Here is a 54631-nt window from a genome sequence, read left to right as displayed (position 1 = left end):
CGCGACCGCCTCGACCGCGTCCTCGCGGCGCGGGAGGCGTGGGCCGACCTCGACGACGACGCCCGCGACGCCGTCGAAGCGACGTTCCGCGACTACGACGAGGCCGGCGAGACCGAGCGCGCCGCCGTTCGCGCCGCGCTCGAACTCCGGGAGGCCGGACTTCGCGGGGAGCCGTTCGACGCGCTGGAGGAGGCCGACCCGGATTCCCTCCGCGACGCTCTCGGCGCGCTGGGCTACGTCGACAAGGACGGCTCGGTCGCCGCGGGTGCTGACGACCGCCTCGACAGCCTGCGGAGCCGGCTCGACACCGCGAACGAACTCCAATCCGGCTCGTTCGACGTGCTCGAAACCATCCAGTCGCGGGGCGTCCGCTCGCTCGACGACTTCCGCGCCGCGTTCGTCCAGTACGTCGCCCAGGAGACCGACCTCTCGCGCGGCGAGGTCGAGGCGGTCGCCGCCGAGGACGCCCGCGACGCGACCGACTTCGTGAGCGCGTCGCTCCGGGCGCTCGTCGAGGACCTCGAAGCCGACGTCACCGCGCGCGAGGAGACCGTCGCCGAGGAGCTACGCGACCGCATCTGGGCCGCCCGCGACGACGTGGACCTCGCGGTCGAGGCCGTCGACGAGGTCGCGCTGTCGCTGTCGCTCGCGCGGTTCGCCGACGAGTACGACCTGACGCGGCCGGACATCGCCGAGACGGGGCTGGCGGTCTGCGGGGCCCGAAACCTCTTCATCGACGACCCACAGCCCGTCTCCTACGCCGTCGGCGACCACGAACTCGCGTGCGCCGCCGGGCCGACGCCGCCGGTCGGCGACCGCGTGTCGGTCCTCACCGGGGCCAACAGCGGCGGGAAGACGACGCTTCTGGAGACGCTCTCGCAGGTCGCCATCCTCGCGTCGATGGGGCTTCCGGTCCCCGCCGAGTCGGCGGTCGTCGGCCGGTTCGACTCGGTCGTGTTCCACCGCCGGCACGCGAGCTTCAACGCGGGCGTGCTCGAATCGACGCTCAAGTCCATCGTGCCGCCGCTGTCGGGCGACGGCCGGACGCTGATGCTCGTCGACGAGTTCGAGGCCATCACCGAGCCGGGCCGCGCGGCCGACCTGCTCAACGGCCTCGTGAACCTCACCGTCGAGCGCGACGCCTTCGGCGTCTACGTCACGCACCTCGCGGACGAACTGAGCCCGCTCCCGCCCGAGGCGCGCATCGACGGCATCTTCGCCGAGGGCCTGACCGACGAGTTGGAACTGCGCGTGGACTACCAGCCGCGGTTCGGGACGGTCGGCAAGTCCACGCCGGAGTTCATCGTCTCGCGGCTGGTGGCGAACGCCCGCGACCGCGCCGAGCGCGCCGGCTTCGAGGCGCTGGCGGCGGCGGTGGGCGAAGAGGCGGTACAAAAGACGCTGTCCGACGCCGAGTTCGTCGGCTGAGCCGACGCGGCGGCAGGGAGAGCTATCGGCGGCGTGCGTTCTCGTCGGCTGCGCGGCGACCGCGGCGGCGACGAATCAGCACATCTCGTCGAGCGAGACGAACGCGTCGGCGTCGGCGGTCAACCACGCCTCCATTCGGTCGCAGCAGCTGTCGCGCCGGGGGTAAACGGTCACTTGGTCGGGGCTCCCTCGATAGGTGACGACGACGCTATGGAGGTAGCAATCCCCGGTGGTATCCGCGCCGGTGCGGTCAGCGGTCCCTGCAACCGAGTCCTGAGAGGCGGGCACTTCTGACATTCGCCGTCACCTATACACACGCGACGGCGATTACATAACCTTCACTAAGTGTGGTAGTGATTGACAATACCCGTTGGTTACAAAACGTTGCACCAAGTGGGAGTACGGAGTGATACATAGCTTCGGTTCCCCTCGCGCGGGTGTGGATTCCATAGTTCCGCGGGAGAATCCGCCCCGCCGGGCGACTTCTGCCGGCGGAGACGGGTTGAAGTGCCCGGGACCGCCATCTGGCTGTCGATGGTCGATCCCACGTCCGATTTGGAAGAGAACGTAGACCCCGAAGACGCCCCGACCTGCGCGACGTGCGGGGAGCCGGTTGCCAACAATCCGACGCACCGCGTCGTCACGTGGGTCGAAGACGGCGCCGTGCAGGCGCGGCACTTCTGCGACGACGACTGCCGGGACGCGTGGGACGACGAACGCTGACGCTCTCCTGACGACACGTCTGGCCCTCGGCACGCCGGCCGCGGCGCGGCGCGCCCGCGACTACTCGACCGACGACCAGAACCGGTCGAGGCCGAAGCCGAGCATGTCGGGACTGACCGGCCTGAACTCCTCGCGCTCCTGTTCCGGCAGGTAGTCGCGGACGCCGTTCCACGAGTCGCGGGCGTACCGAGCGTCCACGAAGACGCGGACGCCGACCTCGTCGGTCCCGCGGATGACGCGCCCGATGGCCTGCCGCGCCTTTCTGACCGCGGGCACCGTGAGCGCCGTCTCGAAGCCGTTTCCGAACTCGCGGTCGTAGGCCGTCTTCACCGCGCGGGTCCGCGGCGACGACGTGTTGATGAGCGGGACGCCGCAGACGACGGCGGCCGAGAGCTTGTCGCCGCTGTAGTCGACGCCCTCGGTGAGCGTGCCGCGGAGGCTCGTCACGAGCACCTTCCCGTCGCCGCCGAAGAAGTCGCGCTTGAGCCGCTCCGTGGCCCCGTCGTCCGACGACTCGTCGAGGAGGACGGGCTTGTCGACGCGGGCTTCGAGCGCGCCCGCCATCCACTCGGCCTCGGCGTAGTTCGGCATCCCGACGAGGACGTTGCCCGGCGAGCGCTCGCACACCTCGACGGCGGCGTCGGTGTACGCGAGCCGCGTCTCGTTTTCCTCGCCGGGCGGCCCGCGGTTGCTGTGGGTGAACTTCGGCACGTCGACGGCGAAGCTCGCGCGGTTCGACTCGGGGAAGCCGAGGCCGAACGTCCGCTCGGCGACCGGGCGGCCGTCGTCGGCGAGGGCGTCGAGGCCGGTCACGCGGCGGAACACGTCGATGGGTTCGAGCGTCGCGCTCATCAGGACGCCGCCGCCGAAGTCGCCGAGGCGCTCGGCGATGGCCTCGCCGGGGACGCAGTTGTGGACCGACAGCCGGGCGTTGTACGCGCGACGCCACGACTCCGGCGGCTCCATCTCGTCCCACGTCCGCTCGAGCTCGATTTCGCGGAAGTGCTTTTCGTGGTCCGCGTAGGCCCACGTCGCCAGCGCCCGCCCCGCCGCCGGCGCGGCCCGGCGCTTGTCGTCTTCCTCCACCGAGTCGAGGATGCGGGCGACCGCCGAGCCGGTCGCCTCGGCGCGGACCCACGTCCCCTCGTCGTGGCCGCTCTCCTCGGCCCACTCGGTGAGTTCGTCGACGCCGGGCTCCTCGGGGTCGCGCAGCGGGAGCTCCTCGTCGTCGAGTTCGGTGAGGTCGGCGCGCCAGCCGACGTACTCGCGGTCGAGGTGCGCGGTCACACGCCGGTCAAGTTCCTCCCGGAGGTCGCGGATGAAGTCCCGGGTCTCCTCCAGTTCGCGGAGCGTCACGTCGGCCTCTTGGAGCTCTCCGCGGACGAGTTCGGCGTCGACGGTCGACTTGCCGGCGTCGTCGAACTTCACGGGCTGGATGACGCGGGTGAACTCGCTTTCGGCGTCGCGGAGCGTCCGGTCGCCGACGCCGACCGAGACGAGGTCGCGGACGCGGGGTTCGAGCATGTGCGCCTCGTCGCAGATGACGAACGTCGAGTCGTCGACGAGCGCGCCGGTGAAGGTGCCGACGGTCGTCGGGTCGAACGCGTGGTAGTAGTTGCCGACGACGACCTCGACGTTGGGCAACAGCGCGCCCATCACCGAGTGGGGACACGACCCCGCGCCCGCGGCCAGCGAGACGAGGTCTTCGGTCGCGATGAGGCCCTTATCGTCGAACTCGAAGGGAACGGCCTCGATTGGGTCGCCGTCTTCGGGGAGGTCAGCGAGGAAGTTCGCGTAGAACGGGCAGTACTCCACGTCCTCGTAGTCCGGCATCGACTTGGGGTACGGCGTCGGGTCGCCGGCGGTTTCGAGGTAGTTCGGGCCCGCGGTGGTCGAACCGGTGTCGAGGAGGCCGGTCTGTTGCTCGCGGGCGTCTTTCGCGAGCGCCTCGGCGCTGGTCCGGCCGCCGTCGCCGACGAGCCCGCGGGTCCGGTCGCGGAGGCCCTCACAGCGGTCGTAGACGGTCGCGTCGTCGATGCCGCCGCAGCCCTCGCGGCTGTAGGGACACACGTCGGACTTGCCGACGAGCGTGAGTCCCGAGACGGGTTTCCAGTCGCTCGGGAGGTTCTCGTTGATGGTTCGGAGGTCGGCTTCGAACTGCCGGAGCTGTTGTTTGACGCTCGTGAGGACGAAGACGCGCTCGTAGTCGGAGTCCGGGTCGCGGACGAGGTCGATGCCGGCGGTGAGCGCGAGCATCGTCTTGCCGGTCCCGCACGCGCCCTCCACGACGGCGAACCCGTCGTCTCGGGCGGTCTGTATCGCGGTCTCGATTCCGTCGGCCTGCTCCGGGTACGCCTCCGGGTGGCCGAACACCTCCTGCCAGGTCACGCTCTGTGGTCCAGTTGCGACGGCCATAGGGGTGTCGGTGACTGGCCGCGGACTCGCACTTGAACGTTCGCGCGAGGGATGGCGGCCGGGCCGGCGACGCTATTCGAGGAAGGCGGCGATCGCCTCGGCGAACGCCTCGCGGTCCCCGCCGTCGCCGCCGACGCAGACGACGAACGGCGCGGCGGCGGCGTACACCTTCATCTCGCGCCCCTTCTCGGAGTAGCGGGTGCCGGCGACGCGGACGAGGTCGGCCTCGATGAGGTTCCCGAGGTGGTGGCGGGCGTTCTGGACGGAGGTCTCGACCCGCTTCGAGAGCTCGGTCGCCGTCGCCGGCGAGTCCTGCAGGCACGACAGCAGGTCGCGGGCGGTGTCACAAGAGAGGCAGCCGAGGAGTTGCTCCGTCTCGTCGTCGTCGAGCCAGTGGACGCGCGGGGCGGTCTCGACGCTCGAATCGACGGACCCGTCGGACGGGAGCAACCCTGACATACAATCGACATTTCGGTGCGGGAAGTAAACCGTTTCGGGAGGTCAGGCGCGCTCGGGCGCGCTCCGGTCCGCCCCGGTCCGGTCGACGCCCGGCAGTCGGTTCAGCGCGTAGAGGACGGCGAGCGCGGCGACGAACACCGCGAGCCCCCCGGCGAGCGTCCGGAAGACCGACTCGAAAGCGTAGTTCGCCTCGGTCAGGAAGCCGACCGCGCCGCTCCCGTTGGCCTCCAAGAGGAGCGCCGCGCCGCTGAACACGGCGTAGGCGCTCCCGCGGGCGTCGCTCGGCAGCGACGAGAGCATGAACGTGTCCAGCGCGGGAAACAGGCTGTGGATGACGTAGCCGAGCACCGCGACGACGACGGCGACGGCGACGAAGCCCTGCGCGTACGTCAGGGCGACGAGCGCGCCGATGAAGGCGACGAGCAGGCCGAAGATGTAGGGGACGTGCGGGAGTTTGTCGGCGAGTCGGCCCGACAGCGAGAACGCGGGGACGCCGGCGGCGAAGACGATGGTGAGCATCGTGCTCGCCGTGGCGGCGTCGAACGCCTTCGCTTGGGTCATGTACGACACGAGGAAGTTGAACAGGCCCTGCCAGACGAACCCCGCGGGCGCGATGAGGAGGATGCCCGTGAGGATGAGCTTCCAGTGGCCGAGCGCGGCCGAGAAGTCGCGGTCAGCGCCCGTGCCGGCCCCCGCGCTCCCGTCGCGGGAGACGGCGTAGAGGAGGAGCGTCACGAGCGCGGCGGCGGCGGCCAAGACCCAGAACGTCTCGCGCCACGTGTACGACGCGAGGATGATGACGACGACGGGCGCGGCGACGACGGCGGCGACCTGGCTGGCCGCGCCGTGGATGCCGACCATGCGGCCGACGCGCTCGGGGAACAGTTCGCCGACGAGCGGGGTCGCGGAGACGAAGTACGCGCCCGAGGCGAGGCCGAGGCCGAACGCGCCGATTTGGAGGGTCAGCACCGACGTCGCGCTCGCGGTGAACGCCGCGGCGACGACGAGCAGCGTGCCCGACCCGAGGACGACCTTCGACCGCGAGACGCGCGTGAGCAGGTAGCCGACGGGGATTCGCGGGATGGCGGTCCCGAGCCAGACGAGGCTCGTCACGACGCCGATGGTCGCCGGGCCGACGGAGAACTGCGTCTGGAGCGTCTCGACGAGCGGCGGGAACGCGACGCGGCCGAAGTTGACGAGGAAGACGAGTCCGCAGAGAGTTCCGAAGAGGCGGCGAGTCACTACCCCGGATTCAGTCGCCGCCGTGTCAAGCGTTGCGAATCCGACCCGCGACCACATGTGTTAACGCGGCCCCGGGCCAACGGGGGCGTATGATTACGAGTCGACGCATGGCCGCGGTCGACCTGAACGCCGAGGCGCTCGGCGTGCCGCGGAAACAGCTCATGGAGTCGAGCGGGAACGCCGTCGCGCGGGCCTGCCGCGACCTCGCGGACCCCGGCGCGTCGGTCGCAATCGTCGCCGGACGCGGCAACAACGGGGGCGACGCGCTCGTCGCCGCGCGGTTCCTGAAGGCGTACGACGTGACCGTTCACCTGCTCGGCCGCCCGGAGACGATTTCGACCGACATCGCCCGCGAGAACTGGGACGCCCTCGTCGCGGGCGAGGCCGACCGGCGGACCGTCGCCGACTCGGCCGCCTTCGACCTCGGCGACCCCGACCTCGTCGTGGACGCGATGCTCGGAACCGGCGTCGCCGGCGCGCTCCGCGAACCCGAGGCGACGGCCGCCCGCGCCATCAACGAATCGGCTGCGACCGTCCTCGCGGTCGACGTTCCCTCCGGCGTCGACGCCGACACGGGCGAGGCGGCGGGTCTCGCGGTCGACGCCGACCGCGTCGTCACCTTCCACGACGACAAGCCCGGTCTCGGGGACCTCGACTGCGAGGTCGTCGTCGCCGACATCGGCATTCCCGAGGCGGCCGAACTGTTCACCGGCCCCGGCGACCTCCTCGCGCTCGACCGCGACGCACAGAGCCACAAGGGCGACCACGGCGACGTGCTCGTCGTGGGCGGCGGCCCGTACACCGGCGCGCCCGCGCTCGCCGCGCAGTCGGCCCTCAGAGCCGGCGCGGACCTCGCCCGCGTCGCCTGTCCCGAAGCCGTCGCCCGCGAGGTGCAGGGCTACTCCGAGAACCTCATCGTCCGCGGCTTCTCGGGCGACCGACTCGCGCCCGAACACGTCCCCGACCTCCTCGATTTCGCCGCCGACCGCGACGTCGTCGTCTTCGGCCCCGGTCTCGGTGACGCCGACGAGTCGCTCGACGCGGTCCGCGAGTTCCTCGCCGCCTACGACGGGACCGCCGTCGTCGACGCCGACGCCCTGCAGGTCGTCCCCGAGGTGGAGACCGAGGCGACCCTGATTTGCACGCCACATCAGGGCGAGTTGCGGAAGATGGGCGGCGAGACCGACGCCGACTGGGAGACGCGGCGCGACCTCGTCCGCGAGTTCGCCGCCGACCTCGGCCACGCGCTCCTCGTGAAAGGCGCGTACGACGTGGTCTCCGACGGCGACGGGGTCCGCGTCAACCGGACCGGGAACCCCGGCATGACCGTCGGCGGGACCGGCGACGTGCTCGCGGGCGCGACCGGCGCGCTCGCGGCCGTCTTGCCCCCGCTCGACGCGGCCGCCGTCGCGGCCTACGCGAACGGCCGCGCGGGCGACCTCGCCGCCGAGGAGTTCGGCGGCGGCCTCGTCGCGACCGACCTGCTCGAACGACTGCCCGCGGGCCTCCGAGGTGACGCGGAATGAGCGACGACCGCGCCGGTTCGGAGTCGAACGACTCGGACGACCGCGACCTGACCCACGTCGACGAGGAGGGCAACGTCCAGATGGTCGACGTGGGGGCGAAGCCGGACACCCGCCGCCGCGCGGTCGCACGCGGGACCATCCACCTCAGCGCCGACACCGTTCGGGCCATCCGCGACGACGAAATCGGGAAGGGCGACGTGTTGGCGACGGCCCGAATCGGCGCGATTCAGGCCGTCAAACACACGTGGGAGACGATTCCGATGTGCCACCAAATACCCATCACGAACGTCGACACCGAGTTCGAGGTGGCCGACGAGTCGGTCGCGCTCTCCGTGACGGTCGGCACGACCGGCAAGACGGGCTGTGAGATGGAGGCGTTAGAGGGCGTGACGACCGGCCTCAACGTCGTCTGGGACATGGTGAAAGCCGCGGAGAAAGACGACGACGGCCAGTATCCGGGGACGCGAATCTCGGACGTCGAAGTCGTCACGAAGGAAAAAGAGACGCTCGACTGAGTCGGGTCGGCGGTCCGACTTCCGCCTCCGCGCCGAGGCGGGCGGCTCCGACGGTCCGGCTCAGGCCGAGTCGGCCGGCGCGGAGAGGTCGGCGGCCTTCGCCCGCGCCTTCTCGACGATTGCGGGGCGCGCCTCGAACTCGACGTGGACCTGTTCGCCCTCGTACTCCTCGGCCTCGACGTGGGCGTGGTCGTAGAGCCACGAGACGAGGCTCATCGTGTCGTCGGCCATCGGCAACAGGAGGCGCTCGCGCTTCCACGCGGGCAGTTCGCCCTCGACGCGGTCGGCCAGTTCCTCGACGTTCTCGCCGGTCAGCCCCGAGACGGCGACGGGGTTGGGCGCGAGCGCCGACAGCGCCGCGCGCTTTTCTTCGAGTTCCTCGGCCTCGACCTTGTCCACCTTGTTGAACACGGTCACGATGGGGGCTTCGTTTCGCTCGTAGAGCGTGTCGTGGCTCGTCACCAGCTTCTCGCGCATCTCCTCGATGGGCTCGGAGGCGTCCACGACGAGCAACACGAGGTCGGCCCGGTAGACCGAATCGAGCGTGGACTTGAACGACTCGACGAGCCAGTGGGGGAGGTCGGAGACGAATCCGACGGTGTCGGTGAGAAGCACGTCTCGCTTGCCCGTCTCGGCGCGGCGCGTGGTCGTCCCGAGCGTCGTGAACAGCTTGTCTTGGGACTCCGCGGTCGGGTCGAGGTCCGGGTGGAGGTCGTCGTTCTGGCCGACTTCGAGGTCGGCGGCGAGCCGCTGCATCAGCGTCGACTTCCCGGCGTTCGTGTAGCCCGCGAGGGCCACGAGGTCGAAGCCGGACTCGCGGCGCTGTTCGCGTCGGGTCTCCTCTTTGTCCGCGATGGCGTCCAGTTCGTTCTTGATGCGCGAAATCTGGGCCTTGATGTCCTGCTCGCGGCTCTCGTCGTACTCGCCGAGCCCCATGAACCCGGGGCGCTCGTCGCGCTTCGCCAGCGACGCCTTCGCCTCGGCGCGGGGCAGTTCGTAGCGTAGCTCGGCGAGTTCGACCTGTAGCTGCGCCTTGCGGGTGTTCGCCCGCTGGCCGAAGATTTCGAGGATGAGCGTGAAGCGGTCGATGACCTCCACGTCGTCCGGGAGCTTCTGGGCGATGTTGTACGTCTGGTAGGGGCCCAGTCGGTTGTCGAAGACGACGGCGGCGGCGTCCTCGCGCACGACGAGCGACGCTAACTCGCCGACCTTCCCTTCGCCGAAGTGGAACGCGGCGTCCTCCTCGCGGGTCTGGGTGAGTTCGCCGACCACCTCGTAGCCCGCCGCGCGGGCGAGGTCGGAAATCTCCGTGAGGTCGGCGTCGCCGCGGTCGACGCGCTTCGCGACGACGACGCGACTCATCGCCGCACCTCGATTGTGGGGTACGTAGCCTGCACTGTGTCAGTCGGTACTAGCCGCCGGAGGCACTTAAGCCCCGCTCGGCCGGGGTCACGCGTCGAGATGGCGTCCCGTCACCTCCCGTTCCATGGCCGCGTTTGGACGCCGGGACTCTTGTAGGTTGCCCGGATGCGACCTGACAGTTCGGTGATGGCGACAGTCTCCCCACAAATCACTTATACCAACGGGCGGGATGTTCGCCGTATGGACCCCTTGCAACTGAGCATCGACCCGCAGCAGCTCGGCATCGAGTTCGGGAGCGGGGCCGTCATCGGCGGCATCATCGGCTTCGCGGCCAAGAAAATCGCGAAGCTCATCGCCGTCATCGTCGGCCTCGAACTCGCCGTGTTCAAGTTCCTCGAATCGCGGGGCATCATCACCGTCGACTGGGAGCGCCTCACCGGCGGCCTCGTGAGCGCCACGCAGGACGCCGCGAGCGGCGCGCCGCCGGACTGGATTTCGACGATTCTGTCGACGCTCTCTATCTCCGCCGGCTTCTCCGGCGGCTTCCTCGTCGGCTTCAAGAAGGGGTAGTTCGCGTTCGAGACTCGCCGACGCGCCTCAGAGTTCGTCTTCGTCCTTGACGATGCGCGTCTCGGCCGTGCCGCTCGTGATGTTGTTCACCTTGTCGTAGAAGTCGTTTTGCATCCCCGCGGGGAACGTGATGACGCCGACCCACGAGCCGTCGTTCTGCCACTCCTCGCGTTCGAGGTCGCCGTAGCTCCGAATCTGCGCCTGTCCGCTGCCGGCGTACTCGGCCGGGAGTTGGACGGCGACGGTGACTTCGGCGAACTTGATCGGCAACACGGGTCGGAGCGCGTCGAGCGCGTCGTCGACCTGTGACTCGACCGGCTCCATCGGGTCGATTTTGAACCCGGCCTCTTCGAGCGCGCGCTCGATTCGCTCCGGCGGGTGCGGCGAGTCGTTCATCTGCGGGTTGACCGCGTTGCGGGCGATGCGGTTGATGAGCGACTTGCGCTTCTGTTCTTGCATCTCGCGGCGCTGTTCGGCCGTGATCTGAATCTCCCCTTTCTTGACGACCTCGGGGATTATCTGGAGCGGGTCGGTCGTTCCGAACACCTTCTCGAGGTCGTTCTCGGCGGGGCGGTCGCCGCGGGAGGCGTCCTCGAACACGTTTTCGGCGGCGATGACCTCTTCGAGGTCGCCGTCGAACTCACCGCGCTTTATCGAGAGCGCCGCGTCGGGGTCGATGAGCACCTCGAACCGCGCGCCGTGAGATTCCAGGCGGGCCGTGACTGCCTCGTCGAGTGAAATCATAGGTTCCGATACTCTCTCCGTGGTAAAAAGCCCTCGCCGACCGACTCCCCCGACAGCGTCTCGCGAAATTCGCCGGGACCTCGTTCGGAGCAATCGTTATGCTCGCCCGCACCCCACGTCTCGGTATGAGTTCGCAGGCGTCGGAGAAGTCCCTCGAAGAACGGCTCGACCTGTTCATGCGGCGGAACTTCCCCCAGATCGAGATGCACGGCGGCGACGCGGGTATCGAAGCCATCGACGAGGAGACCGGAGAAGTGTGGATTTCCCTCACCGGCGCGTGTTCCGGCTGCGGCATCTCGCCGATGACGATTCAGGCGCTGAAGGCGCGCATGGTCGCCGAGTTCGAGGAGATAGACGCGGTCCACGCCTCGACCGGCGGCTTCTACGACGACGAACCGGGCGCGGGGTTCGAACCCGACGTGTCCGACGCGCCCTTCTGAGCCGTCTTCTGACATCGCTTTTCGACCGAACCGTCCCGACGAGCGACGCCGCCGCGAGCGCGCGCCGCGCCGTCGCTCGCCGTGGGAGAAAACTGAGGAACCGAGTCGAGTCGAGCGGACGCCGAGTTACGCGGCGGCTTCGATGATGTCGACGAGGTCCTCTTTGCTCTGGACGCCGATGACCTCTTTGACCTGCTCGCCGCCGGCGTAGAACTGCAGGGTCGGGACGCTGCGAATCCCCTGCTCGCGGGCCAGTTCTTGGAGTTCGTCGATGTCGACCTTGGCGACGACGGCGTCGGTCTCCTCGGCGATTTCCTCGACGGTGGGTTCGAGCATCTTACACGGGCCGCACCACTCGGCGTGGTAGTCCACGAGGACGACCGCGTTGTCGGCGATGAGTTCGTCGAGGTGGTCCGAACTCTCGACGTGGACGGGTGCATCGGTTGTCTTCGGAGTGCTCATACCACCACGTATCGGCGCGACACTCTTACCCATTGCGCCTGTTTGCGTGACGGTGCACGACCGTGAAACTCCGTGTTCGCGGCGAAACCAGCCGGATTCGGGGAGCGAGGCTCAGCAGTCGTAGGTCAGGAGCACGCCGTCGTCGACGCGCTCCACGTCGCGGAGCGACAGTCTGGGGAAGTCGGCGACGAAGCCCTCGCCGTCGGCGAGCGTCGGCGCGTCTCGGCCGCCGATGACCATCGAACCGACGTAGAGGGTGAGTTCGTCGACGAGGCCGGCCTCGAACAGCGAGAAGATGAGCTCGCCGCCCCCCTCGACCATGAGCCGCTCGACGCCGCGCGATTCGAGCGCGTCGAAGGCGTCGGGGAGTGACACTCGCTCCGCGCCCGCGACGACGAGTTCGGCCCCGGCCGATTCGAGCGCCTCGCGGCGAGCGTCGGGCGCGGCCTCGGAGACGAGCACGTAGGTCGTCGCCGCGTCGTCCAGAATCCGGGCGTCGGTCGGAGTTCGGGCGCGCGAGTCGGCGACGACGCGCGCGGGATGCGGCGGGCTGCCGCGGTCCTCGCGGGCGGCGACGAGGTCGGGGTCGTCGAGCGCGAGGTGCGGGTCGTCGGCGAGGACGGTCCCGACGCCGACGGCGACGGCGTCGGCCGCCGCGCGAATCTCGTCCACGCGGGCGAAGTCGTCGTCGCCGCTTATCTTCACCTGCTCGCGGCGGCGAGACGAGAGCTTGCCGTCGAGGCTGGCGGCGGCGTTGACGTGGACGTGCATACTCGCGGGTCGTCGCCGCGTCGAAAACGCCTTTCGGTGGGGTGCCGTCGCAGTATTGCCGGACAGGAATTAAATAGGCCTCTGTGGTACATTGTGTCATCTATGACTGCCAAGGTCCTGATGCTGGGGTGGGGGTTTCCGCCGAACGTCAGCGGCGGACTCGACACGCACGTCGGCGAGATGTTCGAGCGACTCGACGACCGCGAGGACGTGGACATCGAACTCGTGCTTCCCGCCGAGTACGCGCCGGACCGCGAGGGAATCGTCGGGGTCCCGACCGGCGAAGGAGACATCATCACCCGAATCGGACGGCTGGGGTCGACGTTCGCCGAGCGCGCCGCCGACGCCGACATCGTCCACACCCACGACTGGTTCGGCTACGGGCCGGGGTCGCGCGCGAAATCGAACAACGAGGACGTGGAGTGGGTGACCACGTTCCACTCGCTTTCGTCCGACCGCAACATCGACCCGCCGCAGCGGGAAGTCGAGACCGAGCGCCGAATCGCCGAGCGCTGTGACCACCTGCTCGCGGTGAGCGAACTCCTCGCCGACAAGGTCAAACGGGAGTACGGCGGCGACTGCCACGTCATCTACAACGGCTTTTCGGAGTGCGAGACGACGGGGCGCGACCTCAAGGAGGAGCTCGGCATCGACGGGAAGATGCTGTTCTTCGTCGGCCGGCACACCGACCAGAAGGGCATCTCGCACCTCGTCTACGCGATGGAGAAACTCGCCCGCGACGACGTGACGCTCGTCATGGGCGGGTCGGGGCACCTCACCGCCCAACTCAAGCGCTTCGCCGAACTGCTCGGCGTCGAAGACCGCATCAAGTGGGCCGGCTACGTCCCCGAGGAGGCCCTCGGCGACTACTACGCCTCGGCGGACCTGTTCGTCTCGCCGTCGCTGTCCGAGCCGTTCGGCATCACCATCGTCGAGGCGCTCTCGACCGGCACGCGCGTCGTCGCCACCGAGAGCGGCGCGGCGGAGGTCCTCCCCGAGGACTGCGTCATCGAGGTCGAACCCGACTCGCGCTCTATCGCCGACGGCATCGAGTACGGCCTCTCGCTGGAGGGGAAGCCGGAGTACGAACCGTACACGTGGGACCGCGTCGTCGACGAGACGGTGGAGTACTACCACAGCATCCTCGACGGGGACACCGACGTCTCGGCCGGGGCGGAAAACGAAGTCGAAGCCAGCGACGCGGACGCCGACGAGGCGGACGCGAACTGAGCGGGCGACCCCCGTTCAGCGGAGGAGTCGCACGTCGGTCACCGGCTCGGGGTGGCGAATCCGGTAGCCACCGCGGGTCGGCACCATCCCTTCTCGCGGCATCGTGCCGCGGGCGGACTGATACGGCGAGTCGTCGGTCTGGACCGACTGGTACGGCGAGTCGTACGCCGACTGGTAGGGGCTGTCCGACGACTGGTACGCGCTGTCGGTGGCCGCCTCGGCGTCGAATCCCTCAGGCGGGAGGTAGATTCGCTCGCCGGACGCCGAGCGGACGACGACCGCGGTGTCCTTGTCGCCCTCCATCACGATGGTCGTCCAGCCGTCCTCGATGGTCACGGAGAAGGAGACCTCCTCGTCGTCGGCGTCGGCGTCCGGGGTCTCGTCGTTCGACATACGACTCCAACTGACACGCGAGCACTTAGTGATTCGCCCGCCGGTCGCCGCCCGCACGCCCGGCAACACTTTTTATCCGACGGGGGCGAATCCCGACTCGATGGAACTCGACCAGCACGCCGAGGAGCTTGCCTCCGCCCTCGGTGTCGACAAAGAGGAGGTCAAATCCGACCTGCAGAACCTCCTGCAGTACAGCGTCCCGCTCGACGAGGCGAAACAGAGCGTCCGCCGCAAGCACGGCGGCGGAAGCTCCGGCGGCAGCGACGGCGCGCCCTCGACGAAGCGAATCGCCGACATCGACCCCGACGGCGGCAACGTCTCCGTGACGGTCCGCGTGCTCACCGTGGGCACCCGCTCTATCGTCTATCAGGGCGACGAACAGACCATCCGCGAGGGAGAACTCGCCGACGAGTCCGGCGTCATCTCCTACACCGCGTGGCAGGACTTCGGCTTCGAACCGGGCGACTCCGTCGTCATCGGTAACGCCGGCGTCCGCGAGTGGGACGGGAAGCCCGAACTGAACATCGGTGCGTCCTCGACGGTCGGCGTCGAGTCCGAGACGGTCGAGACGCCCTACGACGACCGCATCGGCGGCGAGGCCGACCTCATCGACCTGCAGGCCGGCGACCGCGGCCGAACCGTCGAGGTCCGCGTCCTCGAAGTCGACTCGCGCACCATCGACGGCCGCAACGGCGAGACGACAATCCTCTCGGGCGTCGTCGCCGACGAGACCGGCCGGCTCCCCTTCACCGACTGGGCCCCCCGCCCCGACGTGAAAGAGGGCGCGAGCCTGCGTCTCTCGGACGTGTACGTCCGGGAGTTCCGCGGCGTGCCGCAGGTGAATCTCTCGGAGTTCACGACGCTTGAGGTCCTCGACGACCCCGTCGCCGTGACCGACGCCGCGCCCCGCCTGAAAATCGGCGAGGCCGTCGACGCCGGCGGGATGTTCGACGTGGAAGTGCTCGGCAACGTCCTCGAAGTGCGCGACGGCTCCGGACTCATCGAGCGCTGTCCCAAATGCAGTCGCGTCGTCCAGAACGGCCAGTGCCGACAGCACGGCGAGGTCGACGGCGAGGACGACATGCGCGTGAAGGCGATTCTCGACGACGGCACCGGCACGGTGACCGCCATCCTCGACCGCGACCTCACAGAGGAGATCTACGGCGGGACGATGGCCGACGCGATGGAGGCCGCCCGCGAGGCGATGGACAAGGAGGTCGTCGCCGACGACATCGCCGACACGCTCGTCGGTCGCGAGTACCGCGTCCGCGGGAACCTCTCGGTGGACGAGTACGGCGCGAACCTCGAAGCCGACGAGTTCGAGGAGACCGACGACGACCCGGCCGAACGCGCGGCCGCCCTCCTCACGGAGGTGCGCGCATGAGCGCCTCGCCGGTCGTCGGCACGCGGGAAATCGCCTACCGCGTCTTCGCCGCCGAGTTCGACGACGCCTCGCTTTCGTACTCCGAGAGCGACGAGGAGCGCGCGCCGAACTACGTGGTCACGCCCACCGGCGCGCGACTCAACCGGACGTTCGTCGCGGGCGTGCTCACCGAGGTCGAACACGTCAACGACGAGGTCCTCCGCGGGCGCATCGCGGACCCGACGGGCGCGTTCGTCACCTACGCCGGGCAGTACCAGCCGGAGCCGATGGCCTACCTCGACGCGGCGACGCCCCCGGCGTTCGTCTCGCTCGCGGGCAAGGCCCGGACGTACGAACCGGACGACGCCGACGTGGTTTACTCCTCGGTCCGCCCCGAGAGCGTCAACACCGTCGACGCCGACGTGCGCGACCGCTGGATCGTCTCGGCCGCCGAGGCGACGCTCCGCCGTATCGCGGTGTTCGACGAGGCGCTGTCGATGTCCCACCGCGGCGACGACCTGACTCGCGCGCTCGAAGCGCGCGGCGTGGACTCGACGCTCGCGGAGGGCGTCCCCCGCGCCATCGACCACTACGGGACGACCCGAACCTACCTCGAAGCCCTGCGCGAAGTCGCCGTGCAGGCGCTCGAACTCGTCGCGGGCGACCGCGACCAAGTCGACCCCCTCGACGTCGCCCCCGGCGACGGCGGGGACGCCGTCCTCGGCCCGCTCCCCGAACTCGACCTCGAACCGGCCGCGAGCGTCGATATCGAGGTCGACGAGGCGGACGCGGACGACGGGGACGAACTCGACGACTCGGAGCCCGACGCGGGCGAGTTCGACGCCGACCCGGACGCCGAGCCGGTCGCTGACGCCGACGCGGAATCCGAACTCGACGCCGGGGCCGACGCCGACATCGAGTCCGAGTCCGTCGCAGAGCCAGAGACCGACTCCGTCGCGGACGCCGAACCCGAGTCGGAGCCCGCGCCCGACTCGGAACCCGTCGCCGCCGAGGCGACCACCACGACCGAGAACCAGCCGGCGTCCGAGTCAGAACCGGAGACCGCGCCGTCGACGACAGCTGACGCAGAGCCGGAACCTGCCGCGGAACCCGAATCTGACGCAGAGCCGGAACCCGCGGCGGAACCCGACCTCGCGTCCGACTCGCTCGACGCCGACTCGGAGCCCGACTTCGACGCCGGCTCGGACGACGGCGCGCTCGGCGACTTCGAGGACGACGCCACCGACGCGGAGACGGCCGACGCCGACACCTTCGGCGGCTCCGACGACGGCACGCTCGGCGACTTCGAGGACGGCTTCGACGACCCCGAACCCGAGACGGACGCGTCGGCCGCCGCGGCCGACGAGTCGTCAACCGACGCGGCGACCGACTCCGCGACCACCGACGCCGACGAGTCGGTCGACCCCGACGGGATGTACGAACTCGACGAGGACGAGCGGGCCGAAATCGAGTCCGAGTTCGGCACGGAGTTCACCTCCGGCGCGGACGTCGACCCCGCCGGCGAGGCGGACATCGACGTGCCCGACGCGGACGACCTCACCGAGCAACTCGAATCCGAACCCGTCGCCGACGAACCGGAGCCGGAACCCGCGGCCGACGCCGCCCCGGAACCCGAACCGGCGGTCGACGCCGAACCGGAGTCCAAACCCGAGCCGACGCTCGACGCCGGGTCGGATGACGCCGAGAGCGAGGCCGACGCCGACGAAGCCGCCGAGGACATCGACCTCGAATCGGTCGTCGTGGACGCCATGGACGACCTCGACGACGGCGACGGCGCGTCCCACGACGAGGTCGTCGCGGCCGTCGTCGACGAGTACGGCGCGGACCCCGGCGCGGTCGAAGACGCCATCCAGGAGGCGCTCCTCGGCGGTCGGTGCTACGAGCCGCAGGACGGCGTGCTGAAGGCCATCTGAGGCCGTGCCCGGACCGCTCGTCGAACCGATTCCCGGCCACCCAGCCGCGGTGGCGCGGACGAGCAGACGCGGGTTCCCCGAGCGCTCGCTCGTCGTCGCCGACTACCACGCCGGCATCGAGGCCGGCCTGCGGTACGAACGCGGGGTGGAACTCCCGTCGAAGGCCGCGGTCCGCCGCGAGCGCCTGCTGTCGCTTCTCGACCGGACCGACGCCGACCGACTGGTCGTCCTCGGCGACCTCGGCCACCGCATCGGCGACCCGAAGGGAGACGAGGCCGAGGAACTGTGCGAGTTCGCGGACGCCGTGGCCGACCGCGCCGAACTGACGGTCGTCCCCGGCAACCACGACGGCGGCCTCGCGGCGTTTTTCGGCGACGACGTGGCGGTGACAGACCCCGCGGGCGTCCGCCTCGGCGACGTGGGATTCTGCCACGGCCACACGTGGCCCTCGCGGGAGGTGCTCGCCGCCGACGTGGTCTGTTCGGCTCACGAGCACCCGGCGGTCAGGCTGGAGGACGAGGTCGGCGGCGCGCGGAAAGAGCGCGTCTGGCTCCGCGGCACTCTCGCTCCCGAGGTGTTCGCGGAGCACTACGAGGTCGACCCCGCGGAGGTGGCGCGGGCCGACGCCGAACTCGTGGTGTTCCCGGCGTTCAACGACACCTCGGGCGGGACGTGGGTCAACGTCCCCGGTCAGGGATTTCTCTCGCCGTTCCTGCCCGACGGCCTCGCGGACGGGGAAGCCTACCTGCTCGACGGCACGCGGTTGGGCGACTATCGGAACGTCTGAGGGGCCGAAGTCGTCGCGGTCGCCAAACGCGACTTCCCGTTTTTTCGACTCCTACGCGAAGGCGAACGTGAGAGTGCCGAGGACGAACACGGAGACGGCCGTCACGTTGGCGAGTCGTTGCCAGCCGGTCCACTCGCGGAAGAACTCCGGCACGCCCTCCTCTCGTTCTTGCACGGCGTAGCCGACGAACCAGACGGTCGTGAGCACCAGCACCGCCGCGAAGACCAGTTGCCACGCCGCGAGGTCGCCCCGCTGATTGCCGAGGACGATAAGGAGATTGCCGCCGGTGAAGCCGGCCTGCGACAGCCAGAACGACCGTTCGGGAGTCACATCACCACCGAGTACAGTTGGAGGGCGACGCCGAACGCGTAGAGCGCCGCGCCGACGATGACGAGGTAGACGAGCGGGCCCCAGTCCGACGGGACCCGAGCACGGTCGGGGTCGCGGAGGGCGACGACCGACGCGTAGCCGACCACGACGACGCCCGCGGCCGCTGCGGCGGTGTTGATACCCACGTCTCCCGCGGAAACGTCGAGCGCGATATCGACGGCGGCACAGAGACCGAAGACGAGGAACGCGGACCAGTAGACTCGTTTCGGGGACACGCCCGAAATTGATTCACGGGCGACATGAATCTCCCGGTCGGGACCGCCCCGAGCGGTGCGCTTAATCGCTTCGAACCGTAACCTCGGGCGATGCCAGACGGCGAGGCCGCCGCCGGAATGGACGCCTTCGCGACGCTCTCGTCGCCCGTTCGAAACGCGCTCTCGGAGCGCGGATTCACGACGCCCACCGAGCCGCAGCGCCGGGCGATTCCCCCGCTGTCCGACGGGAAACACGGCCTCATCATCGCGCCCACGGGCACCGGCAAGACGGAGACGGCGATGCTGCCGGTGTTTTCGGCCATCGCCGACGCCGAGGACCGATTCGGTATCTCGGCGCTCTACATCACCCCGCTTCGGGCGCTGAACCGCGACATGCGCCAGCGGCTCGACTGGTGGGGCGAACAGCTCGACGTCGACATCGACGTTCGCCACGGCGACACCACGCAGTACCAGCGACAGAAGCAGGCCAACGACCCGCCGGACGTGCTGGTGACGACGCCCGAGACGCTGCAGGCGATGCTCACTGGGAAGAAGTTGCGGACGGCGCTGTCGGACGTGCACCACGTCGTCGTCGACGAGGTCCACGAACTCGCGTCGGCCAAGCGCGGCGCGCAGTTGACAATCGGGTTAGAGCGCCTCCGCGAGTTGGCCGGGCCGTTCCAGCGAATCGGGCTCTCGGCGACGGTCGGGTCGCCCGAGGAGGTCGGGAAGTTCCTGACCGGCGACCGACCGTTCGAGGTCATCGAGGTCGACGTGGACAACCGCGTCGAGTTCGAGGTGGTCCGCCCCGAGGTGACGAACGAGGACGAGGCGCTGGCGGGCAAACTCGCCACCGACCCCGAGATAGCGAGCCACGTCCGGACGATTCGAGACGTCGTCCGCGACCACGAGTCCGTGCTCGTCTTCGTCAACACCAGACAGACCGCGGAGGCCCTCGGCTCGCGGTTCAAGGCGCTCGGCGACCCAATCGAGGTCCACCACGGCTCGCTGTCGAAGGACGTTCGAATCGACGTGGAAGACCGCTTCAAGGCCGGCGAGTTGGACGCGCTCATCTGCACGTCGTCGATGGAACTCGGAATCGACGTGGGTCGGGTGGACCACGTCGTCCAGTACAACAGCCCGCGCGAGGTGTCGCGGCTCCTCCAGCGCGTCGGCCGCGCGGGGCACCGCCTGGGCGTCGTCTCCCGCGGGACCGTCGTCACCGACCACCCCGACGACACGCTCGAAGCGCTCGCCATCGCCCGGCGGGCCGTCTCCGGCGAGGTCGAACCCGCCCGCGTCCACCACGGGAGCCTCGACACCGTCGCTAACCAAATCGTCGGCGTCGTCATGGACTACGGCGACGTGTCGGCCCGCCGCGCCTACGAGATTATCACGCGGGCGTACCCCTTCCGCGACCTCGCCGAGGACGACTTCCGCGCCGTCGTCCGCGAACTCTCGGGGAACCGCCTCCTCTGGCTCGACGAGGACAAGGACCTCCTCGGGAAGTCCGGCGGCACGTGGCAGTACTTCTACGCCAACCTCTCGATGATTCCCGACGAGGAGACCTACGACGTTCACGACATCTCCTCGCGCCGGCAGATAGGGACGCTCGACGAGAAGTTCGTCCTCAACTTCGCCTCGCCGGGCGCGACGTTCATCCAGCGCGGCGAGATGTGGCGCGTCAACGACGTGGACGAGGAGGAGGCGCGAGTGAACGTCTCGCCCATCGAGGACCCCGGCGGCGAGGTGCCGTCGTGGGTCGGCTCGGAGATTCCGGTGCCCGCGCCGGTCGCCGGCGAGGTGGGCGAACTCCGCGACGTGGCCGCGCCGCAGTTCGAGTCCGGGGCCGACCGCGAGGCCGTCGCCCGCGACATCGCCATGCGCTATCCGACCGACGAGGCCACGGTCCGCTCGGCGCTCGGCCCCATCGAGAAACAGGTCGAAGCCGACGCACCGATTCCGACGGCGAACAGGCTCGTCCTCGAAGGCTCGCCCCGGAAGGTGACGCTGAACTCGCCGTACGGCCACCGGGTGAACGAGACGCTCGGTCGGCTCCTGTCGGCGCTCATCGGCCAGCGGACCGGCTCCTCGGTCGGCATGGAGGTCGACCCCTACCGCGTCGAGTTCGACGTGCCCGGGAAGGTCCGCCCGACGACGTTCGCCGAGGTGCTCCGCGAGACCGACCCCGACCACGTCGAGGCGCTGCTCGAACTCGCGCTCAAGCGGTCGGACTCGCTGAAGTTCACGCTCGCGCAGGTGGCCGCGAAGTTCGGCGCGCTCAAGCGCTATCAGGGCAAGGGCCGCTTCGGCGGCGACCGACTCCTCGCCGCGCTGGAGGACACGCCCGTCTACGACGAGGCCGTCCGCGAGGTGTTCCACACCGACCTCGCCGTCGAGGAGACGGTCGAACTGCTCCGGCGCGTCCGCGAGGGCGACGTGGAACTCGCCGTCGCCCGCGAACCCACCGCCATCGGCACCGGCGGCCGCGGGTCGGGAACCGACCTGCTCGTCCCCGAGAACGCCGACGCGAGCGTCATCGAGACGGTTCGGGACCGGATTCAGAACGACCGCGTGCTGTTGGCGTGTCTCCACTGCAAGGACTGGACTCGAAAGACGAAGGTAAAGCGCGTCCGCGACCCCGTGGAGTGCCCCGAGTGCGGCGCGACCCGCGTCGCCGCGCTCAATCCGTGGGACGACGAGGCGGTGAAAGCGGTCCGCGCGCCGGAGAAAGACGACGAACAGGAGCGACTGACGAAGCGGGCGTACCGCTCGGCGAGTCTGGTGCAGGCCCACGGCAAGCGGGCGGTCGTCGCGCTCGCGGCCCGCGGGGTCGGCCCGCACAACGCCGCGCGCATCATCAACAAGCTCCGCGAGGACGAAGACGACTTCTACCGCGACATCCTCGAACGGGAGCGCGAGTACGCCCGAACCCAGTCGTTCTGGGACTGACGGGACGGATTCCGGTTCGGCCGCTTACTCCTCGATGGCCCACTCGTCGAGAATCTCGGTCGTCGCGGCCGCCAGCGCCTCGAAGTCCTGCATCGAGATGCCGTCGGTCGTGACGAAGACGCCGAAGTCCTCGACGGTGATGCGGACGAGGTAGCCGTTTTCGAACACGCGAATCGTGTACTCGTAGTCGCCGAGTTCGGAGCCGCGGTAGGCGTCCTGGGTCATCTTGAAGTCGTGCCACTCGTTGCCGATAAAGGAGTTCAGGTCGGCCTCCTGTTCGAGGTCCTCGCGGAGGTACACCTGCACGTAGTCGAAGCGGCTGAAGTACGTGAGCGACCGGAGGCTGTCGCCGACGGCCGTGCGGCAGACGGTGACGAGCTTTTCTTTTGCTTCCTCGGGGAGGAGATTGGACATCGCTTCAGCCTGCGCGAGCGAGCGCCAAATAGGCGGCGGCTTCGGCAGCGGGCGGGTGGGAGCTGAGACGCGCCGGTCGGTCCGTGACGCCGCTATTCCGACGCGTAGGCGTCCCGGTAGTCGCGCTCGCGCCGGATGAGCTCCTCGACGCCGTGTTCGAGGATGTCGGAGCCGAGCGACGTGGCGCGGTAGTACGAAAACAGCCCCTCGTCGTCGGCCTGCGACCGTTTTCGCTTCTCGACCAACCCGGCGTCGACGAGTTTGTTGAGGTGGTAGTGGAGCGTGTTCGCCTGCACGTCGAGCGCCTCGGCCAGCGCTTTCGGGCTTCGCTCGCCGAAGTGGACCAGTCGGTACAGCAGGGTGAAGCGCGTCCGGTCGCCGAGTGCGGCCTGCATGTCGAGGTACTCGTCCAGCGTGAGGACGCTCGTCGGCGGCAGCAACTCGGCGGGGTCCTCGGGCAGCCCGTCCGAATCGACCGGGTCGTTCGTCGCCATCTCGGTTCGCTAGACGGAGCGTATCGATTTAACGGTTCTTGAGTCGAACTTCGCTGAAAAATCCGAATTTTATATACTACCGTGCGGTACGTGTGTCCATGACGGACGCCATCTCGCGCGACGAGATACGGGCGGCGCTCGGGCGGACGACCTACGACCGGTTTCTCGTCTACGTGATGGGTCCGTACAAGTCGTTCAACCTCAACTACGTCCTCTCAGAGGAGGAACTCGCCGCCATCGACATCGAGGACCTCCCCGGACCGATTCGAAAGCTGTTCGCCGCGCGAGACGAGGTCGACGACGCGCTCGCGCTCCTCCGACGGGTGCAAGGGAGCCTCCGCGCGGACCCGGGCGTCAACGCCTTTCTCGCCGTCGACGCGGACCTCAGCACCGACGAGGTGGACGCCGCCACGCAGTCGCTCGCGTTCGCCGAGGCGAGCAACGCCACCGTGTTCGTGCTGCCGTTTCTCGGCCACAACTTCGGCGTCGGCGAGGAGGCGGGGTCGATACTCGAACGGCTCTCCGAGACGCACGGCGACAGAATCGTCTTCGTCCACGAAGCGACGGTCACGAGCGAGATGATTCGCGCGGCGCGCGCCCGCTGGGACCTCCGCGTCGAGACCTACGACACCGAAGCGGAACTCCACAAGCGCATCCGACTGTTCGTCGCGGACGTGATGAACCGCGAGCTACACGGCGACTTGGACCGGCTGGACTGACGCTCCCGTCAGTTCATGGTGAGTGCTATCTAACAGCACATTAACTATAGTTTACACGAGGGCGACGAACGACTCGTCATGCCCGACGACGCCCTCGGACTGGCGATGTTGGACCGGGTTCGCGGCTGTCTGCGCGCCCCGTGCGTCTACCGCGCCGGCGACGACGCCCGTGGTACTGCCGGCGACGCGCACATCTACGAGAACTATCTCGTCCCGTCGGAGCGGTGGCCCGCCGCGAAGCGCGAGTTCGTCGACTCGTTTCGGACGCCCGTCCTCGACGTGGGGTGCGGGGCGGGCCAGCACGCCCTCGCCGTACAGGAGCGCGGCGACGTCGTCGCCTTCGACGTGAGCCCGAACGCGGTTCGCGCGGCCCGCGAGCGCGGCGTCGAGGCGGCGGTCGTCGGCGACATGTTCGACCCGCCGGTCGAGGCGAGTCGGGCGGGGTTGCCGGCAGGAGGCTTCGAGACGGTCCTCGCCAACGGGACGCAGGTCGGACTCGCGGGCTCGCTGGACCGACTCGCCGACCTCCTCGCGTCGTTTGCCGACCTCGTTTCGTCCGCCGGCGAGGTCGTCGTCGACTCGTACGACCCGACGCGCATCGACCCCGAGCGCTTTTTCGGCTACCTGTCGGACCCGCGGGAAGGCGTCGCCCGACGGTCGTTCCGCGTCGAGTACGGCGACCTCCGCGGGCCGACGCTCGACTTCGTTCTCGTCTCGCCGGCCCGACTCCGGGCGGTCGCTACCGAGGCGGGCCTCGACGTGCGCGAGGTGACCGTCCCGAACGCAGAATCGAGTTACTACCGAGCGCGACTGGCGTGACCCGGCGCTGTCGCTGCGGCACTTCGCGGTGGCACTTCGGGGCGAGGCCGTCGCCGGCCGTCCCTTCCCACGCGCTACGTCCTACTCCCAGCGATTGGTCGCCTCGTTGCGCCGTGGAAGGAACGGGAGGAACAGCGCGACGGCGAAGACGATACCCGCGATGGCGAGGTACTCGGGCGACCCGAGGACGACCGCGACGAGCGAGAACACCGATGCCTCGCCGTCGGCGACGGCCGAGACCGCGTCCGCGTCGTTGTTCAACAACACGAGGAACATGAATATGGCCTCGGCGAACGCGACTCGAAGGCCGGCTTTCGTGACCCACCACGTCGCGGAGAGCGGGCCGCCGGTGAGCGCGTCCCACTCCCGACGGACCTTCCGCCGCCACGCCGCGTTCACGACACACCTCTGTTGCGAGTGAACATGAGACACAGTACGCGGCGAAACGAGATAATCTCGCAGGTGAGCGGGAACGGAGGTTCTCCGGCGGTCGGCCCCGTCAGACCTGCGTCGGCGAGACAGATTCCAGCGCCGCATCGAAGTGCGCGCGGGTGATGCGCACCTCGTCGGCGTGGTCGTTCGCCTCGGTGCCCTCGTAGGCGTCGGCCACGTCCTGAATCGCACGGAGCGCGGCCTCGCGGCAGACCGCGGCCACGTCGGCCCCGGTGTAGCCGTCCATGTGAGCGGCCACGTCGCCGAGGTCCACGTCGGTGCCGAGCGGCTTGTCGCGGACGTGCACGTCGAGGATGGCGCGGCGTGCCTCGATGTCCGGGGCGGGAACCTCGACGTGGGTCTCCAGCCGGCCGGGTCGGAGGAGCGCGGGGTCGAGCGCGTCCCGGCGGTTCGTCGCCGCGAGGACGACGAGGTTCGGGTTGTCGGCGGCGTTGTCCATCTCCGTCAGGAGTTGGGAGACGACGCGCTCGGTGACGCCCGAGTCCGACCCGGCGCTGTCGCGGTCGGTGGCGATGGCGTCTATCTCGTCGAAGAAGACGATGCTCGGGGCGGCCTGTCGGGCGCGGTCGAACACCTCGCGGACGGACTTCTCGGACTCGCCGACGTAGCGGTCCAGCAGTTCGGGGCCGGCGACGTGGATGAAGTTGACGCCGCTTTCGGCCGCGATGGCGCGGGCGAGCATCGTCTTGCCGGTCCCCGGTGGCCCGTGTAAGAGCAGGCCGGTCGGCGGGTCGGTCGAGGCCGCCTCGAACAGCGGCGCGTAGGTCAGCGGCCACGTCACCGCCCGTTCGAGCGTCCGCTTCACGTCGTCGAGGCCGCCGACGCCCTCGAAGCCCTCGGTCGGCTGTTCGGCGACGTACTCGCGCATCGCCGAGGGTTCGACCGTCGCCATCGCCGACTCGAAGTCGGCGCGCGTGACGGTCATGTCCGCGACGGCGACCTTCCCGCCACCGTCCCCGCCTCCGCCCTCGCGGCGGACGCGCCGGAGCGCGGTCATCGCGGCCTCCTTGGCCAGCGATTCGAGGTCGGCACCGACGAAGCCGTGGGTTCGGGAGGCCAGTCGGTCGATGTCCACGCCCTCGGCGAGGGGCATCCGCCGGGTGTGCACGTCGAGAATCTCGCGGCGGCCCGCCTCGTTCGGGACGCCGATTTCGATTTCGCGGTCGAAGCGCCCGCCGCGACGGAGCGCCGGGTCGAGGCTGTCGACGCGGTTGGTCGCGCCGATGACGACCACGTCGCCGCGGGCGTCGAGTCCGTCCATGAGCGACAGCAGTTGGCCGACGACGCGGTTCTCGAGGTCGCCGCCGTCGTCGCGCTTCGACGCGATGGAGTCGATTTCGTCGAAGAAGATGATGGCCGGCGCGTTCTCGCGGGCCGACTGGAACACCTCGCGGAGCTTCTCTTCGGACTCGCCTTTGTACTTCGAGAGCACCTCCGGGCCCGAAATCGTGGTGAAACTCGCGTCGACCTCGTTGGCGACGGCCTTCGCGATGAGGGTCTTCCCGGTGCCCGGCGGGCCGTGTAAGAGGACGCCCTTCGGCGGCTCGATGCCGAGATGGGCGAACACCTCGGGTTCGGACAGCGGGAGCTCTATCATCTCGCGGACGAGGTCGAGCTCGTCGTCGAGGCCGCCGATGTCCTCGTAGGTGACGCCCGTCGCCCGGCCGCGGCTCCCGGCGTCGCCGCCGTCGCCGCCGGTCACGCTCTTGACGGCGTCGCGGACGGTCTCGCTCGCGCCCTTCGAACTCGTCGCCGTCACGGAGACCGCCGTCGCGTCGGTGACGCGGACCACGCCCTCAGGCTTCGTCTCGCTGACGACGAGGGCGGCCCCGCCGAGTCGCTCGACGCGGACGCGGTCGCCCTCGCGGAGCGGCCGGTTCCGAAGCTCCGCCTTCACGACCTCCTCGATGGTCTCGCGGTCCACGCTGGTCCGCTCGAAGGCGCTGGGTCCGGCGAGCGTCACCGAGCGCGCGTCCTCGACGGCTATCTTCCTGACGCGGACGCTGTCGCCGATTTTCACGCCGGCGTTGGCCCGCGTGTCGGCGTCGACGAGCATCTCGCCCGCCGCCGCGCCGGGGCGGGCGGGCCACATCTTCGCGACCGTCTCTCGGGACCCCTCGATGACGACCGTCTCGCCGCTGAGCACGCCGAGTTCACGGCGGGCGGCCTCGGGGAGGCGGGCGATGCCGCGGCCCGCGTCGCGTTTCTCCGCGGCGCGGACGACGAGCGTCACCCCATCTTCTGACATACCCCCCGGTTCGGCCGCTCGACCCTTGAGGGTTCGCCCGGAGTAACCGTTTTCCGGGACGGCGCGGTAACAATACGCATGGTTGCCACGACGGAGAAAGACGGTGCGACGTGGTACCGATGCGAAGAGTGCGGGATGCTGTTCGACGTGGAGCCCGACGCCGAGGCCCACGAGGAGAACTGCGACACGGACAGCCCGTCGTACTTGCAGTAGCGGCGCGCGGCGGGTGCGAGGGCGGCTACGCCGGGTCGTGTTCGTCCGCGAGTCGCTCGGCGTGGTCCAGCGAGGTCGCACGCTCCCAGCGGACGCGCTCGGCGTCGCCGTAGGCGAGCGCCTCCTTCAGTTCGTCGCGGAGGACGCCCACGCCGCGGCCGACGAGGTCGCCGTCCGCGTCGCCGAGTTCGTAGTAGCCGTAGGCTTCCGGGGCCTTTCCGACGGTCCGCTTTTCCAGCGGCTCCCAGCGCTTCCGGAGCATCACTCGGCGACGAACTCGTAGGAGTGCTCGGCCCAGTCGTCCTCGACGAAGACGAACACGCGGCCGCGGGCGACCTCGGGGTCGGCCTCGATTTCGAATCGGTGGCCGGGGACACGCCGGACGAGGACGCCGGGGAACAGCTCTTCTTCTTCGCCCTCGCCGAGGATGACGCGGCCGACGCCGCTCGATTCGAGCACGTCGTCGTGGCTCTTGAGGTCGTTGACGTACATCATGACGCCCTCGGTCTCGGTGGGGTCGGTGACGAGGACGTGGACCTCCTTGCCGGGGGCGGTGGCGAGCGTGCCCGTGACCGCTTCGGGGACGCCCCGGTAGACCGTGGTTCGGTTGTCGATGTACTCCACTTCGACGCCGTAGTCGTGGAGTTCGACGCCGAGTGTGCTCGGGGCGATGTCGCTGCGGGCGCTCATGGCTCACCGTTGCCGCGGGGACGGCAAAAACGTCGCGTCTCGGGTCGACCCGCTGGCGTCGGAATCGAACGCGTCGCCGCCGCGTCGGTCCCCGAACCTACGGGCGAAAACGGCACGGACCGCCACACATAACACGATGTGCCGACCTCCGGCAAGTATGCACGGCCGAGCCACCGCCCTCGGGGCGGGCACCGTCTTGAACGCCCTCGCGACGGCGACCGGCTCCGCGTTCGCCATCGACGCGGAGACCACCGCGTCGGTCGAACTGGACGACTCCGGCGCGGTCCGCGGCAGCATCGCGGAGGCCCCCGACGCCGACACGCGGCTCATCGAGCGCTGCGTCGAGCTTGTGGTCGAGGCGTTCGGCGACGGCGAGGGCGGCACCGTCGAGACCGAAAGCGACCTGCCGATGGCCGCCGGCCTCAAGAGTTCCAGCGCCGCGGCCAACGCGACGGTGCTGGCGACGCTCTCCGCCCTCGGTCGCTCGGTCGGTCCCGGCCCGGACGCCGACATCTCCCGGCTCGACGCCTGCCGCATGGGCGTCCGCGCCGCCCGCGAGGTCGGCGTCACGGCGACCGGCGCGTTCGACGACGCCTCGGCCTCCATGGTCGGCGGCGTCGTCGTCACCGACAACACCGACGACGAACTCATCGCCCGCGACGAGGTCGACTGGGACGTGCTCGTGTGGACGCCCCCCGAGCGCGCCTACAGCGCCGACGCGGACGTGAGCCGCTGCGAGAACGTCGCCCCGATGGCCGACCTCGTTTCCGACCTCGCACTCGAAGGGCGCTACGCCGAGGCGATGACCGTCAACGGCCTCGCCTTCTCGGCCGCCCTCGACTTCCCGACCGACCCCGCCGTCGAGGCGATGCCCATCGCCGACGGCGTCTCGCTGTCCGGGACCGGCCCGAGCGTCGTCGCCGTCGGCGACCGCGCCGACCTCGAACGCGTCAAGGAACTGTGGGACGCCCGCGACGGAGAGACCCGACTGACGACCACCCGAACCGACGGAGCACGAATCCAATGACAGACGACACCGACACCGCAGCCGAACCGTTCCAGGACATGTCGCTCGACGAACTCCGCGAGGAGATAGAGGATATCGACCGCGGCATCGTCGAACTCATCGCCCGCCGGACCTACGTCGCCGACACCGTCGCGCAGGTCAAAGCCGAGAAGGACCTGCCGACGACCGACGAGTCCCAAGAAGAGCGCGTGATGGAGCGCGCCGGGCAGAACGCGGCCCACTTCGAGGTCGACTCGAACCTCGTGAAGGCGATTTTCCGGCTGCTCATCGAGATGAACAAGGCCGAACAGCGGCAGAATCGGTAGCCGATTTCGGGGTTCCAAGACCGCACATCGGAGTTCTGTTAGTCGACTCTTCTTTGGGCCGTTGTTCTGTTGTTCCTCGGTCTTCGCGAGGACACGGTTCCCATAGTCACGAGGATGCGGTTTCCATAGACCTCACTCGCGAGTCACCAGTTCGGGAAGTGAGAGTCGCTTCGGCGAGTCCGGGACGAGCCACGCCGGGACGACTCGCGTGAGCGTGACCATCCCGACCAGTTCGACGAGCGTCTGGGTCACGACGACCGCAGGTGCCAGTCGGTAACCCGCCGGAAGCGCAAGTGCAAGCGGCAGGACGACCAGCGAGTTACGGGTGACCGACGTGAACACGAGCGCCCTGCCCTCCCCGGCATCCATCTGCAAGACTCCCGCCGCGAGTCGTCCGAGTATCGGCATGACGACGAGGAAGGCGACGTACACCGGAATGACGACTGCAATCTCCTCGATCGAACTCTGCACCCGGGGGAGCTGCGACGCGATGACGACGAACAACGTCGCGCCCATCATCGGAACCGGTACCCACCCCATCGCCTCCTGCCACGCGTCGCCCCTCGACGACCGTTCCGCCCACGCTTCGGTAAGCCACGCGAGCGTCAACGGGAGCGCGATGAGTACCAGGAACGCCTCGACGAACGGCCCCGGTTCGATGACCGCTGCGACCGTCGAACCCATGAACAGCCACAGGTACAGCGGGAGCAACAACAGTTGGACGAGCATCAGGGCCGGGGTCGTCGCTGTGATCTGCTCGGCGTCGCCGTCTGCGAGTTCGGTGAAGGTAATCACGTAGTCGATACACGGCGTCAGAAGCACCATGAACGCACCCACGAGGATGACCGGTCGCTGGGGGAGGAACCGAGTGAGTCCCCAGACGACGACGGGGACGACCAAGAAGTTCATACCCAGTGCCGCCGCGACAAACCGCCCGTTCCGAAACGCGCGACGGAGCCGAACGAACGGAATTTCGAGGAACGTGACGTAGAGCAGGGCGGCCAGCACCGGGTCGATGAGCGACTCGGAGAGCGGGGCCGAGTTCGGAAGATAGACGCCGACTCCGACGGCCGAGAGAACGAAGGCTGCATAGACGGCAACTTGATGCCGTTGGAGCCACCGCTTCGAGTTCATCTACCGGCTGCTTCGTTAGTCGCCGGTAAACCACCGTCGCTCCCCCGTGTCAGACAGGATGCGGCGAAGTAGACGGAATCTGTCACGCCAAGTGAGGGCTTGACGGGCCGAACAGCGGCAGCATCGGTAGCTCGGCGCGACGCGGCCGTTGACGCCGCGTCACTCGCGGATGACCATCACCTTCACCCGCCGGACCGCGTCGAAGTCCCGGAGTCGGTACGTTAGCTCTCGGACGCGCTCCGCGGGGCCGCGGCAGAACAGCGATTCGAGACACCACTCGCCTTGGTGGGTGTGGCTCGTGTTGAGGATGACGTCCTGAAACTCGTGTTGCGCCCCGTGCAGCTCGCGAATCACGTCGTGGTGGCGGTAGTCGAAGCCGACGAGCGCGACGACCTCGCCGGACACGTCTTCGAGTCGGGCGTGGGACTCGATGAACTCCTGCATGGCCTCTCGAACCGCTCGCGACCGGTTTTCGATGCCCTCGTCGCGCCACGCCCGGTCGAACTCCTCGACCAGTTCGTCGGGGATGTTGAAACTCGTCCGCATCGGCTCGAACTGACGTGCGCAGCTACAAGAGTTCCCGTTATGACGACACCCCCGATTCGGTATTAAAAACCCCTATACCCCTCGTTTTCCACGAATACGGTAGTACATGGCCTCGAACGAACTGCTCGGGCTCGTCGTCGGCGCGGTGGCTCTCGGAGCCATCCACGGCGTCGAACCGGGTCACGGCTGGCCCGTCGCGGCCTCGTACGCGCTCGACCAAGCGAACAAGTGGGTGTACGGGTTCGCGGCGAGTTTCATCCTCGGAGTCGGCCACCTCGTCAGCAGTATCGCGATGGTGGGCGTGTTCTTCTACGCGAAGGAGTACTTCGACCTCACGCAGGTCAACGAGCCGATCACGATACTCGGCGGCGTCCAAATCGGCGGACAGGTCAGCCTCGTGGCCGGCGTCTTACTCATCGCGCTCGGCATCCGCGAGTACACTCACGGACACGCTCACGGGACTCACGGGCACGACGACGGAGAGGGGCACACTCACGACCACGACCACTCACACGAGAGCAGTCACTCGCACGAGGAGGGCCATTCGCACGACTGCGGGCACTCCCACTCTCACTCACACGGCGACCTCGACGAAGCCGCGGACCGCGGCCTCCTCGGCATCGCGTGGTTCGCGTTCGTCCTCGGGTTCGCCCACGAGGAGGAGTTCGAGATTATCGCGCTCTGCGCCGGGTCGAACTACTGCCTCGAACTGATGAGCGCCTACGCCGTCACCGTCATCGTCGGCATCGTCGGGCTGACGATGCTGCTGATCGCCGGCTACCAGCAGTACGAAGACGAGGTGGAGAAGTACACGCCGTATCTCCCGGCGTTCTCCGCGGCCGTGTTGGTCCTGATGGGTCTCGGCTTCATCACAGGGGTGTTCTAATCGGCCTCCGTCGGCCGGCACCAACGTTGATTGCGTCGGCGGGCATCCCCACGGACGACAGACCGATGCGACTGAGAGAAGCGACGGCGGACGACGTTCCCCGACTCGTCGAGCTGTGGTACGACCTCGCGACGGAGATGGAGCGGTACGCCGACCTCAACGGGCTCGTCTACGAATCCTCGACCGACGTGCCGGAAGACCCGTTCCGGGCGCACCTCGACAGCGACGGCGTGACCGAGTACCTCGTCGAGGTCGACGGCGAGGTCGTCGGGTTCGCGACGACGCGGCTCGGCGAGCACCCCTCGCGGGAGTACTCGAAATACACGCGGCTGGTGAACCTGTACGTCGAAGACGGCCACCGGGGGCGAGGGTACGGTTCGGCGGTCGTCGACGAGGTGAGACGGCGGGCCCGCGAGTCGGGCTGTGACCACCTCAAGGTCTCCTGCGAGTGGGACAACCGCGGCGCGCGGTCGTTCTACGAGGACGCCGGCTTCGAGGAAAAGCAGGTGGAGTTCGCGCAGAAACTCGATTGATTGGCAGGTCTCGGCCGGTGGGCCGGCATCCGATTCGCCCCGGACCGGTCCGCGTTCGACCCCCGGCGATAGAGCTATCACCCGGCGACGCATCGAAGCGGCCACGAGGTGATGTCTATTAACGACCACAATCGGAATCTTCGTCCGCGGACTCGTTCTCGGCGTCTCGATAGCCGCACCGGTCGGTCCAATCGGCGTCCTGTGCATCCAGCGAACGCTTTCTAAGGGCCGTCTCTCGGGCTTCGTCAGCGGACTCGGAGCGGCGTCCGCGGACGCGGTCTACGGGGCCATCGCGGGGTTCGGCCTCGCCGCGCTCTCGTCGGTCCTGCTCGGACACCGTAACGGAATCGCCCTCGCTGGCGGGGTAATCCTCCTGTACATCGGCTTGCAGTCGATTCGAGGCGACCCGGCGTCCGTCGAGTCGGCACCGACGACCGAGCAGTCGGCCGTCGCACCGCCCGACTCGAACCCCCGGACGCTCGTCGCCGACTTCGGGTCGACGTTCCTCCTGACGCTGACGAACCCGGTGACGATACTCGCCTTCGTGGGTATCTTCGCCGGCTTGGGCGTCGGCGTCTCGGGCGACTACCTGGCGGCGGCGGTCCTCGTCGCGGGCGTCTTCGCCGGGTCGGCGCTCTGGTGGCTCGTCCTGAGCGCCGCCGTCGACCGCGTCCGGGAGCGAGTCACCCCGGCGGTCCTCCGGCGGGTGAACCAACTCGCGGGCGTCGTCATCGTCGGGTTCGGGGTCGCCGCGCTCTGGAGCGGCCTGTAGCGCCCCGCCCCGACTCCCGGCTCCGGCCGAGCCCCGCCGAGTCCCGCCGACCTTCTTCGAACCGCTCCTCGTCGTCACCTCCATATCGCTGGCGACCGTAGGCGTGCGTGAGATGCCCACGCACAAAGCGGAGACGACCTGGACCGGTGGCAAAGACGGCAGCGGCGAGTTCTCGACGGAGAGCGGGACCGTCGAGGGAACGTTCACGTTCCCGACGCGGTTCGAGGACGAACTCGGGTCGAACCCCGAGGAACTCATCGGCGCGGCCCACTCCGGCTGTTTCTCGATGCAGTTGACCGCGTTCCTCGAAGGCGAGGGCTACGCGCCGACGAGCCTCCACACATCGGCCGACGTGCACCTCGACCCGGCCGACGGCGGCGGCTTCGAAATCTCTCGAATCGACCTGACGCTCGACGCCGACGTGCCCGACATCGACGAGGAGACGTTCGCCGAACTCGCCCAGCGCGCGAAGGAGAGCTGTCCGGTGTCGAAGGCGCTCGCCGGACCGGAAATCACGCTGACCGCGACGCTCGCCTGAGCGGGCGAGCGGGCGAGCGGGCGCGTCGAATCCAGCATCGCGTCCGTCGTCGCGAGCCGACCGAGTCGGCCGCAGCACTCCACTTCAGCGGTTCGACTCGAACCAGTCTTCGGCGAAGTCGACCAGCGCGGGCTGGTCGAGGAGCGTCGCCGTCGCGGCCGCGACCGAGCCCTCGGTCGCGCCGACGGCCGTCTCGAACGCCTCGCCGACTTCCTCGAAGTCGTCGGTCTCGACCTCGATGTCCTCGTACTCGACGACGACGCGCTCGCCGTCTCGGAGCAGCGGCGCGCGCTCCGTCGTCCGCGTCTTCTCGAAGTCCGCGCGGTGTTCGGCGAGGTGGAGCGAGGTGTCGTTCCCGTGGCCGACGCCGAGCAGGAGCACGTCGCCGCCGCGGTCGTACACCCGCGCCAGCGGCGACCCGTCGCCGAGGCCGTCGTCGAGTTCGTGGCCGCCGGCGATTTCCTCGGCGGCCGCGCCCCACGCCGCGAAGGAGACCGTCGGGTGCTCGCTGCGGACGACGCCGGGGTAGTTGCGGAAGCACTCGGGCACCGCGCCCATCCCGCGGGTGGGCGTCACGTCGGGGCGGAACGGCGGCATCGACTCGCCGATGACGTCGACCCAGCCGTCGGGGACCGGGGGGTTCTCCCACACCGACGGGTCGGTGTACTGGCCCGTGTGGGTCGGCATGACCAGCGTCCCGTCGTCGGTCAGCACCGTCTGGAGGGCGTCCACGACCGCCTGCGGGCCACCGGCGACCCAGCCGATCGAACTGAGCGACGAGTGCACGAGGAGGGTGTCGCCGGCCGCGACGCCGAGCGCGCGGAGGTCCGCGGCGAGCGACTCGACGGTTCCCGGCTCGTCCACGCGCTCGACCGCATCTGCTTCGGACATACGCGTCCGTCGGCCGGCCCGGGATTCAATCTTTGGTGTCGGTCGACCGAAAGGTCCAACTCCGACCTCGGCGACGCGTTCGGTATGTCACGCGTCTCCGCCCGCGACGCTCTCCGCTACGCGACCGAAGACGACGCCATCACGCTCTTTGCAGTCATCCTCGGCGGCTGGGTGTTTTTGACCGTCGGGAGCGTCGCCCTCGCGGGCTACGGGTTCGGACTGATGTTCGCTCTCGGAATCCTCGCCTCGCTCGCCGGGGCGCTCGCGGTGTTCGCCGGCGTCGTCGGCCTCGCGTACAAACTGCTGGTGGACAGTCGCCGGGCGGCGGAGTGAGAAATCAGTTCACCGCCCGAGAGAAGCCGACGAAGGCCACGTAACAGAGTCCGCCCATCACGAGAAAGACGAACTGGTAGCCGGTGTTCGAAACGATGTCGACGACCGACTGCGCCGGTCGGAGCAGTTTCAGCCACAGCAGCGTACCCGCACCGAGCACCGCGACGACCCAGAGACCTCCCAAGAGCGGCCGCTGTTTCAGATACTCGTTGAGTTCGTTGCGGTTCATGTTAACTACCCCACACTAATGGGTTGAAAAGGCGACGGTGGAAAGTCGAGTCGCGTGGGAGGTGCAGTGACGTGAATCGTCTCGTGAACCGCCACATGAACCGTCCCGTCCGGTCGGCAGGTGTTCCGCAGTCGCGGACCTCAGAAGAACTGCTCGAACAGTCGCCCGAGGAGGAGGATGACGAGCGGGATGCTAAACAGCACCGCGATAGTGGCGAGAAAGCCGGTGACGCTCCCCGACTCGGCGGCGGCTTGGAGAAACAGGGTTATCGGTCTTGTCGTGGTTTCAGGCCCCGCCGATATACGTTTTGTTGCCCTCGGGCGCTCACTCCAGATACGTCTCGGCGAGCGCGTCCAGCGCCTCGTGGCGGTGGGTCGTGTGCGGCGCGGTCAGCGGCGAGACCGACACGCGGCCCTCGACGACGGCCCGGCGGTCGGTGCCGTCGGGGTCCGGGATGTCGCCGGTTCGCATCCGCTCCCAGACGCGGTCGTGGAGCTTCACGGTCCCGTTTTCGAACTCCGCGGTCATGTCGTACAGCTCCGAGGGGACGGTCACCTGCATGTCCGCCGGGTCGCCGCTGGGGTCGCGCATGGGCGCGTTGACGTTGAGGTAGTCGCACTGCTCGAAGACGCCGGCCGGCTCGGCGTGTTTGACGAGGTACGACGCGGCGTGGGTCGCCTCGCGGAAGTCCCGCGGGTCGGTCGCCTTCTCGTGCCACGGCAGGTCGCCGCCGGCGGGGACGTACAGCGAGAGGGCGATGGCGGGCACGTCGAAGAACGCGGCCTCGACGGCGGCGCTGACGGTCCCCGACCGGCCGAGGACGTACGCGCCGATGTTGGCTCCCTTGTTGATGCCGGAGACGACCATGTCCACGTCGGGACACAGCGCCTCTAAGCCGGCGACCGTGCAGTCGGCGGGCGTCCCCTCCAGCGCGTAGCCGAGTTCGTGCTCGGTGACGACCGCGTCGGTGGACATCTTCCGGCCGACCGCGCTTTGGTCCGTCGCGGGCGCGACCGCCGTCACGTCGGCGAACTCCGAGAGGGCGTCGTAGAGCGCGCGGAAGCCGACGCTCTCGATGCCGTCGTCGTTGGTGAGGAGGATGCTGGGTTCGCTCATGGTCCGACTGGGGACGGAGCGCGCAAAAAGCCACCCGTCGGACGCAACGTCCGAGGAACGGCGGCGGCCGACGCGCCCCGCTCAGGCGACGCGGTCGACGAGCGTCTCGTCGTCGACGACGAGGTTGTACGCCTCCTCGTCGTCGTTCCAGAGCGCGAGGACGTTCTCGAAGACGAGCACGTCGCCGTAGTCGGCGTCGGCCACGTCGGCGTTCAGCACGGTCTCGCGCGTGCGGACGGCGTAGTGGTCGACCGCCTCGCTGCCGTCGCCGATTTTGAACACCTGGTTGTTGCCCTCCGAGAGGTCGTGGCTCAGTTTGACCGCGAGGAGGTCGATGCGGTTCGTGACGTGGCGCTCCATCTCGGCCATCTTGGCGAACCGCGCGGGGTTCCCGCGAACGTCGAGGCGGCGCTCGCCGTCGGTCCGGAGGACGCTGTAGGAGTACTGCACGTCCACGTTGACGAAGGTTCCCTCGTCCTCGTCGCCGTCGCGACCCTCGTCGAGGCGGCGCTGGAACCCCGGCACGTCGAGGTCCGGCTTCACGTCGAACGACCAGCCCCGGTCCGAGGGCGCGTAGCCGTCCCAGAGGCGGAGCGTCGGCGAGTACACGGTCACGTCGCCGTCGGCGGGCGCGACCTCGCGTTCGACCTCGCGGAGGCCGATGCTCGTGTTTCTGTCCGCCGGCGCGATGGCGACGATTGCGCCGTCGTCGGCGAGGGCGTCGAGGTACTTCTCGACGACCGCGACCGGGTCGTCGAGCTCGCTCAGGACGCTGGCGAAGAGGACGATATCGTACTCGCCGTCGGGGTCGAACGCCTCGGCGGTCTCGCGGTGGACGGTCGTCCGGAAATTCCGGCGCGTCTCGCCGAGCATCCGGTCGAGCACGTCGGCGGAGGCGCTCGGTTCGACCGCGTGGTAGTCGACGACGGCGTCGTCGGGGAGGTAGTCGTGCAGACCGAGCGCGGGGCCGCCGGTTCCGGCACCCACGTCGAGCACGCGGGGATTACGGGGGAGCAGGCTCCGTTCGGCGAGGTCCGAGAGGACGTAGCCGACGGCGGCGTAGTAGTCCGGGAGGTGGTATATCCCGTAGCCGAGCGCGGCGTCCTCGTCGTACTCGACGGGGTTGCCCCGGTAGTAGTCCTCCTTGAGTTGGCGGACGCGCTCCCGGAGGCGGTCGCCGGAGTCGTCGACGTGCCAGTTCGCGCCGTAGCGCCCGATGAGCAGGTCTTCGAGGGCGAAGGAGTAGTCGTCGGGGAAGGCCGCGGGCGACCAGTTCTGAAACGGCGCGGGGTCGTCGTTCGCGGGGACGAACGTGCCGTCGTCGCGCTCGAAGAGGCCGAGGTCGTGGGCCTCCTCGCGGAGCGTCTGTTTCACCACGGCGGGGTGCGGCGCGCCCTCGATGTAGTCGGCTATCTCGTCGGGGTCGATGGGGCGGACGTTTCTGAGGTACTTCGCGTTGTCGCGGACGGCGTCTCTGTCTATCATCGGTGGGCTGTGGAGCGAGTCGCCGTCGCCCGCGCGGCGGGAATCGGGCCCGCGACGGGGCGTCGGCGTCGGTGTCTCCCTTCACTCGTCACTCGATAGGGTCGTGCTTGTCGGTCTGGTCGCGGGTGCGGTCGTCGGCGACGCGGTCGGCACCCGCGCCGACTCCGGTGTCGCCGCGGGAGACGCGCCGGTAGAGGTCGGCGAACGCCTCGTCGTCGGCCGCTGCGAGCGCGCGGGCCGCGTCGGCGACGCGGTCGGCCCCGCCGCCGAACGAAGATTGGATGTCCGCGTACACGCGCGGAGTGCCGCCGGACACCGAGGCGACGAGTTCGTCGAGCGCGGCCGAAATCGGCGTGGCGAACTCCTCGCGCACGTCGTCGGCGGCGAGGCCGAACGCGAGAACGGCGGCGTGGGCGGCCGCCTGCACCGTCTCCATCGCCGCGTCGTGTTCCTCGGGCGTCGTCTCGAAGACGCGGTTGCCGGCCGCGTCGATGTCGGCGAGCAGGGCGTCCGTCTTCGGCCCCGATTCGTCGGCGACGGCGGCGACGTTGCCGGGGGCGTTGTGCGGCGCGAAAAGCGGGTGGAGGCTGAGTCGCTCGCGGTCGGGGAGGTGGTCGCGCATCGCCGCCACCGGCGGTTTCATCGCGCCGGTCACGTCGCACATCGCGGCGTCCGCGCGGTGGGCGTTGTCGGCGACGGCGTCGGCCGCGAGTCGCATCGGAACCGCGAGACAGACCACGTCGAACCGCTCGTCGCCGTCCAGCGGGACCGCCCGGCCGCCCAGCGCGTCCGCTGCGGCGACCGCGCTCTCGGGGTCCGCGTCGGCGAACGCGAGGTCGGCGTCGACGGTGCGGCCGAACCAGCGTCCCATTGCGCCCGCGCCGACGATGAGCACGTCCATCGGTACGGGTGTGGAGGTGCAGCGGCCAAAAGGGAATCGGTGGCGGCGGGTGTGGCGAGACGCCCACCTGCACCCGGCCCGCAAACCACGTTCAACCGACGCCCGGTGTACGAACCATCAAGTGGTCGATGACCGATAGGAAACTATGGCATTCGATGATGTGGATTTCGAGGGTCGGACGGCCTTCATCACGGGAACCAGTCGCGGCATCGGGAAGGCCATCGCGCTCGACCTGGCCGACCGGGGCGCGAACGTCGTCTCGACGGGCAAGACCGTCGACGGGCGCGAGAACCTCCCCGGGACCATCGTCGAGACGACGGAGGAGATACGCGAGCGCGGCGGCGACTCCATCTGGTGTCAACTCGACGTGCGCGACGACGCCTCCGTGCAGACCGCGATCGACGAGACGGTCGACGCCTTCGGCGGCATCGACTTCGTCGTCAACAACGCGGGCGCGATTCACATCGCGGGCTTCGAGGACACGCCGCCGAAGCGGTTCGACCTCCTCATGGACGTGAACGCCCGCGGGGCGTACGCGACGACGCACGCCGCGCTCCCGCACCTCCGCGAGAGCGACCACGCCCACGTCGTCACTTTCTCGCCGCCGATGCCCGCCCGCCCCGCCCCGGGCAAGGTCGCCTACGCGCTCTCGAAGTACGGCATGACGTTCATCGCGCAGTCGCTCGCGGGCGAACTCGACGCCGACGACATCGGCGTGAACGCGCTGTGGCCGGTCGCCGCCATCGAGTCCGAGGCGACCCGGCACTTCGGGATGGGAGCGCCCGAGGACTGGCGCACCCCGCAGATAATGTGCGACGCCGTCGCCGAGCTGTTCTCGCGCGACCCGACCGACTGCACCGGCAACGCGTTCTACGACGAGGAACTGCTGTCCGAGGCGGGCGTCGACGACCTCTCTTCGTACGCCGTCGTCGAGGGAAGCGAGCCGGGACCGATGTCGGCCCAACTGTTCGACCCCGAATACGAACGCTGACCCCGGTTATCGGCGCTGAGACTCGGGAGCGGGCGTTTATATCGAATGAACTCGAAACCACTCGCAATGGGTTCAGACGTCGTCGCAGCTAGAGAGACAGTCCTCTCGACGCGACGGTTTGTCGAATCGGCAATTAGACTTATTTACTGGTGGAGAATCGCCTAGCCCATGGAGTTCCCTCGCCTCCCGACACGAGACACGAGCGGCCAGAAAGTCGTCCTGCCGGACGACTTAGAGGGTGAACAGACGCTCGTGCTCATCAGTTTCGACCGCCGCCAGCAGTCGCTGGTCGGGTCGTGGCGCGGGTTCGCAACGGAGTTGTGCGAGACGTACGGACACTTCGAGTACTACGAACTGCTCGTCCTCGGCGGACGGAGCGGGATGATGCCACCGATGTCCGGCGGCGGAATGTCGCCGGGTGCCGCTCGGAGCCGCACCCACGACAACGCGCTCATCGCGCGGGTGGACAAGACCGCGCTCCAGCGCCGTCTCGGGCTGCTCGGCGAGGGCAACATCTACGCGCTCCTCATCGAGGACGGGACCGTCGTCCGGCAGGCAGCGGGCGTGCTCACGCCCGAGACGGGCGATGCGCTGGAAGACCTGCTAAAACAGTGGCGCGAGGCCAACTCCGGCTGGACCGACGCGCCCGCCGCTTGCGGCTCGACCGGCGACAACGCCCTCGACAGCTGATTTTCTCCGCCGACGCCGATTCGGATTCGGCGCTCGTTCCGATTCCGCGCTCTCGCGCCGGCTACTCGACGACGAGTTCGACCGGGTACTCCGTCAGGTTCTCGTAGCCGTCTTCGGTGACGACGACGAGGTCTTCGATTCTGACGCCGCCGATTTCGGGGTCGTACAGCCCCGGCTCGATGGTGATGACGTGACCGGGGCGAAGCTCCTCGCCGCTCGGGCTCAGCGACGGGAGTTCGTGCACGTCGAGGCCGACGCCGTGGCCCGTGCTGTGGATGAAGCCGGTTTCGGCCGAGGGGTCGGCGCGGAGCGTGTTCTCGCCGGCCGCCTCGTACACGTCGCAGACGGCGTCGTGGACGTCGGCTCCGGTCGCCCCCGGCTCGACGGCGTCGAGGGCGGCCTCGAACGCCTCCTCGGTGAGGTCGAACCACTCGCGTATCTCGGGCGACGGCTCGCCTTTCACGAACGTCCGGGTCATGTCGCCGTTGTACTTCGTCTCCTTGTCGCGCGGGAAGATGTCGATGATGACGGCCTCGTCGGCGCGCAGCGGGCCGCTCCCGCGGTCGTGCGGGTCGGCGGCGTCGGCCCCGCAGGCGACGATGGTCTCGTCGAGGGCGCAGCCGTGTCGCAGGAGCGTGACCTCGATTTCCTCCCTGACGCGCTCGCTCGTCAGCGGGTCGCCCTCGTAGGTGAGCGTACCGTCGGCGGCCACGTCGGCGGCGCGGATGAGGTCCTCGGCGGCGCGCATCGCGGCCTCGTTGGCGTCCTGTGCGGCGTGGACGTGCTCGACTTCCTCGTCGGTCTTCACCGCGCGGATGTTCGTGAGCACGTCGTCGGTCTCGGCCTCGACTGTGACGCCCTCCTCGCGCAAGGCGTCGGCGGTGCCGAGCGGGAAGTCCGCGGGGACCGCGAGCGACCCGACCCCGTAGTCGGCGAGGAACGCCGCGACGGTCTTCGCCTTCCCGACGACTGCCCCGTGTTCGGCGTGCTTGTCGCGGTAGTCGTAGTCGGAGAGCCGCGAGACGGTGTCGGCGCGGCTCTCTTTCTTCGCGCGGCCGAACTCCAGCGTCGAGACGAGGAGGTGGATGCCCTCGGGCGTGTAGAGCGTCACGTACGGGTCCGGCGCGTCGAACCCAGAGAGGTACAGCTGGTTGGAGTCGCTCCCGTCGGCCGAGATGAGATAGCCGTCGAACTCGTCGCCGAGGAACTCGGCCAGCGGTGAGAAATCGGGTTCCATACTCCGGGGTTCGCCCGGCCGGTAGTAAAGCTCTCGCGTCGCGGTCGGCGGGTTCCGGTATCGACTCCGCGACACGCCTCTTCGGGCAGGAGACGCGCCGCGAATCGGCCGCCGGAACTCGTCGCGCGCGCGGTGCGGCGGAGCGCCGCGGCCCGCGGCGCTCATCCCGAACACAGTACGCTCGCCCGCGATATATGTTTGTTGGCAAACAAGAAACCGAGCGACCGCGGCCCCGTCGGCGTCCGGGAGAACGTCGCCGCGTCCGGTACCCTGATACCGGACCCTGCCGACCCCTCGCGTATGGACGCGCACGTCTCCCCGTCTCGGGTCGCCGGACGCACCCGAGCGCCGCCGTCGAAGAGTTACACCCACAGAGCCGTCCTCGCCGCGGGCTACAGCGACGAGGCAGTCGTCCGCGACGCGCTCGTCAGCGCCGACACCAAGGCGACCATGCGCGCGGTCGAGGCCTTCGGCGGGTCGGTCGACCGCGACGGACAGACGGTCGAGGTCGCCGGCTTCGGCGGCCGTCCGGGCACGCCCGACGACGTGGTCAACTGCGAGAACTCGGGGACGACGATGCGCCTCGTCACCGGTTGTGCGGCCCTCGGCGAGGGGCTGACGGTCCTCACGGGCGACGCTTCGCTCCGCTCGCGGCCCCACGGCCCGCTCCTCGACGCCGTCTTCGACCTCGACGGCCGCGCCGAGAGCACGCGCCGGAACGGGCAGGCCCCGCTCGTCGTCGGCGACGGCATGACCGGCGGCACCGTCGAGATTCCCGGCGACGTGTCCTCGCAGTTCATCACCGCGCTCCTCATGGCCGGCGCGGTCACGGAGGAGGGCATCGACGTCGAACTCACGACCGAGCTCAAGTCCTCGCCGTACGTCGATATCACGCTCGAACTCCTCGCCGACTTCGGCGTGGAAGCGACCCGGACCGACGACGGCTTTTCGGTCCCCGGCGGCCAGTCGTACGCCCCCGAGGGCGGCGCGTACAGCGTCCCCGGCGACTTCTCGTCTATCTCCTACCTGCTCGCGGCCGGCGCGGTCGCGGGCGCTGCGGGCGAAGACGTGGTCATCGAGGGCGCGCGCCCGTCCGCACAGGGCGACAGCGCCATCGTCGACATCGTCCGCGACATGGGCGCGACGGTCGACTGGGACGAGGACGCGGGCGAACTGACCGTCTCCGCGGCCGACCTGACCGGCACGACCGTGGACGTGGGCGACACGCCGGACCTGCTCCCGACCATCGCGGTCCTCGGGGCTATCGCCGACGGCGACACGGTCATCGAGAACTGCGAGCACGTCCGGTTCAAGGAGACCGACCGCGTGAGCGCGATGGCCGAGGAACTCGCGAAGATGGGCGCGAACGTCACCGAACAACAAGACAGGCTCACGGTACACGGCGGCGAGACCGACCTCGTCGGCGCGGCGGTCGACGGTCGCGGCGACCACCGCATCGTCATGTCGCTCGCGGTCGCCGGCCTCGTCGCGGACGGCGAGACGACGATTGCGGGCAGCGAGCACGTCGACGTGTCGTTCCCGAACTTCTTCGAGGCGATGTCCGACCTCGGCGCCGACGTGACCGAGAACTGAGCGGACGCATTCGGTTCAACTTCCGGACGGTACCTTTTTCGCCCGCCCGGACGCCGACCGTGTATGTTCGACGCCGACGCGCAGGCGCTCCGCGAGCGACAGTCGGACGGCGACTATCTCCTGCCGGCCTACGACGACTGGTGTTTCTCGCGGATTCCGGGGACCGTCGCCGACCTTCTCGGCGCGGACGCCGGGCCGCGGCTCCCCGCCGAAGCGACCGCGGACTACGACGACGTGTCGCGGGTGGTCGTCTTCCTCGTCGACGGCTTCGGCCTCGCCCAGTGGGACGGCGAGCGCGACCGAATCTCCTTCCTCCGCGAGTTCGAGCGCGCGGGTCGCGTCACCCCGCTCACCACGGTCTTCCCCTCGGAGACGGCCGCCGCGATGAACACGTTCCACTCGGGGGCGTTGCCGTCGGAACACGGCGTCGTCGGCTGGAACGTCTACGACCCCGACGCCGACGAGATGTTCGAGGCGCTGCCCTTCCTCCGGAAGGACGGCACCCAGCCGGAGCGAATCGACCGCGCCGACGTGGCCGACTGCGAGAGCGTCTATCCCGACCTCGCCGCCGCGGGCGTCGAGACGCACCACGTCACGCCGTTCCCGTCCGAGGAGACGGTCGCGCACACCTACGACCCGGAGGACCTCTCGACGTTCTCGGACGCCTTCGCGGAGGCGGCCGAGTCGGCCGCGGACCCGTCGTACGTCTTCGCGTACCTCCCGCAGACCGACGCGGTGGCGCACGCCGAGGGCGTCGACTCCGAGGCGTACCGCGAGACGGCCGCAGAGACCTTCGCCCGCGTGGAGAACGCGATAGCGACGCTCGCGGAAGCGACCGACGAAGACGACGCGGGCGAGACGCTCGTCTGTCTCACCGCCGACCACGGCCTCGTCGACACCGACCCCGAGCGCAACCCCGACCTCTCGGAGACGCCGTTCGACCTCGTCTCCGACCTGCGGACGCTCACGGACGGGACGCCGATTCGGTTCTCGGGGAGTCCGCGAAACGTCCACCTCCACCTGCGAGACGACCGAATCGAACCGGTCTCCGACCTGCTCACGACCGAGTTGGACGCGCGGGTGTTCCGGAAGCGCGAGGTGCTGGAGCGGGAACTGTTCGGCCCCGCTCCCTCGCCGACGTTCGAGCGACGACTCGGCGACCTCGTGGTCGTCCACCGCGACCTCGGCGTCTGGTACGGCGACGAGGAGCCGGGGAACCTCGGCTTCGTCGGCATGCACGGCGGACTCCACCCCGACGAGATGCTGATTCCGTTCGCCACGGCGACGCTGGACTCACTCCGGTGAGTCGGGGTCGGGTCCGCGGCCCGTCACGCCCGTCTCTCTCACGACGGCGTCGACCCACCAGAGCTTGAGAACCATCACGCCGAGCGTACCGAGGAGCGTGCCGACCGGTCTGCGCCGAATCGCCGAGACGAAGGCGTAGAGCGTGACCGGGACGTTGAGGACGTTGAGCACGTTCGGGTAGTCGAGGCCCATCGTCCCGCGCTCGGCGTCGAGCCACTCGCGCTCGGCGAGGACGATTCGGCTGAGGTAGTTGTCCGTGCGCGCGGGCCGCGGGAACAACACCGGGTTAATCGCGGTGAAGGCGACGGCGGCGAGAAAGAGCCGGCGGTCCCGTCGGTAGACGGCGTACATCAACACCGGATAGACGAGGATTCGCGTGCCGGCGCTCCACGGGTTGGCGTGGCGCTCCCAGAACGTCGCTTCGAAGCGGCCGCGGAGTCCGGACGGGGCGTCGGAGTCGGGGTCGGAGTCGGAGGCGGCGGGGCCGGTGGGGGGCGTCGGTTCCATACGGCGGATTCGTCGTCGTCGACCATGAACGTGGGGTCGCCGAACCACCGCCCACGATTGCGCCTTTCTACAAACACTAAATGGGCGGCCACCCGAGGGTCGGGTAATGAACGGCAACGAATTCGGTCGTCTCTTTCGGATGACCACCTACGGCGAGAGCCACGGCGACGCGATGGGCGTCACCGTGTCCGGCTGTCCCGCCGGCGTGGAGCTCTCGGTCGAAGACGTGCAGCACGAACTGGACCGACGGAAGCCGGGCCAGTCGATGATTACGACGAGCCGCGGCGAACCGGACGCCGTCGTCGTCAACTCCGGCGTGCAGGACGGCTACACGACGGGCACGCCCATCGGGATGGTCGTCCAGAACAAGGACGCCCGCTCGGGCAAGTACGAGCCCTACGTGACCGCGCCGCGGCCCTCCCACGGCGACTTCACGTACTCGGCGAAGTTCGGCACGCGCAACTGGGGCGGCGGCGGGCGCTCGTCCGCGCGCGAGACGGTGAACTGGGTCGCCGCCGGCGCGGTGGCCAAGCAGGTCATCGAGCAGAGCGACTACGACATCGAGGTGAAGGCGCACGTGAACCAGATCGGCGACGTGGAAGCGCCGGAGGTCTCCTTCGACGACCTGCGCGAGCACACGGAGGAAAACGACGTGCGCTGTGCGCACCCCGAGACCGCGGCGGAGATGCAGGAACTCATCGAGGAGTACCAGAAGGAAGGCGACTCCATCGGCGGCTCGATATACTTCGAGGCGCAGGGCGTCCCTCGCGGCCTCGGCGCGCCGCGGTTCGACTCCTTCTCGGCCCGACTCGGGCAGGCGCTCATGTCGGTGCCGGCGACGACGGCGTTCGAGTTCGGTCTCGGCCGCGAGGCCCGCGAGTGGACCGGCCACGACCGCAACGAGAACTGGGAGTTCGACGAGGAGGGCGACCCCCGTCCGGTCGGCAACAAACACGGCGGCATCCAGGGCGGCATCACGACCGGCGAACCGGTGTACGGCGAACTGACGCTCCACGCGCCCACGTCCATCCCGAAGAAGCAACGGACCGTGGACTGGGAGACCGGCGAGGAAAAGGAGATTCAGGTCGTCGGCCGGCACGACCCCGTCCTCCCGCCCCGCGGCGTCCCGGTCGTCGAGGCGATGCTCTACGTGACCATCCTCGACTTCATGCTCCTCGGCGGACGCATCAACCCCGACCGCCTCGACGGGCAGGCCGGCGAGTACGACACGCCGTACCACCCGTCCAGTCCGGACAACGAGTAGCGAATCCGATTCCGCGTTATCGTTCACTCTATTCGGCGGGCGTGACAGCCCGTTCGTCCACTTTTGACGGTGGGAGGGTGAGTCAGTTTAACAATATTAAGTCCTTCATTATCTTTCCTTGTTAATCCATAGCAAAGTCTTTAATCGGACCCTCCCCAACTTTTCAGGTAGCGCCCCAGCGGGGCCGTGAGCTCAACATATGACTGACCACGAACTTATCTGGCGGATCGCAGGGGGTTCCGGTGACGGTATCGCCTCGACGAGCCAGAACTTCGCCAAAGCCCTGATGCGAGCGGGGCTACACGTTTTCACGCATCGCCACTATCCATCGCGCATCCGCGGTGGCCACACGTACACCGAAGTGCGCGTGAGCGCAGACCCCGTCAAGTCTCGCGGCGACGGGTACAACTTCCTCCTCGCGCTCGGTGACTCCTTCGCCCGCAACCCGAGCGAAGGTGCCTACTACGGCAACGAGGAGATCAAGCCGCTCTCGGAGAACCTCGACGAACTCAACGAAGGCGGCGTCATCGTCTACGACTCCGGTCTGCTCGACGCCTCCGAGATCGAGGACTTCGACGAGCGCGTCGAGGAGAACAACTGGCACGTCTACGACATCGACCTGCGCACCATCGCCCGCGAACACGGTCGCGAGGTCATGCGCAACACCGCCGGTGTCGCCGTCACGTGCGCCATCGCCGACATCGAACCCGACGTCATCAAGAGCCTGATGTCGGACGCGATGCCGGACAAGATTCTCGAACCGAACCTGACCGTCTTCGACGACGCCTACGAGATGGTCCAAGAGGAGTACGACGTCGAGGCTCCCGACGTGTCCGCGCCGACCGGCGAACACGACGAAGAGCAGGTGCTTCTCTCCGGCTCCGACGCCATCGCGTACGGTGCCATCGACGAAGGCTGCCGCTTCATCGCGGGCTACCCGATGACCCCGTGGACGGAAGTCTTCACCATCATGACCCAGAACCTCCCCGAACTCGGCGGCATCTCCGAGCAGGTGGAGGACGAGATCGCCGCGGCCGCGCTGGCAATCGGTGCCTCCCACGCGGGCGTCAAGGCGATGTCCGGGTCCTCCGGTGGCGGCTTCTCGCTCATGTCCGAGCCGCTCGGTCTCGCGGAGATTACCGAGACGCCGCTCGTCCTCGTCGAGGCCATGCGCGCCGGTCCCTCGACGGGCATGCCGACGAAGCCCGAGCAGTCCGACCTCGAACACGTCCTGTACACCTCGCAGGGCGACTCCCACCGCATCGTCTTCGCGCCCGGGACCGCCGCCGAGGCGTACTACCAGACGCGCAAGGCGTTCCAGATCGCCTACGAGTACCAGATTCCGTCCATCGTCCTCTACGACCAGAAGCTCGGGGGCGAACTCTCGAACGTCCCGGCGTCGGTCTTCGACGAGGAGCCGAACGCCGACCTCGGTTCGGTCCTGACGGAAGCGGAACTCGAAGACGCGCCGCACGACGACTCCGGCAAGTACCAGCGCTTCCAGCACGACACCGAAAACGGCGTCTCGCCGCGTTCGCTGCCGGGCCAGAAGGGCGGTCGCTACCTCGCCACGGGTAACGAGCACATGCCCGCGGGTCACATCTCGGAGTCCCCCGAGAACCGCGTCGCGCAGATGAACCGCCGCATGCAGAAGGTCGACAACATCCGCGCCGAACTCGACGCCGACGGCGAGTTCAACACGGTCTACGGCGACGAAGACGCCGACCTCGGCCTCATCACCTTCGGCAGCCAGCAGGGCACCGTCGAAGAGGCCGCCGACGTTCTCAACGAGAAGGGCCACTCGGTCAAGGTCCTCGGCGTCTCCGAGATGATGCCGTTCCCGAAACAGCAGGTCGCGGACTTCCTCGACAGCGTCGACGAGGCGCTCGTCGTCGAGATGACCGCCTCCGCCCAGTTCCGCGGACTCATCTCCAAGGAACTCGGCGGCTACGGCGACCAGATGTCGAGCCTCCTCAAGTACAACGGCAACCCGTTCGAGCCCGCCGACATCGTCGAGGGCTTCGAGACGGCGCTCCTCGAAGGCGAGGAGCTCCCAGACAACCGCACGAAGTTCGTCCCCAAGGTGGGTGAATAAATCATGAGTGCATTCAGCGCAATCGGTGAAGAAACGGAGCAGGACCAAAACGAGTTCACCCCCGGACTCGAACCCCAGCCGACGTGGTGTCCGGGCTGCGGTGACTTCGGTGTCCTCAAGGCGCTCAAGGGCGCGGCGGCCGAACTCGGCCTCTCGCCCGACGAGATGATGGTGACGACCGGTATCGGCTGTTCCGGCAAGCTCAACAGCTACTTCAACAGCTACGGGTTCCACACCATCCACGGCCGCTCGCTGCCCATCGCCCGCGCCGCGAAGCTGGCGAACCCCGGTCTGACCGTGGTCGCCGCCGGCGGCGACGGCGACGGCTACGGCATCGGTGGCAACCACTTCATGCACACCGCTCGTGAGAACCACGACATCACCTACATCGTGTTCAACAACGAGATCTTCGGCCTCACGAAGGGCCAGACCTCGCCCACGTCGCCGATGGGTCACAAGTCGAAGACCCAGCCCCACGGCTCGGCTAAGACGCCGCTCCGCCCGCTCTCGATGTCCCTGAACGCCGGGGCGTCGTACGTCGCGCGGACGGCCGCCGTCAACCCGAACCAGGCGAAGGACATCATCGTGGAAGCCATCCAGCACGACGGCTTCTCCCACGTCGACTTCCTCACGCAGTGTCCGACGTGGAACAAGGACGCCCGTCAGTACGTCCCGTACATCGACATCAACGACTCCGAAGACTACGAGTTCGACAACACGAACCGCTCGGAGGCCTCGGAGATGATGTTCGAGACGGAGAACGCCCTCCACGAGGGCACCGTCCTCACCGGCCGGTACTACGTCGACGAAGACCGCCCGTCCTACCAGCAGGAGAAACAGCGCATCGGCGAGATGCCCGAAGAGCCGCTCGCGGAGCGCTACTTCGACGACTCCTACGAGTGGGAGCGGACGTTCGACAACTTCCTCGACAAGCACAAGTAACGCCGACGACGCGGTAGTCGGCGCTCGGTTCACGGCCGGCGGCCGCGCCGGTTCGATGTGACCGAGAACCCTTTTCGGATTCGCAAGATATTTTTCTCCCGTCGGAAAACCAACGGGCATGGAAACCACGTCCACGGAAGGACGCATCCTCGCGGTCTTGGAGGAAGACGCGAAGGCGTCGTATGCCCAGATCGCAGACAGGGCGGACGTGTCGAAGCCGACGGTTCGGAAGTACATCCGAAAACTCGAGGACGACGGCGTCATCATCGGTTACTCGGCCGACATCGACCCGAAGAAACTCGCCGGGCAGTCTATCGCCATGGTCGGCATCGACGCGACCAGCGAGCGCTACGTCGAGGTCACGCGCATCCTCAAGGAACTCGACTCGGTGGAGGCGCTGTACACGTCCTCCGGTGACCACATGCTGATGGCCGAGGTCCGCGCCGTCGACGGCGACTCCCTCGGCGACGTCATCTCCGACGAGATTCTGTCTATCGACGGCGTCACGGCCGCACACCCCTCGTTCCTGCAGGAGCGACTGAAGTAACGCGACCGATTTCGTCCGCCGCGACCGACCCGCCGCGACCGACCCGCCGCGTCCTTCCCCGTCGCTTTACTTTCGCCGCGCTATCTGAAGCTTCAGGTACGTCGCGCCCGTCCCCTCGACCATGGCGGAGGAGACGCTGCCGGGCACGACCGCCGACGACGGCCCCGACAGCATCGTCCTTCACGTCGACATGGACTGTTTTTACGCCGCCTGCGAGCGCCTGCGCGAGCCCGAGCTCGAAGGCGAGCCGGTGGTGGTCGGCATGGGCTACGAACCCGGCGAGGGCCACGGCGCGGTCGCCACGGCGAGCTACGAGGCCCGCGAGTTCGGCGTCGAGAGCGCCCAGCCGATTTCGACCGCGCTCGAACGCCTCCCGCGAATCGAGGGTCTCGGCCCCGACGGCGACCCCGCGGCGGCGGGCCACTACCGCACCGTCGACCTCGAGTTCTACAAGGAGGTCGCCGCCGACGTGAAGGCGATTCTCCACGACTGCGCCGACGTGGTTCGCGAGGTGAGCATCGACGAGGCCTACCTCGACGTGACCGACCGGACCGCGTGGGACCTCGCTGCCTCGGGCGACCGGACGCTGGCGGAGGGCTTCGCCCGCTACGTGAAACAGCGCATCGCCCGCGAGGTCGGCGTCGCGGCCTCCATCGGCGTCGCGCCGAACATGTCGACCGCGAAAATCGCCTCCGACTTCGACAAGCCCGACGGGCTGGTCGTCGTCCGCCCCGGCGAGGTGCGGTCCTTTCTCGCACCCATCCCTGTCGAGGAGGTCCACGGCGTCGGCCCCGTGACGGCCCGAAAGCTCGGCTCGCTCGGCATCGAGACGGCGGGCGACCTCGCCGAGGCCGACGCCTCGGTCCTCGAAGCCGAGTTCGGCTCCCGCGGCCGCGAACTCCACGAGCGGGCCCGCGGCTACGACGACCGGACGGTCACGCCGACGGGCCGGCCCAAGAGCCTCTCGCGGGAGTCTGCGTTCACCGAGCCGACCGACGACATCGGGGACAAGCGGGAGGTCGTCCGCGCCCTCGCGGCCGACGTGGCCGACCGCGCGAACTCCCGCGGGGCGATGTACCGGACCATCGGCATCAAGGTGGTCGTCCCGCCGTTCGACATCAACACGCGGGCGACGTCGCTTTCCGGGCCCGTGGACGACCCGGAACTCGTCGAGTCGGTCGCGCTCGACTTACTCGACGCCGAGTTCGAAGAGACGACCGTCCGAAAGCTCGGCGTCCGCGTCTCGAAGCTCTCGTTCGCGGACGCGGACCAGTCGAGCCTCGACGGTTGGGAGTCGGCCGGGGCCGGCGGCGACGACATCTCAGACGACCGCGTCGGCGACGGCGCCAGCGACGATACCAGCGACGACGAGCCCCCGAACGCCGGCGGTGGAACCCGCTCGCACGAGGGCCAGTCGTCGCTCGTCGAGTTCGACTGACGCCGCGGGACCGACGGGGCGAGGGGGAGGAACTATGGCCTCCGAGGGAGTCCACCAAACCGGATGACGGATTCGGACACGGAAACCATCTCGGTCGCCGAGATCAGCGACGGTCCAGGGGGAGAGGGAGTCGAAGAGCCGGGGACGACGGTCGACCTGCCGGTGGTCGACATCCTCACCGGTCGGGGGTTCGTCACCGGCAAGTCCGGGTCGGGCAAGTCGAACACGGCGTCGGTCATCATCGAGAACCTGCTTTCGGCCAACTTCCCGGTGCTCATCGTCGACACGGACGGCGAGTACTACGGCCTCAAACAGGAGTTCGAACTGCTCCACGCCGGGGCCGACGAGGAGTGCGACATCCAGGTGAGCCCCGAGCACGCGGAGCGACTCGCCACGCTCGCGCTCGAACAGAACGTTCCCATCATCCTCGACGTGTCCGGCTACCTCGACGACGCGGCCTCCGACGAACTGGTGACTGAGGTCGCGAAACACCTCTTCGCGAAGGAGAAGAAGCTCAAGAAGCCGTTTTTGATGCTCATCGAGGAGTGCCACGAGTACATCCCCGAGAAGGGCGGGATGGACGAGGCGGGCAAGATGCTCATCAAAATCGGAAAGCGCGGTCGCAAACACGGCCTCGGGGTCGTCGGCATCTCCCAGCGCCCCGCCGACGTGAAAAAGGACTTCATCACCCAGTGCGACTGGCTCGTCTGGCACCGCCTCACGTGGCGCAACGACACCAAGGTCGTCGGGCGCATCCTCGGGTCGGAGTACGCCGACGCCATCGAGGACATGGGCAACGGCGAGGGCTTCCTCGTCACCGACTGGTCCGAGTCGATTCGACGCGTGCAGTTCCACAAGAAACAGACGTTCGACGCGGGCGCGACGCCGGGCCTCGACGACTTCGAGCGTCCGGACCTGAAGTCCGTCGACGGCGACCTCGTCTCCGACCTCAAGGAGATCTCCGACGAGAAGGCCAGACAGGAGAGCCGCATCGCCGACCTCAGACAGGAGATAGACAAGAAGGACGCGAAGATTCGACAGCTCGAACGCGAGTTGGAGGAGGCGCGAGACCTCTCGCGGATGGCCGACCAGTTCGCGCAGGCGATGTTCCAGAAGGCAGAAGCGCCCTACCGCGGCGGCGACGGCCGTAACCTCAACCGCCCCACCGAAAAGCAGGCCGCGCTCGGCGAGTACAACGAGGCCACCGACGGCGACGTGGCGAACGCGGCGGCCGACGCCGCCGCTGAGGGCGGCGACGGGACCGAGAACGCCGGCGATACACCGCCCCGACGACCGCTCGAAGCGCCGTCCGGGCCGCCGTGGCCGACGCACGGACTGCTCTCCGAGAGCGACGAGGCGGAGGTCGACGGCGCGGGCGACGCGGGCGCTGCGGCCGCACCGGCCGACGACGAGTCGTGGATGGCGGCCGCCGAGATGGGCGACTTCGAGCCGGCGGAACTCCACCCCGCGCCGGGCGCGGAGAGCCGCCGCGACGTGGTCGACCGCATGACGGCCATCGTGAACGCGCTGGGAGACGTCCACCACGGAATGCTCGCGCACTACCGGGAACGCGGCATCTCCGACCCGCTCGCCGCCCACGTCGCCGCGGGCGAGACCGGCGACCAGCACCTCGCCTACGGCCGGAACCGGTCGCTCCGCCGGGCGGGCTTCATCCGCCACGCCGGCCGCGGGAAGTACGAGTACGCGCTGCCGGACCTCGTGAGCGACGAGTACGCGGACCTCTTGGGCGACGACGAACTCCGGGAGACGGTCGCGGCTATCGAGGCGTCGTTCGTCGAAGAAGAAGCCGACGGCGAGTAGACGTCGAGACGCGGGCCGTCGGTCGGAAGGAGAGTTTTGACGCGCTTACAGTCCGGAGACGAGGTCTTCGAGCGCCGCGCGCGGGTCGTCGGCCTTGGCGACGCCGGAGGCGAGCAGGATGCCGGACGCGCCGAGTTCCTCGGCGGTCACCACGTCGTCGCCGGTCGAGATGCCCGCGCCGCAGTAGACATCGACGTCGTCGTCCACGTTGGCCGCGGCGTCGACGGCGTCGGTGACGATGCCGGGGTCGGCGGTCGCGACGGAGACGTCGCCGCCGATGAGTTCCGGCGGCTCGACGGCGACCGAGTCGGGGCCGAGCGCGGAGACCGCGCCGATTTGGGCGGGGTTGTTGGCGCAGACGCAGGTTTCGAGGTCCGCTCGCTCGGCGGCCTGGACGGAGCCGTCGATGTCGGCGAGCTTCAGGCGCTTTTCGGAGTGGTTGATGAGCGTGCCGACCGCGCCGGCCTCGGCGACGGCCTCGGCGAGGGTGCTGCCGGTGTGGCTGCCGTGGCCGTTCGGGTCGACGTGCTGGGCCCACGTCTCGACGCCGGTGTCGGCGACGCGGGAGATGTCGGCCGCCTGCGGGGAGACGGCGATGCGGACGCCGGACTCCTCGGCCACGTCGCGCGCGGCGGTGGCGACTTCGATCGGGTCACACGGGTACGCCTTGAGGTTGACTAGGATGAACACAGTCGAAGTCGCGTCCGGCGAGACTAATAAATTGGTTTTCGGGGCCGCGATTGCCACGAGACGGCGTCTCGCGGGCGGAAAATCGTGATAAACGGAACGGGGGATTCGGCCGCGCGGTTCCCGGGACGGGCCGTCGGCACCGGCATCGGCGGTGTCGGCGTCGGCGGCAGTCGCTGGGGCGGGGTCGCGTCAGTCTTTGCGCTTGACCACGTCGCCGAGGGTGGTCGTCGTGGAGCCGCCGCCGGACCACTCGGAGTCGTCGTCGCTCTCGCCTTCGACCAGCGAGATGTCGAGCTTGCGCTCGATTTTCTTCCGGACGGAGTCCGGCGGCATGATGTCGCCGCGTTCGAGCTTGCGGATGAGGCTCGCCTTCTCGTTGAGCGACTGGGCGAGTTCCTCTTGGCTCATTCCGCGGGACTCCCGCGCCTGCCGGATGCGGTCGTCGTAGTCGGTCGCGATTTCGTCCATGTCGTCGAACATGTCGCGGCGACGCCGCTTCGACGACGAGGAGGAAGACGACCCCGAGGAGCGAGAGGAGTTCGAGCCCGACGAGGAGGAGGTGGAGTACTTCGTGCTCGCGCTGGAAGTCGACTCGGTGCGGACCTCCGTGCCGAACTCGGCGCAGTCGTCACACAGCTGCAGTTCTGCGCCTTCGACCTTCACAGTCTTCAGAGAGGCTTGGTCGGAGCCGCACATCTCGCACTGAGGCATACACTCACGTACCCGCCCGCCGCGTATAAAAGGCACGCCACCGGCCACTAACCCGACGCGACCGAGGCGCAACTGACGCGACCGAAACGCGACCGAAACGCGACCGAAACGCGACCGTCCGCGTCACTCGCGCCCGATGCGCGCTCGAATCTGG

60 protein-coding genes (2 of these 60 cut by a window edge) are annotated in these 54631 nt (G+C 68.8%); 31 read left to right on the top strand and 29 right to left on the bottom strand.

Going from position 1 to position 54631, the window contains the following annotated elements; genetic code table 11:
- Positions 1-1428: the 3' portion of a DNA mismatch repair protein gene (locus tag C5C07_RS07205; RefSeq protein WP_115804798.1), read on the top strand. The gene continues 315 nt to the left of window position 1, outside the view; 1428 of the gene's 1743 nt are visible here — the last part of the coding sequence; its start codon lies off the left edge, out of view; the stop codon is at positions 1426-1428.
- Positions 1429-1503: 75 nt separating this feature from the next.
- Here C5C07_RS07205 and C5C07_RS07200 read toward each other — a convergent pair whose 3' ends face one another.
- A complete protein-coding gene (locus tag C5C07_RS07200; protein ID WP_049905220.1) occupies positions 1504-1725 on the bottom strand; it encodes a hypothetical protein in 222 nt (73 codons plus the stop codon).
- Positions 1726-1962: 237 nt separating this feature from the next.
- Here C5C07_RS07200 and C5C07_RS07195 point away from each other — a divergent pair, with 237 nt between their 5' ends.
- A complete protein-coding gene (locus tag C5C07_RS07195) occupies positions 1963-2151 on the top strand; it encodes a hypothetical protein (protein ID WP_049913423.1) in 189 nt (62 codons plus the stop codon).
- Positions 2152-2211: 60 nt separating this feature from the next.
- Here the strand turns inward: C5C07_RS07195 and C5C07_RS07190 are convergent, their stop codons facing one another.
- From C5C07_RS07190 to C5C07_RS07180, 3 genes are all read right to left on the bottom strand, one after another.
- Positions 2212-4566, bottom strand: coding sequence for an ATP-dependent DNA helicase (locus C5C07_RS07190; protein WP_004977172.1), 2355 nt, complete (start codon positions 4564-4566; stop codon positions 2212-2214).
- Between the two features lie 72 nt (positions 4567-4638).
- Positions 4639-5025, bottom strand: coding sequence for a winged helix-turn-helix domain-containing protein (locus C5C07_RS07185; RefSeq protein ID WP_050459004.1), 387 nt, complete (start codon positions 5023-5025; stop codon positions 4639-4641).
- A gap of 42 nt (positions 5026-5067) precedes the next feature.
- Entirely contained in the window at positions 5068-6267 is a 1200-nt protein-coding gene (locus C5C07_RS07180; RefSeq protein ID WP_050459003.1) for an MFS transporter, read from the bottom strand.
- A gap of 89 nt (positions 6268-6356) precedes the next feature.
- Between C5C07_RS07180 and C5C07_RS07175 the strand changes: the two genes are divergently transcribed.
- Both C5C07_RS07175 and moaC read left to right on the top strand, forming a co-directional pair.
- Positions 6357-7793 carry an NAD(P)H-hydrate dehydratase gene (locus C5C07_RS07175; RefSeq protein WP_255565243.1) on the top strand — a complete coding sequence of 479 codons (1437 nt, stop codon included), beginning with the start codon at positions 6357-6359 and terminating at the stop codon, positions 7791-7793.
- Entirely contained in the window at positions 7790-8308 is a 519-nt protein-coding gene (gene moaC / locus C5C07_RS07170) for a cyclic pyranopterin monophosphate synthase MoaC (protein WP_004977176.1), read from the top strand. Before C5C07_RS07175 ends, moaC begins: the two co-directional genes overlap by 4 nt.
- A gap of 60 nt (positions 8309-8368) precedes the next feature.
- Here the strand turns inward: moaC and hflX are convergent, their stop codons facing one another.
- The gene (gene hflX, locus C5C07_RS07165; protein WP_004977177.1) at positions 8369-9670 is read right to left on the bottom strand and encodes a GTPase HflX; all 1302 of its coding nucleotides are present in this window, start codon (positions 9668-9670) and stop codon (positions 8369-8371) included.
- Positions 9671-9910: 240 nt separating this feature from the next.
- On the opposite strand from hflX, the gene C5C07_RS07160 reads away from it, so the two are divergent.
- A complete protein-coding gene (locus C5C07_RS07160) occupies positions 9911-10240 on the top strand; it encodes an FUN14 domain-containing protein (RefSeq protein WP_004977178.1) in 330 nt (109 codons plus the stop codon).
- A 27-nt stretch (positions 10241-10267) separates the two neighbouring features.
- Here C5C07_RS07160 and C5C07_RS07155 read toward each other — a convergent pair whose 3' ends face one another.
- Positions 10268-10984: a ribosome assembly factor SBDS gene (locus tag C5C07_RS07155; RefSeq protein WP_115804796.1), complete on the bottom strand. Its 717-nt coding sequence runs from the start codon at positions 10982-10984 to the stop codon at positions 10268-10270.
- A 125-nt stretch (positions 10985-11109) separates the two neighbouring features.
- On the opposite strand from C5C07_RS07155, the gene C5C07_RS07150 reads away from it, so the two are divergent.
- Positions 11110-11424 (top strand): NifU family protein, encoded by a 315-nt coding sequence (locus tag C5C07_RS07150; RefSeq protein WP_004977179.1) that lies wholly within the window; start codon positions 11110-11112, stop codon positions 11422-11424.
- A 126-nt stretch (positions 11425-11550) separates the two neighbouring features.
- Here C5C07_RS07150 and trxA read toward each other — a convergent pair whose 3' ends face one another.
- Positions 11551-11886, bottom strand: a complete 336-nt coding sequence (trxA, locus tag C5C07_RS07145) for a thioredoxin (RefSeq protein ID WP_004977180.1) — start codon at positions 11884-11886, stop codon at positions 11551-11553.
- A gap of 111 nt (positions 11887-11997) precedes the next feature.
- Positions 11998-12657, bottom strand: a complete 660-nt coding sequence (locus C5C07_RS07140) for a 2,5-diamino-6-(ribosylamino)-4(3H)-pyrimidinone 5'-phosphate reductase (RefSeq protein WP_115804795.1) — start codon at positions 12655-12657, stop codon at positions 11998-12000.
- A gap of 120 nt (positions 12658-12777) precedes the next feature.
- On the opposite strand from C5C07_RS07140, the gene C5C07_RS07135 reads away from it, so the two are divergent.
- The gene (locus C5C07_RS07135) at positions 12778-13887 is read left to right on the top strand and encodes a glycosyltransferase family 4 protein (RefSeq protein ID WP_050459001.1); all 1110 of its coding nucleotides are present in this window, start codon (positions 12778-12780) and stop codon (positions 13885-13887) included.
- Between the two features lie 15 nt (positions 13888-13902).
- Here C5C07_RS07135 and C5C07_RS07130 read toward each other — a convergent pair whose 3' ends face one another.
- Positions 13903-14280 carry a hypothetical protein gene (locus C5C07_RS07130; protein WP_004977185.1) on the bottom strand — a complete coding sequence of 126 codons (378 nt, stop codon included), beginning with the start codon at positions 14278-14280 and terminating at the stop codon, positions 13903-13905.
- 100 nt (positions 14281-14380) lie between these two features.
- On the opposite strand from C5C07_RS07130, the gene C5C07_RS07125 reads away from it, so the two are divergent.
- The 3 genes from C5C07_RS07125 to C5C07_RS07115 are packed head-to-tail and all read left to right on the top strand — an operon-like array spanning position 14381 to position 18364.
- Positions 14381-15664, top strand: coding sequence for a Single-stranded DNA binding protein (locus C5C07_RS07125; protein ID WP_115804794.1), 1284 nt, complete (start codon positions 14381-14383; stop codon positions 15662-15664).
- On the top strand, positions 15661-17577 hold the full coding sequence (locus C5C07_RS07120) for a rpa-associated protein (protein ID WP_115804793.1): 1917 nt from the start codon (positions 15661-15663) through the stop codon (positions 17575-17577). Before C5C07_RS07125 ends, C5C07_RS07120 begins: the two co-directional genes overlap by 4 nt.
- A 4-nt stretch (positions 17578-17581) precedes the next feature.
- A complete protein-coding gene (locus C5C07_RS07115) occupies positions 17582-18364 on the top strand; it encodes a metallophosphoesterase (protein ID WP_115804792.1) in 783 nt (260 codons plus the stop codon).
- Between the two features lie 51 nt (positions 18365-18415).
- On the opposite strand, the gene C5C07_RS07110 is transcribed toward C5C07_RS07115, so the two are convergent.
- Positions 18416-18694 carry a hypothetical protein gene (locus tag C5C07_RS07110; RefSeq protein WP_004977194.1) on the bottom strand — a complete coding sequence of 93 codons (279 nt, stop codon included), beginning with the start codon at positions 18692-18694 and terminating at the stop codon, positions 18416-18418.
- Positions 18691-18969 carry a hypothetical protein gene (locus tag C5C07_RS07105; RefSeq protein WP_004977195.1) on the bottom strand — a complete coding sequence of 93 codons (279 nt, stop codon included), beginning with the start codon at positions 18967-18969 and terminating at the stop codon, positions 18691-18693. The genes C5C07_RS07110 and C5C07_RS07105 overlap by 4 nt, the downstream gene beginning before the upstream one ends.
- A 90-nt stretch (positions 18970-19059) precedes the next feature.
- Between C5C07_RS07105 and C5C07_RS07100 the strand changes: the two genes are divergently transcribed.
- Positions 19060-21900: a DEAD/DEAH box helicase gene (locus C5C07_RS07100; protein ID WP_115804791.1), complete on the top strand. Its 2841-nt coding sequence runs from the start codon at positions 19060-19062 to the stop codon at positions 21898-21900.
- Between the two features lie 24 nt (positions 21901-21924).
- Here C5C07_RS07100 and C5C07_RS07095 read toward each other — a convergent pair whose 3' ends face one another.
- A complete protein-coding gene (locus C5C07_RS07095; protein WP_004977200.1) occupies positions 21925-22314 on the bottom strand; it encodes a hypothetical protein in 390 nt (129 codons plus the stop codon).
- A gap of 92 nt (positions 22315-22406) precedes the next feature.
- The gene (locus C5C07_RS07090; RefSeq protein WP_004977202.1) at positions 22407-22808 is read right to left on the bottom strand and encodes a helix-turn-helix transcriptional regulator; all 402 of its coding nucleotides are present in this window, start codon (positions 22806-22808) and stop codon (positions 22407-22409) included.
- 98 nt (positions 22809-22906) lie between these two features.
- On the opposite strand from C5C07_RS07090, the gene C5C07_RS07085 reads away from it, so the two are divergent.
- On the top strand, positions 22907-23527 hold the full coding sequence (locus tag C5C07_RS07085; RefSeq protein WP_004977204.1) for a hypothetical protein: 621 nt from the start codon (positions 22907-22909) through the stop codon (positions 23525-23527).
- A 78-nt stretch (positions 23528-23605) separates the two neighbouring features.
- The gene (locus tag C5C07_RS07080; protein ID WP_115804790.1) at positions 23606-24346 is read left to right on the top strand and encodes a bifunctional 2-polyprenyl-6-hydroxyphenol methylase/3-demethylubiquinol 3-O-methyltransferase UbiG; all 741 of its coding nucleotides are present in this window, start codon (positions 23606-23608) and stop codon (positions 24344-24346) included.
- An 81-nt stretch (positions 24347-24427) separates the two neighbouring features.
- Here the strand turns inward: C5C07_RS07080 and C5C07_RS07075 are convergent, their stop codons facing one another.
- Positions 24428-24745, bottom strand: a complete 318-nt coding sequence (locus tag C5C07_RS07075; protein WP_008093110.1) for a hypothetical protein — start codon at positions 24743-24745, stop codon at positions 24428-24430.
- A 100-nt stretch (positions 24746-24845) separates the two neighbouring features.
- A complete protein-coding gene (locus tag C5C07_RS07070) occupies positions 24846-27047 on the bottom strand; it encodes a CDC48 family AAA ATPase (RefSeq protein WP_115804789.1) in 2202 nt (733 codons plus the stop codon).
- A gap of 78 nt (positions 27048-27125) precedes the next feature.
- Here C5C07_RS07070 and C5C07_RS22105 point away from each other — a divergent pair, with 78 nt between their 5' ends.
- Entirely contained in the window at positions 27126-27260 is a 135-nt protein-coding gene (locus C5C07_RS22105) for a hypothetical protein (RefSeq protein WP_004977212.1), read from the top strand.
- A 25-nt stretch (positions 27261-27285) separates the two neighbouring features.
- Here C5C07_RS22105 and C5C07_RS07065 read toward each other — a convergent pair whose 3' ends face one another.
- Together C5C07_RS07065 and C5C07_RS07060 are read right to left on the bottom strand one after the other, a co-directional pair.
- On the bottom strand, positions 27286-27522 hold the full coding sequence (locus tag C5C07_RS07065; protein WP_004968096.1) for a hypothetical protein: 237 nt from the start codon (positions 27520-27522) through the stop codon (positions 27286-27288).
- Positions 27522-27950, bottom strand: coding sequence for a DUF5796 family protein (locus tag C5C07_RS07060; RefSeq protein ID WP_004977214.1), 429 nt, complete (start codon positions 27948-27950; stop codon positions 27522-27524). The genes C5C07_RS07065 and C5C07_RS07060 overlap by 1 nt, the downstream gene beginning before the upstream one ends.
- 157 nt (positions 27951-28107) lie before the next feature.
- Here C5C07_RS07060 and C5C07_RS07055 point away from each other — a divergent pair, with 157 nt between their 5' ends.
- The gene (locus C5C07_RS07055; protein ID WP_050458992.1) at positions 28108-28977 is read left to right on the top strand and encodes a shikimate kinase; all 870 of its coding nucleotides are present in this window, start codon (positions 28108-28110) and stop codon (positions 28975-28977) included.
- Positions 28974-29282, top strand: coding sequence for a chorismate mutase (locus C5C07_RS07050; RefSeq protein ID WP_004977216.1), 309 nt, complete (start codon positions 28974-28976; stop codon positions 29280-29282). The genes C5C07_RS07055 and C5C07_RS07050 overlap by 4 nt, the downstream gene beginning before the upstream one ends.
- 132 nt (positions 29283-29414) lie before the next feature.
- Here C5C07_RS07050 and C5C07_RS07045 read toward each other — a convergent pair whose 3' ends face one another.
- Together C5C07_RS07045 and C5C07_RS07040 are read right to left on the bottom strand one after the other, a co-directional pair.
- Positions 29415-30416 (bottom strand): arsenic resistance protein, encoded by a 1002-nt coding sequence (locus C5C07_RS07045; RefSeq protein ID WP_115804788.1) that lies wholly within the window; start codon positions 30414-30416, stop codon positions 29415-29417.
- Positions 30417-30575: 159 nt separating this feature from the next.
- Complete coding sequence (locus C5C07_RS07040; RefSeq protein ID WP_004977218.1) at positions 30576-30962, bottom strand: CopG family ribbon-helix-helix protein; 387 nt, start codon at positions 30960-30962, stop codon at positions 30576-30578.
- 106 nt (positions 30963-31068) lie between these two features.
- Between C5C07_RS07040 and C5C07_RS07035 the strand changes: the two genes are divergently transcribed.
- The 4 genes from C5C07_RS07035 (at position 31069) to C5C07_RS07020 (ending at position 33691) form a co-directional block, all read left to right on the top strand.
- On the top strand, positions 31069-31848 hold the full coding sequence (locus C5C07_RS07035; protein ID WP_115804787.1) for a hypothetical protein: 780 nt from the start codon (positions 31069-31071) through the stop codon (positions 31846-31848).
- A 65-nt stretch (positions 31849-31913) separates the two neighbouring features.
- Complete coding sequence (locus C5C07_RS07030; protein ID WP_004977221.1) at positions 31914-32381, top strand: GNAT family N-acetyltransferase; 468 nt, start codon at positions 31914-31916, stop codon at positions 32379-32381.
- A 130-nt stretch (positions 32382-32511) separates the two neighbouring features.
- Positions 32512-33153: a LysE family transporter gene (locus tag C5C07_RS07025; protein ID WP_169330638.1), complete on the top strand. Its 642-nt coding sequence runs from the start codon at positions 32512-32514 to the stop codon at positions 33151-33153.
- Between the two features lie 112 nt (positions 33154-33265).
- Positions 33266-33691, top strand: coding sequence for an OsmC family protein (locus tag C5C07_RS07020; protein WP_004977224.1), 426 nt, complete (start codon positions 33266-33268; stop codon positions 33689-33691).
- Between the two features lie 84 nt (positions 33692-33775).
- Here C5C07_RS07020 and C5C07_RS07015 read toward each other — a convergent pair whose 3' ends face one another.
- Entirely contained in the window at positions 33776-34582 is an 807-nt protein-coding gene (locus tag C5C07_RS07015) for an aminoglycoside N(3)-acetyltransferase (protein ID WP_115804786.1), read from the bottom strand.
- A gap of 84 nt (positions 34583-34666) precedes the next feature.
- On the opposite strand from C5C07_RS07015, the gene C5C07_RS21640 reads away from it, so the two are divergent.
- Positions 34667-34915, top strand: a complete 249-nt coding sequence (locus C5C07_RS21640; RefSeq protein ID WP_199522723.1) for a hypothetical protein — start codon at positions 34667-34669, stop codon at positions 34913-34915.
- Positions 34916-34919: 4 nt separating this feature from the next.
- On the opposite strand, the gene C5C07_RS07005 is transcribed toward C5C07_RS21640, so the two are convergent.
- From C5C07_RS07005 to C5C07_RS06990, 4 genes are all read right to left on the bottom strand, one after another.
- Complete coding sequence (locus tag C5C07_RS07005; RefSeq protein WP_050458987.1) at positions 34920-35144, bottom strand: hypothetical protein; 225 nt, start codon at positions 35142-35144, stop codon at positions 34920-34922.
- 324 nt (positions 35145-35468) lie between these two features.
- Entirely contained in the window at positions 35469-36260 is a 792-nt protein-coding gene (gene surE / locus C5C07_RS07000; protein WP_050458986.1) for a 5'/3'-nucleotidase SurE, read from the bottom strand.
- A gap of 81 nt (positions 36261-36341) precedes the next feature.
- Complete coding sequence (locus C5C07_RS06995) at positions 36342-37745, bottom strand: small ribosomal subunit Rsm22 family protein (protein ID WP_004977229.1); 1404 nt, start codon at positions 37743-37745, stop codon at positions 36342-36344.
- An 88-nt stretch (positions 37746-37833) separates the two neighbouring features.
- Entirely contained in the window at positions 37834-38646 is an 813-nt protein-coding gene (locus C5C07_RS06990) for a prephenate dehydrogenase/arogenate dehydrogenase family protein (protein WP_004977231.1), read from the bottom strand.
- Positions 38647-38791: 145 nt separating this feature from the next.
- Between C5C07_RS06990 and C5C07_RS06985 the strand changes: the two genes are divergently transcribed.
- Positions 38792-39637 carry an NAD(P)-dependent oxidoreductase gene (locus C5C07_RS06985; protein ID WP_115804785.1) on the top strand — a complete coding sequence of 282 codons (846 nt, stop codon included), beginning with the start codon at positions 38792-38794 and terminating at the stop codon, positions 39635-39637.
- 168 nt (positions 39638-39805) lie between these two features.
- Positions 39806-40327, top strand: coding sequence for a hypothetical protein (locus C5C07_RS06980; RefSeq protein WP_004977233.1), 522 nt, complete (start codon positions 39806-39808; stop codon positions 40325-40327).
- Between the two features lie 61 nt (positions 40328-40388).
- On the opposite strand, the gene C5C07_RS06975 is transcribed toward C5C07_RS06980, so the two are convergent.
- Positions 40389-41564, bottom strand: coding sequence for a Xaa-Pro peptidase family protein (locus tag C5C07_RS06975; RefSeq protein WP_115804946.1), 1176 nt, complete (start codon positions 41562-41564; stop codon positions 40389-40391).
- A gap of 300 nt (positions 41565-41864) precedes the next feature.
- Here C5C07_RS06975 and aroA point away from each other — a divergent pair, with 300 nt between their 5' ends.
- Both aroA and C5C07_RS06965 read left to right on the top strand, forming a co-directional pair.
- A complete protein-coding gene (gene aroA, locus C5C07_RS06970) occupies positions 41865-43157 on the top strand; it encodes a 3-phosphoshikimate 1-carboxyvinyltransferase (RefSeq protein ID WP_050459902.1) in 1293 nt (430 codons plus the stop codon).
- Positions 43158-43220: 63 nt separating this feature from the next.
- On the top strand, positions 43221-44462 hold the full coding sequence (locus C5C07_RS06965; RefSeq protein ID WP_115804784.1) for an alkaline phosphatase family protein: 1242 nt from the start codon (positions 43221-43223) through the stop codon (positions 44460-44462).
- On the opposite strand, the gene C5C07_RS06960 is transcribed toward C5C07_RS06965, so the two are convergent.
- On the bottom strand, positions 44451-44969 hold the full coding sequence (locus tag C5C07_RS06960; protein WP_004977237.1) for a DUF6653 family protein: 519 nt from the start codon (positions 44967-44969) through the stop codon (positions 44451-44453). The two genes, C5C07_RS06965 and C5C07_RS06960, sit on opposite strands and share 12 nt — an antisense overlap.
- 106 nt (positions 44970-45075) lie before the next feature.
- Between C5C07_RS06960 and aroC the strand changes: the two genes are divergently transcribed.
- The 6 genes from aroC to C5C07_RS06930 all read left to right on the top strand — a co-directional run bounded on the left by aroC (position 45076) and on the right by C5C07_RS06930 (position 53076).
- A complete protein-coding gene (gene aroC, locus C5C07_RS06955) occupies positions 45076-46233 on the top strand; it encodes a chorismate synthase (protein ID WP_004977238.1) in 1158 nt (385 codons plus the stop codon).
- Positions 46234-46432: 199 nt separating this feature from the next.
- Positions 46433-48328 (top strand): 2-oxoacid:acceptor oxidoreductase subunit alpha, encoded by a 1896-nt coding sequence (locus C5C07_RS06950; protein ID WP_049905225.1) that lies wholly within the window; start codon positions 46433-46435, stop codon positions 48326-48328.
- Positions 48329-48331: 3 nt separating this feature from the next.
- On the top strand, positions 48332-49270 hold the full coding sequence (locus tag C5C07_RS06945; RefSeq protein WP_004977240.1) for a thiamine pyrophosphate-dependent enzyme: 939 nt from the start codon (positions 48332-48334) through the stop codon (positions 49268-49270).
- Positions 49271-49388: 118 nt separating this feature from the next.
- Positions 49389-49817, top strand: a complete 429-nt coding sequence (lrpA1, locus tag C5C07_RS06940) for an HTH-type transcriptional regulator LrpA1 (protein WP_004043634.1) — start codon at positions 49389-49391, stop codon at positions 49815-49817.
- A 121-nt stretch (positions 49818-49938) separates the two neighbouring features.
- The gene (gene dinB / locus C5C07_RS06935; protein ID WP_115804783.1) at positions 49939-51255 is read left to right on the top strand and encodes a DNA polymerase IV; all 1317 of its coding nucleotides are present in this window, start codon (positions 49939-49941) and stop codon (positions 51253-51255) included.
- A 63-nt stretch (positions 51256-51318) separates the two neighbouring features.
- Positions 51319-53076: a helicase HerA domain-containing protein gene (locus tag C5C07_RS06930; RefSeq protein WP_115804782.1), complete on the top strand. Its 1758-nt coding sequence runs from the start codon at positions 51319-51321 to the stop codon at positions 53074-53076.
- A 45-nt stretch (positions 53077-53121) separates the two neighbouring features.
- Here the strand turns inward: C5C07_RS06930 and tpiA are convergent, their stop codons facing one another.
- From tpiA to C5C07_RS06915, 3 genes are all read right to left on the bottom strand, one after another.
- A complete protein-coding gene (gene tpiA, locus C5C07_RS06925) occupies positions 53122-53766 on the bottom strand; it encodes a triose-phosphate isomerase (protein ID WP_004977244.1) in 645 nt (214 codons plus the stop codon).
- A 189-nt stretch (positions 53767-53955) separates the two neighbouring features.
- A complete protein-coding gene (locus C5C07_RS06920) occupies positions 53956-54477 on the bottom strand; it encodes a multiprotein bridging factor aMBF1 (protein ID WP_081909201.1) in 522 nt (173 codons plus the stop codon).
- Positions 54478-54600: 123 nt separating this feature from the next.
- Positions 54601-54631, bottom strand: the 3' end of a protein-coding gene (locus tag C5C07_RS06915; protein WP_115804781.1) for a hypothetical protein. Its footprint extends 407 nt past the window's final position; the window shows 31 of its 438 coding nt (coding positions 408-438); the start codon falls outside the window, past its right edge — the gene reads right to left on this strand; the stop codon is at positions 54601-54603.

Source organism: Haloferax sp. Atlit-4N (genome assembly GCF_003383025.1).
In the GTDB taxonomy this organism is placed as follows: domain Archaea; phylum Halobacteriota; class Halobacteria; order Halobacteriales; family Haloferacaceae; genus Haloferax; species Haloferax gibbonsii.
Note: the sequence above shows the minus strand (reverse complement) of the source record. Positions and strands in the feature narration are given on the sequence as shown.

Coding starts and splice junctions, on each gene's coding strand:
- C5C07_RS07200 (WP_049905220.1), bottom strand. CDS start 1,725: ATGTCAGAAGTGCCCGCCTCTCAGGACTCGGTTGCAGGGACCGCTGAC.
- C5C07_RS07195 (WP_049913423.1), top strand. CDS start 1,963: ATGGTCGATCCCACGTCCGATTTGGAAGAGAACGTAGACCCCGAAGAC.
- C5C07_RS07190 (WP_004977172.1), bottom strand. CDS start 4,566: ATGGCCGTCGCAACTGGACCACAGAGCGTGACCTGGCAGGAGGTGTTC.
- C5C07_RS07185 (WP_050459004.1), bottom strand. CDS start 5,025: ATGTCAGGGTTGCTCCCGTCCGACGGGTCCGTCGATTCGAGCGTCGAG.
- C5C07_RS07175 (WP_255565243.1), top strand. CDS start 6,357: ATGATTACGAGTCGACGCATGGCCGCGGTCGACCTGAACGCCGAGGCG.
- moaC (WP_004977176.1), top strand. CDS start 7,790: ATGAGCGACGACCGCGCCGGTTCGGAGTCGAACGACTCGGACGACCGC.
- hflX (WP_004977177.1), bottom strand. CDS start 9,670: ATGAGTCGCGTCGTCGTCGCGAAGCGCGTCGACCGCGGCGACGCCGAC.
- C5C07_RS07160 (WP_004977178.1), top strand. CDS start 9,911: ATGGACCCCTTGCAACTGAGCATCGACCCGCAGCAGCTCGGCATCGAG.
- C5C07_RS07155 (WP_115804796.1), bottom strand. CDS start 10,984: ATGATTTCACTCGACGAGGCAGTCACGGCCCGCCTGGAATCTCACGGC.
- C5C07_RS07150 (WP_004977179.1), top strand. CDS start 11,110: ATGAGTTCGCAGGCGTCGGAGAAGTCCCTCGAAGAACGGCTCGACCTG.
- trxA (WP_004977180.1), bottom strand. CDS start 11,886: ATGAGCACTCCGAAGACAACCGATGCACCCGTCCACGTCGAGAGTTCG.
- C5C07_RS07140 (WP_115804795.1), bottom strand. CDS start 12,657: ATGCACGTCCACGTCAACGCCGCCGCCAGCCTCGACGGCAAGCTCTCG.
- C5C07_RS07135 (WP_050459001.1), top strand. CDS start 12,778: ATGCTGGGGTGGGGGTTTCCGCCGAACGTCAGCGGCGGACTCGACACG.
- C5C07_RS07130 (WP_004977185.1), bottom strand. CDS start 14,280: ATGTCGAACGACGAGACCCCGGACGCCGACGCCGACGACGAGGAGGTC.
- C5C07_RS07125 (WP_115804794.1), top strand. CDS start 14,381: ATGGAACTCGACCAGCACGCCGAGGAGCTTGCCTCCGCCCTCGGTGTC.
- C5C07_RS07120 (WP_115804793.1), top strand. CDS start 15,661: ATGAGCGCCTCGCCGGTCGTCGGCACGCGGGAAATCGCCTACCGCGTC.
- C5C07_RS07100 (WP_115804791.1), top strand. CDS start 19,060: ATGCCAGACGGCGAGGCCGCCGCCGGAATGGACGCCTTCGCGACGCTC.
- C5C07_RS07095 (WP_004977200.1), bottom strand. CDS start 22,314: ATGTCCAATCTCCTCCCCGAGGAAGCAAAAGAAAAGCTCGTCACCGTC.
- C5C07_RS07090 (WP_004977202.1), bottom strand. CDS start 22,808: ATGGCGACGAACGACCCGGTCGATTCGGACGGGCTGCCCGAGGACCCC.
- C5C07_RS07085 (WP_004977204.1), top strand. CDS start 22,907: ATGACGGACGCCATCTCGCGCGACGAGATACGGGCGGCGCTCGGGCGG.
- C5C07_RS07080 (WP_115804790.1), top strand. CDS start 23,606: ATGCCCGACGACGCCCTCGGACTGGCGATGTTGGACCGGGTTCGCGGC.
- C5C07_RS07070 (WP_115804789.1), bottom strand. CDS start 27,047: ATGTCAGAAGATGGGGTGACGCTCGTCGTCCGCGCCGCGGAGAAACGC.
- C5C07_RS22105 (WP_004977212.1), top strand. CDS start 27,126: ATGGTTGCCACGACGGAGAAAGACGGTGCGACGTGGTACCGATGCGAA.
- C5C07_RS07065 (WP_004968096.1), bottom strand. CDS start 27,522: ATGCTCCGGAAGCGCTGGGAGCCGCTGGAAAAGCGGACCGTCGGAAAG.
- C5C07_RS07060 (WP_004977214.1), bottom strand. CDS start 27,950: ATGAGCGCCCGCAGCGACATCGCCCCGAGCACACTCGGCGTCGAACTC.
- C5C07_RS07055 (WP_050458992.1), top strand. CDS start 28,108: ATGCACGGCCGAGCCACCGCCCTCGGGGCGGGCACCGTCTTGAACGCC.
- C5C07_RS07050 (WP_004977216.1), top strand. CDS start 28,974: ATGACAGACGACACCGACACCGCAGCCGAACCGTTCCAGGACATGTCG.
- C5C07_RS07045 (WP_115804788.1), bottom strand. CDS start 30,416: ATGAACTCGAAGCGGTGGCTCCAACGGCATCAAGTTGCCGTCTATGCA.
- C5C07_RS07040 (WP_004977218.1), bottom strand. CDS start 30,962: ATGCGGACGAGTTTCAACATCCCCGACGAACTGGTCGAGGAGTTCGAC.
- C5C07_RS07035 (WP_115804787.1), top strand. CDS start 31,069: ATGGCCTCGAACGAACTGCTCGGGCTCGTCGTCGGCGCGGTGGCTCTC.
- C5C07_RS07030 (WP_004977221.1), top strand. CDS start 31,914: ATGCGACTGAGAGAAGCGACGGCGGACGACGTTCCCCGACTCGTCGAG.
- C5C07_RS07020 (WP_004977224.1), top strand. CDS start 33,266: ATGCCCACGCACAAAGCGGAGACGACCTGGACCGGTGGCAAAGACGGC.
- C5C07_RS07015 (WP_115804786.1), bottom strand. CDS start 34,582: ATGTCCGAAGCAGATGCGGTCGAGCGCGTGGACGAGCCGGGAACCGTC.
- C5C07_RS21640 (WP_199522723.1), top strand. CDS start 34,667: ATGTCACGCGTCTCCGCCCGCGACGCTCTCCGCTACGCGACCGAAGAC.
- C5C07_RS07005 (WP_050458987.1), bottom strand. CDS start 35,144: ATGAACCGCAACGAACTCAACGAGTATCTGAAACAGCGGCCGCTCTTG.
- surE (WP_050458986.1), bottom strand. CDS start 36,260: ATGAGCGAACCCAGCATCCTCCTCACCAACGACGACGGCATCGAGAGC.
- C5C07_RS06995 (WP_004977229.1), bottom strand. CDS start 37,745: ATGATAGACAGAGACGCCGTCCGCGACAACGCGAAGTACCTCAGAAAC.
- C5C07_RS06990 (WP_004977231.1), bottom strand. CDS start 38,646: ATGGACGTGCTCATCGTCGGCGCGGGCGCAATGGGACGCTGGTTCGGC.
- C5C07_RS06985 (WP_115804785.1), top strand. CDS start 38,792: ATGGCATTCGATGATGTGGATTTCGAGGGTCGGACGGCCTTCATCACG.
- C5C07_RS06980 (WP_004977233.1), top strand. CDS start 39,806: ATGGAGTTCCCTCGCCTCCCGACACGAGACACGAGCGGCCAGAAAGTC.
- C5C07_RS06975 (WP_115804946.1), bottom strand. CDS start 41,564: ATGGAACCCGATTTCTCACCGCTGGCCGAGTTCCTCGGCGACGAGTTC.
- aroA (WP_050459902.1), top strand. CDS start 41,865: ATGGACGCGCACGTCTCCCCGTCTCGGGTCGCCGGACGCACCCGAGCG.
- C5C07_RS06965 (WP_115804784.1), top strand. CDS start 43,221: ATGTTCGACGCCGACGCGCAGGCGCTCCGCGAGCGACAGTCGGACGGC.
- C5C07_RS06960 (WP_004977237.1), bottom strand. CDS start 44,969: ATGGAACCGACGCCCCCCACCGGCCCCGCCGCCTCCGACTCCGACCCC.
- aroC (WP_004977238.1), top strand. CDS start 45,076: ATGAACGGCAACGAATTCGGTCGTCTCTTTCGGATGACCACCTACGGC.
- C5C07_RS06950 (WP_049905225.1), top strand. CDS start 46,433: ATGACTGACCACGAACTTATCTGGCGGATCGCAGGGGGTTCCGGTGAC.
- C5C07_RS06945 (WP_004977240.1), top strand. CDS start 48,332: ATGAGTGCATTCAGCGCAATCGGTGAAGAAACGGAGCAGGACCAAAAC.
- lrpA1 (WP_004043634.1), top strand. CDS start 49,389: ATGGAAACCACGTCCACGGAAGGACGCATCCTCGCGGTCTTGGAGGAA.
- dinB (WP_115804783.1), top strand. CDS start 49,939: ATGGCGGAGGAGACGCTGCCGGGCACGACCGCCGACGACGGCCCCGAC.
- C5C07_RS06930 (WP_115804782.1), top strand. CDS start 51,319: ATGACGGATTCGGACACGGAAACCATCTCGGTCGCCGAGATCAGCGAC.
- C5C07_RS06920 (WP_081909201.1), bottom strand. CDS start 54,477: ATGCCTCAGTGCGAGATGTGCGGCTCCGACCAAGCCTCTCTGAAGACT.